Source organism: Salmonella sp. SAL00670 (genome assembly GCF_046552235.1).
GTDB lineage: Bacteria > Pseudomonadota > Gammaproteobacteria > Enterobacterales > Enterobacteriaceae > Salmonella > Salmonella enterica.
On sequence record NZ_JBGDUO010000013.1, the window covers coordinates 1 to 44619 of the forward strand.

The 44619-nt window shown below is 52.0% G+C and carries 40 protein-coding genes; 20 read left to right on the forward strand and 20 right to left on the reverse strand.

Annotation, left to right across the window (positions count from 1 at the left end):
- Positions 1-694: 694 nt before the first annotated feature.
- From ACLJRS_RS22810 to ACLJRS_RS22820, 3 genes are all read right to left on the reverse strand, one after another.
- Positions 695-916, reverse strand: coding sequence for a membrane protein (locus ACLJRS_RS22810; protein WP_000825645.1), 222 nt, complete (start codon positions 914-916; stop codon positions 695-697).
- A gap of 236 nt (positions 917-1152) precedes the next feature.
- Positions 1153-4266, reverse strand: a complete 3114-nt coding sequence (locus ACLJRS_RS22815) for an efflux RND transporter permease subunit (RefSeq protein WP_001273277.1) — start codon at positions 4264-4266, stop codon at positions 1153-1155.
- Between the two features lie 11 nt (positions 4267-4277).
- On the reverse strand, positions 4278-5435 hold the full coding sequence (locus tag ACLJRS_RS22820; protein ID WP_000160383.1) for an efflux RND transporter periplasmic adaptor subunit: 1158 nt from the start codon (positions 5433-5435) through the stop codon (positions 4278-4280).
- 413 nt (positions 5436-5848) lie between these two features.
- On the opposite strand from ACLJRS_RS22820, the gene envR reads away from it, so the two are divergent.
- Positions 5849-6511 carry an acrEF/envCD operon transcriptional regulator gene (gene envR, locus ACLJRS_RS22825; protein WP_001085721.1) on the forward strand — a complete coding sequence of 221 codons (663 nt, stop codon included), beginning with the start codon at positions 5849-5851 and terminating at the stop codon, positions 6509-6511.
- Positions 6512-6513: 2 nt separating this feature from the next.
- On the opposite strand, the gene ACLJRS_RS22830 is transcribed toward envR, so the two are convergent.
- From ACLJRS_RS22830 to ACLJRS_RS22890, 13 genes are all read right to left on the reverse strand, one after another.
- The gene (locus tag ACLJRS_RS22830; RefSeq protein WP_001145328.1) at positions 6514-8613 is read right to left on the reverse strand and encodes a putative bifunctional diguanylate cyclase/phosphodiesterase; all 2100 of its coding nucleotides are present in this window, start codon (positions 8611-8613) and stop codon (positions 6514-6516) included.
- Positions 8614-8763: 150 nt separating this feature from the next.
- A complete protein-coding gene (locus ACLJRS_RS22835; protein ID WP_000620015.1) occupies positions 8764-8928 on the reverse strand; it encodes a DUF2556 family protein in 165 nt (54 codons plus the stop codon).
- A gap of 82 nt (positions 8929-9010) precedes the next feature.
- Positions 9011-9895 carry an adenine-specific DNA-methyltransferase gene (yhdJ, locus tag ACLJRS_RS22840; RefSeq protein ID WP_000642611.1) on the reverse strand — a complete coding sequence of 295 codons (885 nt, stop codon included), beginning with the start codon at positions 9893-9895 and terminating at the stop codon, positions 9011-9013.
- A gap of 85 nt (positions 9896-9980) precedes the next feature.
- Positions 9981-10277 carry a DNA-binding transcriptional regulator Fis gene (fis, locus tag ACLJRS_RS22845; protein ID WP_000462905.1) on the reverse strand — a complete coding sequence of 99 codons (297 nt, stop codon included), beginning with the start codon at positions 10275-10277 and terminating at the stop codon, positions 9981-9983.
- A 25-nt stretch (positions 10278-10302) separates the two neighbouring features.
- Positions 10303-11268 carry a tRNA dihydrouridine synthase DusB gene (dusB, locus tag ACLJRS_RS22850; RefSeq protein WP_001219664.1) on the reverse strand — a complete coding sequence of 322 codons (966 nt, stop codon included), beginning with the start codon at positions 11266-11268 and terminating at the stop codon, positions 10303-10305.
- Positions 11269-11928: 660 nt separating this feature from the next.
- Complete coding sequence (gene prmA / locus ACLJRS_RS22855; RefSeq protein WP_001145847.1) at positions 11929-12810, reverse strand: 50S ribosomal protein L11 methyltransferase; 882 nt, start codon at positions 12808-12810, stop codon at positions 11929-11931.
- Between the two features lie 11 nt (positions 12811-12821).
- Positions 12822-14273, reverse strand: a complete 1452-nt coding sequence (gene panF, locus ACLJRS_RS22860) for a sodium/pantothenate symporter (protein ID WP_001175739.1) — start codon at positions 14271-14273, stop codon at positions 12822-12824.
- Complete coding sequence (locus ACLJRS_RS22865) at positions 14263-14505, reverse strand: YhdT family protein (RefSeq protein ID WP_000340016.1); 243 nt, start codon at positions 14503-14505, stop codon at positions 14263-14265. The genes panF and ACLJRS_RS22865 overlap by 11 nt, the downstream gene beginning before the upstream one ends.
- Positions 14506-14613: 108 nt before the next feature.
- A complete protein-coding gene (gene accC, locus ACLJRS_RS22870) occupies positions 14614-15963 on the reverse strand; it encodes an acetyl-CoA carboxylase biotin carboxylase subunit (RefSeq protein WP_000884627.1) in 1350 nt (449 codons plus the stop codon).
- Positions 15964-15973: 10 nt separating this feature from the next.
- Complete coding sequence (gene accB / locus ACLJRS_RS22875) at positions 15974-16444, reverse strand: acetyl-CoA carboxylase biotin carboxyl carrier protein (RefSeq protein WP_000354626.1); 471 nt, start codon at positions 16442-16444, stop codon at positions 15974-15976.
- Positions 16445-16836: 392 nt separating this feature from the next.
- Positions 16837-17436, reverse strand: a complete 600-nt coding sequence (msrQ, locus tag ACLJRS_RS22880) for a protein-methionine-sulfoxide reductase heme-binding subunit MsrQ (protein ID WP_001241496.1) — start codon at positions 17434-17436, stop codon at positions 16837-16839.
- Positions 17437-18441 (reverse strand): protein-methionine-sulfoxide reductase catalytic subunit MsrP, encoded by a 1005-nt coding sequence (msrP, locus tag ACLJRS_RS22885; RefSeq protein WP_000723876.1) that lies wholly within the window; start codon positions 18439-18441, stop codon positions 17437-17439.
- 112 nt (positions 18442-18553) lie between these two features.
- The gene (locus tag ACLJRS_RS22890) at positions 18554-19528 is read right to left on the reverse strand and encodes an MDR family oxidoreductase (protein ID WP_001148246.1); all 975 of its coding nucleotides are present in this window, start codon (positions 19526-19528) and stop codon (positions 18554-18556) included.
- 203 nt (positions 19529-19731) lie between these two features.
- Between ACLJRS_RS22890 and csrD the strand changes: the two genes are divergently transcribed.
- From csrD to tldD, 8 genes are all read left to right on the forward strand, one after another.
- On the forward strand, positions 19732-21672 hold the full coding sequence (gene csrD, locus ACLJRS_RS22895; RefSeq protein ID WP_001241381.1) for an RNase E specificity factor CsrD: 1941 nt from the start codon (positions 19732-19734) through the stop codon (positions 21670-21672).
- 307 nt (positions 21673-21979) lie between these two features.
- The gene (mreB, locus tag ACLJRS_RS22900) at positions 21980-23023 is read left to right on the forward strand and encodes a rod shape-determining protein MreB (RefSeq protein WP_000913396.1); all 1044 of its coding nucleotides are present in this window, start codon (positions 21980-21982) and stop codon (positions 23021-23023) included.
- Between the two features lie 64 nt (positions 23024-23087).
- Positions 23088-24140: a rod shape-determining protein MreC gene (gene mreC / locus ACLJRS_RS22905; RefSeq protein ID WP_000802538.1), complete on the forward strand. Its 1053-nt coding sequence runs from the start codon at positions 23088-23090 to the stop codon at positions 24138-24140.
- 2 nt (positions 24141-24142) lie between these two features.
- Complete coding sequence (gene mreD, locus ACLJRS_RS22910; protein ID WP_000179403.1) at positions 24143-24631, forward strand: rod shape-determining protein MreD; 489 nt, start codon at positions 24143-24145, stop codon at positions 24629-24631.
- 8 nt (positions 24632-24639) lie between these two features.
- The gene (locus ACLJRS_RS22915; RefSeq protein ID WP_000210307.1) at positions 24640-25233 is read left to right on the forward strand and encodes a Maf family protein; all 594 of its coding nucleotides are present in this window, start codon (positions 24640-24642) and stop codon (positions 25231-25233) included.
- Entirely contained in the window at positions 25223-26692 is a 1470-nt protein-coding gene (gene rng / locus ACLJRS_RS22920) for a ribonuclease G (protein ID WP_000123188.1), read from the forward strand. Before ACLJRS_RS22915 ends, rng begins: the two co-directional genes overlap by 11 nt.
- A 106-nt stretch (positions 26693-26798) precedes the next feature.
- On the forward strand, positions 26799-30599 hold the full coding sequence (yhdP, locus tag ACLJRS_RS22925; RefSeq protein WP_001253500.1) for an AsmA2 domain-containing protein YhdP: 3801 nt from the start codon (positions 26799-26801) through the stop codon (positions 30597-30599).
- A gap of 144 nt (positions 30600-30743) precedes the next feature.
- The gene (tldD, locus tag ACLJRS_RS22930) at positions 30744-32189 is read left to right on the forward strand and encodes a metalloprotease TldD (RefSeq protein WP_000055937.1); all 1446 of its coding nucleotides are present in this window, start codon (positions 30744-30746) and stop codon (positions 32187-32189) included.
- Between the two features lie 122 nt (positions 32190-32311).
- On the opposite strand, the gene aaeR is transcribed toward tldD, so the two are convergent.
- Positions 32312-33241: an HTH-type transcriptional activator AaeR gene (gene aaeR / locus ACLJRS_RS22935; protein ID WP_000440300.1), complete on the reverse strand. Its 930-nt coding sequence runs from the start codon at positions 33239-33241 to the stop codon at positions 32312-32314.
- Between the two features lie 181 nt (positions 33242-33422).
- Here aaeR and aaeX point away from each other — a divergent pair, with 181 nt between their 5' ends.
- The 4 genes from aaeX (at position 33423) to ACLJRS_RS22955 (ending at position 36983) form a co-directional block, all read left to right on the forward strand.
- Complete coding sequence (gene aaeX / locus ACLJRS_RS22940; RefSeq protein ID WP_000051840.1) at positions 33423-33626, forward strand: p-hydroxybenzoic acid efflux pump operon protein AaeX; 204 nt, start codon at positions 33423-33425, stop codon at positions 33624-33626.
- 7 nt (positions 33627-33633) lie between these two features.
- On the forward strand, positions 33634-34566 hold the full coding sequence (gene aaeA, locus ACLJRS_RS22945; protein ID WP_000855134.1) for a p-hydroxybenzoic acid efflux pump subunit AaeA: 933 nt from the start codon (positions 33634-33636) through the stop codon (positions 34564-34566).
- Between the two features lie 5 nt (positions 34567-34571).
- Positions 34572-36539: a p-hydroxybenzoic acid efflux pump subunit AaeB gene (gene aaeB / locus ACLJRS_RS22950; RefSeq protein WP_000510913.1), complete on the forward strand. Its 1968-nt coding sequence runs from the start codon at positions 34572-34574 to the stop codon at positions 36537-36539.
- Between the two features lie 171 nt (positions 36540-36710).
- Positions 36711-36983, forward strand: coding sequence for a hypothetical protein (locus ACLJRS_RS22955; RefSeq protein WP_001103887.1), 273 nt, complete (start codon positions 36711-36713; stop codon positions 36981-36983).
- 59 nt (positions 36984-37042) lie between these two features.
- Here the strand turns inward: ACLJRS_RS22955 and yhcN-B are convergent, their stop codons facing one another.
- From yhcN-B to argR, 3 genes are all read right to left on the reverse strand, one after another.
- Positions 37043-37309: a DUF1471 family stress response protein YhcN-B gene (gene yhcN-B / locus ACLJRS_RS22960; protein WP_000853277.1), complete on the reverse strand. Its 267-nt coding sequence runs from the start codon at positions 37307-37309 to the stop codon at positions 37043-37045.
- A 103-nt stretch (positions 37310-37412) separates the two neighbouring features.
- The gene (gene yhcN, locus ACLJRS_RS22965) at positions 37413-37676 is read right to left on the reverse strand and encodes a peroxide/acid stress response protein YhcN (RefSeq protein ID WP_000695695.1); all 264 of its coding nucleotides are present in this window, start codon (positions 37674-37676) and stop codon (positions 37413-37415) included.
- Positions 37677-38040: 364 nt separating this feature from the next.
- Positions 38041-38511, reverse strand: a complete 471-nt coding sequence (gene argR / locus ACLJRS_RS22970; protein WP_001257852.1) for a transcriptional regulator ArgR — start codon at positions 38509-38511, stop codon at positions 38041-38043.
- A gap of 414 nt (positions 38512-38925) precedes the next feature.
- Here argR and mdh point away from each other — a divergent pair, with 414 nt between their 5' ends.
- The 7 genes from mdh to ACLJRS_RS23005 all read left to right on the forward strand — a co-directional run.
- Positions 38926-39864 (forward strand): malate dehydrogenase, encoded by a 939-nt coding sequence (mdh, locus tag ACLJRS_RS22975; RefSeq protein WP_000861590.1) that lies wholly within the window; start codon positions 38926-38928, stop codon positions 39862-39864.
- 119 nt (positions 39865-39983) lie between these two features.
- Positions 39984-40613, forward strand: coding sequence for a GntR family transcriptional regulator (locus ACLJRS_RS22980; protein WP_000723776.1), 630 nt, complete (start codon positions 39984-39986; stop codon positions 40611-40613).
- Entirely contained in the window at positions 40600-41265 is a 666-nt protein-coding gene (locus tag ACLJRS_RS22985) for a GntR family transcriptional regulator (RefSeq protein ID WP_001171581.1), read from the forward strand. The genes ACLJRS_RS22980 and ACLJRS_RS22985 overlap by 14 nt, the downstream gene beginning before the upstream one ends.
- Before the next feature lie 210 nt (positions 41266-41475).
- On the forward strand, positions 41476-42744 hold the full coding sequence (locus tag ACLJRS_RS22990) for an SLC13 family permease (protein ID WP_000433395.1): 1269 nt from the start codon (positions 41476-41478) through the stop codon (positions 42742-42744).
- Between the two features lie 32 nt (positions 42745-42776).
- On the forward strand, positions 42777-43676 hold the full coding sequence (gene ttdA, locus ACLJRS_RS22995; RefSeq protein WP_000045349.1) for a L(+)-tartrate dehydratase subunit alpha: 900 nt from the start codon (positions 42777-42779) through the stop codon (positions 43674-43676).
- Positions 43676-44293, forward strand: a complete 618-nt coding sequence (ttdB, locus tag ACLJRS_RS23000; RefSeq protein ID WP_000162405.1) for a L(+)-tartrate dehydratase subunit beta — start codon at positions 43676-43678, stop codon at positions 44291-44293. Before ttdA ends, ttdB begins: the two co-directional genes overlap by 1 nt.
- A 156-nt stretch (positions 44294-44449) precedes the next feature.
- The coding region (locus tag ACLJRS_RS23005) for an oxaloacetate decarboxylase subunit gamma (RefSeq protein ID WP_079838579.1) at positions 44450-44619 on the forward strand (170 nt) is incomplete at its 3' end.

Here is a 44619-nt window from a genome sequence, read left to right on the forward strand (position 1 = left end):
CCGCCGGGAGCGGATTTGAACGTTGCGCAGCAACGGCCCGTAGGGTGGCGGGCAGGACGCCCGCCATAAACTGCCAGACATCAAATAAAGCAAAGGGCCCAATCGAAAGACTGGGCCTTTTTGCATTTATCTTTCTATGGAAAAAGTTATCGGGTAATGACGCCGACGCGTTTTAAACATCTTCGTAGAGTGGATAAAAACCGTTTTAGTCAACGTGATTTCCCGCCATATATCCGCCTGAACCATCGAATGTGAACCGTGCTGAAGTAGATGTACAAACGGCTTTTACTTACGCCTCTAATAAGCAATAGAGATATTCGCTGAGGACTAAGAATCTGGTCCATTAGGCTATTTTATTTGCCAGTTTGGCCCTGGGACAGTGCTCAAAATCCTCATGTATTACGTGCATGCTCCGGTTTATATCCAGACTGTCTGCGATAATTACGCCTAATGACCACGCTCTAAGTCTTACTGTATAAAGCCTGTTTGTAATGCGGCTTACGATGCTATCAAGCTACAATTTTGTCTGCATCGGACAAGGAATAGAATAAATACCATCGGGATGGGCGAGTAAGAAAAGGGAGCGTTTTATCGTGTTAACTTTCGGGGGATAGACTGAACAGATTACGTCGCTGAGTATCCTTACGACCTTTATATTATTACTGAAAGCGCGGCATTGCCGCGCCTGCATGTATCATTTAGAAAGCGCAATGATACCCATCGTCAACCCTGCTACCGCCGCAGCTCCGCCAGCAATAGCGCCTGCTGTTTCCCAGTTATCCTGCGTAGTACCTTTCATACATGTATTGGTATGAACCAGCCGCCCTTGATCGTCATAAACCGGTACGCAGGGAGAATCATGTGCACAACCTGCCAATAAGGTGGTAAGCAATGCAACTGGAATTAGTCTTTTCATGGTGTTACCTCATTAATCAGCGTTTCGCGAAGTACAGCAACGTAAATGCTGGCTCTAACCGCTGCGAAAACGAGAGTTATTTTACCACCACAGAAAAAATGGCCGACATGAGGAATCATCTCAATTCATGTGAATTGTAAAAACTATGGAGAATGCAGAGGTAAGCGGAGAGGGGGAATAGCGGAGATAAAGACGTACCGTTTAAAAAGGCGTCCGAAGACGCCTCTGTTTACCGGTTAATCATGATGGCGATTAAATCGGCGTTTTACAACAACGAAGAATACTGGCACGAAGAAGATAGCTAATAAGGTTGCGGTTAACATTCCCCCCATAACCCCTGTGCCTACTGCGTTCTGTGCCCCACTACCTGCGCCACGACTGATAACTAACGGCATTACCCCGAGAATAAAGGCCAGCGAGGTCATTAGAATAGGACGTAAACGCATACGGGATGCTTCCAGCGTCGCTTCAATCAATCCACGTCCTTCTTTTTCCATGAGATCTTTGGCGAACTCAACAATCAGGATGGCGTTTTTAGCAGAAAGGCCAATAGTGGTTAACAAGCCAACCTGGAAGTAAACGTCATTGTTCAGACCGCGCAATGACGCTGCAAGCAGAGCGCCAACCACGCCGAGCGGTACGACCAGCATTACCGAGAACGGAATTGACCAGCTTTCATACAGAGCGGCAAGGCAGAGGAAAACGACAATGAGTGAGATTGCGTACAGCGCCGGCGCCTGGTTACCTGACAACCGTTCCTGATACGACATACCTGTCCAGTCATAGCCAATACCGTTTGGCAGCTGTGAAGCCAGGTTTTCCATTAACGACATGGCTTCACCGGTACTTCGTCCGGGCGCTGCTTCACCGAGCAGTTCCATTGACGGCATCCCGTTATAGCGTTCCAGGCGTGGCGAACCATAAATCCACCGTGCTGAGCTAAAGGTAGAGAAGGGCACCATCTCGCCATTGGCGCTGCGTACATAAAGATTGTTGATATCTCCCGGCAGCATACGGAACTGAGCGTCAGCCTGAACGTATACTTTTTTCACTCGTCCGCGATCGATAAAGTCGTTAACGTAATAGCCGCCCAACGCCGCGGAGATGGTTTCGTTGATATCAGACAGCGAAACACCGAGCGCCTGCGCTTTTTCTTGATCGACATCCAGCTTGAACTGTGGCGTGTCTTCCAGCCCGTTCGGGCGTACGCGCACTAATAGGTCAGGATGCTTCGCGACCATACCTAGGAGTTGATTACGCGCTTTTGTTAACGCATCGTGACCGAGTCCTCCCTGATCAATCAGTTCAAAGTCGAAACCTGTCGCGGTACCTAACTCGACAATTGCTGGCATGTTGAAGGGGAACACCAACCCGTCGCGAATCTGGCTGAAGGCGCGTGTCGCTCTGGCGATAACGGCTTCGACGCTATTTTCTTCACCGTTACGCTCTTCCCAGGGTTTAAGGCTGACAAATGCCATCCCTGAGTTTTGTCCCTGACCGCTAAAGCTAAAGCCGTTTACGGTAAACACGCTTTCGACGTTCGCTTTTTCATTATTCAGGTAGTAATGAGTGACTTGATCCAGCACTTTCTGCGTACGTTCTTGCGTAGCGCCAGAGGGGAGCTGAATCATGGTCAGGAATACCCCCTGATCTTCTTCCGGCAGGAAGGAGGTCGGGAGGCGTAAAAACAGAACCGCCATTCCGACTACAATAAGTAGATAGATAATGAGATAGCGACCCGTATTACGCACGATGCCGCTTACGCTGTTAGTATAGTGGTTAACGCTGTGGTCAAACCTGGTATTGAACCAGCCAAAGAAGCCGCTTTTTTTCTCGTGATGTTCAGCAGATACGGGTTTAAGCAGCGTAGCGCACAGCGCTGGCGTCAGAATCAACGCAACCAGAACGGATAGCGCCATTGCTGAAACAATAGTAATAGAGAACTGGCGATAAATTGCCCCGGTCGAGCCGCCAAAAAAGGCCATCGGGATAAATACCGCAGACAGTACCATCGCGATACCAACCAGCGCTCCCTGAATCTGCGACATGGATTTTTCCGTCGCCTCTCGGGGAGGAAGGTTATCCTCCATCATTACACGTTCAACGTTTTCTACGACCACTATCGCATCGTCAACCAACAGCCCTATCGCCAGTACCATGCCGAACATCGTCAGGGTATTGATGGAATAGCCAAAGGCGGCGAGTACCGCAAAAGTGCCTAGCAACACGACAGGAACAGCGATGGTAGGAATCAGGGTTGCCCGGATATTCTGTAAGAACAGATACATTACCAGGAACACCAGAATAATCGCTTCAAACAGCGTTTTTACCACTTCGTGGATAGATATTTTTACGAAGGGCGTTGTGTCATAAGGATAAACCACCTTCATTCCCTGGGGGAAGAAAGGCTGCAGCTCCGCCAGTTTCGCTTTGATTGCGGTTGCGGTATCCAGCGCGTTAGCGCCGGTCGCCAGTTTAATACCGAGACCGGAGGCCGGTTTACCGTTAATGCGCGCTACAACGTTATAGTTTTCACCGCCAAGCTCAATACGCGCGACATCTTTGAGATGGACGACAGAGCCGTCGGTATTGACGCGCAACGTAACTTTGCCGAACTCTTCCGGATCTTTCAGACGCGTTTGGGCGATGATTGAGGCGTTAAGCTGCTGGCCCGGTAATGCTGGCGTGCCGCCCAGTTGGCCTGCCGCAATCTGGTCGTTCTGTACTTTTAACTGGTTGATGACGTCAACTGGCGTGAGCTGGTATTTATTTAGCAGATTCGCATCCAGCCAGATACGCATGGCGTACTGTGCGCCAAATAGCTGAACGTCGCCCACACCATTCAGACGGCTGATAGAATCCTTAATGTTAGAGGCGACATAGTCAGAGATGTCGTCCTGGGTAGTGTTCGGATTATCTGAGACGAACCCGGCGACCATCAAAAAGCTGCTGCTGGATTTTTCAACGCTAATCCCCTGCTGCTGGACTTCTTGCGGCAGTAAAGGCGTGGCGAGCTGCAATTTATTTTGCACCTGAACCTGCGCGATATCCGGATCGGTTCCGGACTGGAAGGTCAGGGTGATGGTCACGCTACCAGCAGAGTCGCTGGTAGAGGACATATACATCAGGTTATCGATACCGTTCATATTTTGTTCGATAACCTGAGTAACCGTATCCTGTACCGTCTGCGCATCCGCGCCAGGATAGGTTGCAGAAATAGAAACCGCTGGCGGCGCAATGGTTGGATACTGCGCAACGGGAAGTTGCATTATTGCCAGTGCGCCAGCCATCATCAGGATAATGGCCAGAACCCAGGCGAAAATAGGACGTCTAATAAAAAAGTTTGCCATGTACGGTTACCTTATTGCGCCGTTTTCGCTGCAGGAGCATCGGTAGTGGCTTTCACCTGGACGCCCGGTCGCGCTTTTTGTAAGCCGCTGACGATGACCTTATCGCCCGGTTTTAACCCTTCGCTGATGAGCCATTTATCGCCAATAGCCTGCGCCGCCACGACATTGCGGGCTTCGACCTGGCTTTTATCGTTAACCACCATCACCATTGCGTCGCCGCGCGGCGTGCGGGTTACGCCCTGCTGGGGGACAAGGATGGCATTGGGCTGGACGCCTTCATCAATGCGGGCGCGAACAAACATACCGGGAAGCAGACTGTGTTGCGGGTTAGGGAACACCGCCCTGAGCGTGATAGAGCCGGTGCTTTCATCTACGGTAACGTCGGAAAATTGCAGCGTGCCTTTAATCGGGTAGACCTGACCATTTTCCATTACCAGTTGAACCGTGCTACTGGCGCTGTCTTTATGCAGGTTACCTTGTTCGACGGATTGCTTGAGTCGCATAAAGTCGTTGCTTGATTGCGTCACGTCGACATAAATCGGGTCGAGTTGTTGCACGGTAGCCAGTTCAGTTGACTGACCATTAGTCACCAGCGCGCCTTCAGTCACATTAGATTTTCCTATACGCCCGCTGATGGGTGAGGTGACTTTGGTATACGCAAGGTTAATACGCGCGCTTTCAACAGCGGCTTTTGCCGCCACAACAGCGGCATCGGCCTGGCGGGCGTCGGCAATCGCCTGATCATATTCCTGTTGGCTGATATATTTTGTGCCGACCAGTGGAACATAGCGTTTGACCGTCAGGTGCGCGATAGCCGCAGCCGCTTCGCTTTTAGCAAGTTCGCCTTTAGCGCTGTCATAATCGGCCTGATAAGTGGCAGGATCGATCTGATAAAGCGACTGTCCGGCCTCTACATCGCTACCTTCGGTGAAGTTTCTTTTAAGCACGATCCCGCTCACCTGGGGGCGAACCTCCGCAATGCGAAATGCGGACGTACGTCCGGGAAGTTCGGTCGTTACGGCTAGCGGCGCTGTTTCGACCACATGGACGGTGACTTGCGGCTCGCCGGCATGAGCCTGGGTATCTCCCTGGTCATTACAACCGGCCAGCAGCGCAGCAGAGAATATGATGAATGAGGGCAGGAGTGAAAACCTGGCATGTTTCGTCATTACTGTTCCTTAAAAAACCGAAAGCTCGTTATTCACCGGATAACGGTAAGGCGTTAACGCGCGAAAAATAGAATAGCAGTGGGGTATCCTACAAATTATTAGCTTGTGATGTAAGCAATACTTATTTTGGGATGGGGTTCACGGCACATAAAAGCAAAAAAAAAGAACTATTCCCTGTCGTTTCATAATGTCCCGATTAGTAAAATCATGATGTTGAATAACATAAATAGAAATATATATTTTATATGAATGTGTTTTATTAATTTATTTGTTTTTATTATTGATTTGGCGATATTGTGCGAAATAAAAATAGCTGTCTCTCGTCTGACTAAAAAGGACATGATAAAGTTGTTTTTTGTGCTGAGTATTTTATCAGCGTATTTATCGTTTTTATGGTCCAGGATATCTTAATTATGGCGAAGAAAACGAAGGCGGATGCGCTTAAAACGCGGCAACATTTGATTGAAACCGCTATTGCGCAGTTCGCTTTGCGCGGCGTTGCCAACACGACGTTGAATGATATCGCTGATGCCGCTGATGTCACGCGGGGCGCCATCTACTGGCACTTTGAGAATAAAACGCAGTTGTTTAATGAGGTTTGGTTACAGCAACCACCTTTACGCGAACTTATTCAGGATAGGCTTACGGGATGCTGGAATGATAATCCTTTACAGGATCTACGAGAGAAATTTATTGCAGCCTTACAATATATTGCGGCAGTGCCTCGTCAGCAGGCATTAATGCAGATTTTATATCATAAATGTGAATTCCATAATGGTATGATATCGGAACAGGCCATTCGGGAGAAGATTGGTTTCCATCATCAGTCGCTGCTTGAAGTATTACAGCGATGTATGGATAAAAAGCTGATCTCAGGCAGTCTTGATCTGGATGTCATATTAATTATTCTGCATGGTAGTTTTAGCGGAATAGTAAAGAACTGGTTAATGAATCCCACAAGTTATGATCTCTATAAGCAGGCGCCTGCATTAGTCGATAATGTATTAAAAATGCTAAGCCCGGATGGCAGTGTGAGGCAATTAATGCCAAATGAACAACAGGCGGAAGAAGCCTGAGATTATTTTGAGTTGATATTATATATTGATCTTGTGAATATATTGGCAGGGTCCCGAATATCGCGAGCAATTTCCTCTGCCGTACGCGGCTTGCCAAGCAGGAACCCCTGAAGCGTATGGCATCCTAACTGGGTCAAAAATTGTTGCTGCGTTTCATTTTCTACCCCTTCTGCCACAATTTGCAGATTTAACGCTTTCGCCAGCGCGACAATAGCCGCAACAATGGTCGCGCCGTCGCCTGCCTCGCTGAGTTCATGTACGAAAGCGCGATCAATTTTTAGTTCGCACGCCGGAAGACGTTTCAGATAGAGAAGGCTGGAATAGCCAGTGCCAAAGTCGTCAATAGAGGCCTTAACCCCCATTTCCGTTAATCTGGTGAGTATAGCGACGCTTTGCTCCGGCTTGTTCATCGCCGTGGTTTCGGTGATTTCCAGAATCAATAAATCGGGACGGATACTGTGTCGGGCCAGGCTCCGCGTAATGGTGTCCACAAGGCCGGGCTGCTCAAATTGTAAGGCGGACAGATTTACCGCCACTGACCATAAGGCGTATCCCTGTAAGTGCCACTCGCGGAGCTGTCGACACGCCTCGTCTATCACCCAGCTACCGATAGTGACGATAAGACCCGTTTTTTCCGCCAGCGGTAAAAACTGGTCAGGATTCAGTACGCCTTGTTTTGGATGATACCAGCGCAACAGGGCCTCAAATCCTACAATGGGACCGGCAGGGGCCTGAAATTTAGGCTGATACACCAGCCTGAGCTCTTGTCTTTCCAGCGCCAGCCACAGGTCATTCATTAGCTGAAGTTGGGTTTGCGCCAGCATATTCATTGATGGCTGAAAGAAATGGTATCCGTTACGCCCCGTATGTTTCGTGTGGTACATTGCGGCATCGGCGTTGAACATCAGTTCCCGTTCGTTTTTTCCGTCCAGCGGATAGAGCGCTATTCCCACGCTAAGGGTGACGACCAATTCATACGGATCTATCGTAAAAGGCGCATCTATCGAATGTACCAGCGCGCTGGCAAGGGAAGCCGCTTCGTCAGGCGCGCTGACTTCTGCAAGCAGCACAAATTCGTCGCCGCCAATCCGCGCCAAGGTAAACTGACCGCTCAGCGGTTGGTTCAGACGATGCGTGACCGCTACCAGTAGCTTATCGCCGATATCATGACCATAAGCGTCATTAACGGTTTTAAAGCCATCCAGATCCATAAACAGTAGCGCGAAAGACGAGCCTTCCCGATTCGCTTTGCTGATGGCCTGTTCCAGACGATCCTCAAGGAGTACCCGGTTTGGTAAACGGGTGAGCGTATCATGCAGCGCCAACTGCGCCAGTTCCTGGTTCGCCTGCGCCAGCGAAGAGGCAAGTAGTGCGGTGCGGGCCTGAAGCCGGGCGTCAAATAAAGAAACCAGCAGAGTAATGCCCAGGATAGTCAGCGCGACCACGCTGACAAGAACAGCCAGCCAGTTGCTATCGACGCCACGATGTTCCATCGGCCAGTTTTGGGGAAAGTGTGCGGCCTTCATGCCGGCGTAATGCATGCCGGCGATAGCTATCCCCATTAATACCGCGGCGCCTGCTCGCCTCAGGGCGACATCTGTTCCCTCATGACGCAGGCGGAACGTGAGCCACAGCGCGCCGCAGGACGCCAGTAGCGCGATAATGATAGAGAGGGCAACCCACGCGCTATTCCAGACGATAATGGAAGCAAATTGCAGCGCCGCCATCCCGGTATAATGCATTGCGCTGATGCCCAGTCCCATCACCAGCGCGCCCGGCAATAAACGGCGCAGGCGCAGTTTTTCAGCGCTGACCAGCCATAGCGCAAACAGGGAGGAGCCGATCGCGATCAGCATGGAGAGGCCGGTGAGGAACGGATCGAAGCGCATGTTCATCGCGTGATCCATCGCCAGCATCCCGACAAAATGCATCGCCCAAATACCGACGCCCAGCGCGAAGCCGCCGCCCATTAGCCATATTCTGGCGTTTGATCGAGCGCTTCCGGCTACGCGTCCGGCCATATTTAATGCGGTATAGGACGCAAAAATAGCGACAGCAAATGAAACCGCCACAAGGATGTGGTTGTACTCACTAACCGGCATGTATCATTAGCTCATTGGTTATGCAGGAAAAGAACAGGACGAGACAGTATCACCCCTTCTTTTATCCTCAACGTGTTTTAATTCCCTGTTTTTATAAGGGATAAAAGAAGTCCGGGTGATAAATAATCATAGGTTAAATCGCCCGGTTCGCTACTCCAGATCGGTACAATTGATCAATTTAAGAGGGTTAACCGAGTCCATGTTTCGGCACTTATCCTGTTCAGTCGCCATCAATTCGATCCATTGCATCAAAAGCGCATCAAAAAGAAAAACGGAGACGGCAAAAACAACCAGCCACCAATACTTACGTATCATCGTCAAATCCTGTGTATTCATGCCCATGCGTGCTGGGAATATACATGAAATTTTGACGCTGAAAAGCGGACTTACAATGCTTTTACTTCTCTGAAGATAGCGCGTTTATCCCGACATTTCGCTGCTTTTTGGACAGGTTTTGTGTTTTTCTCTTTTTGACTTTTGCAAGTTCATTTTCTGAATAATGCGAAGTGACGCTCAATCTTCTGAGCCCCATTTTTACGTACTCATTATTGAGTTCAATACCGATAAACTTACGACCTGACGCCGCTGCGACAGCGCCTGTGGTGAAACTGCCTGCGAAAGGGTCCAATACGGTATCGCTCGGGTTAGAAGAGGCCAGTATGATCCGTTTTAACAGCGCGCTGGGCTTTTGCGTAGGATGGTTTTCATATTCATCCATCAGATAACGTACGCGAGGAAATGACCAGACGTTGCCCGGCACTTTTTTCTGATTGTATGGTTGGGGCGGGTTTTTTCGATAATCGATTAGCGCGCGCTTAGCGCCCGTGGTGGTTTCGACCAGAATCGCATCACGGTTAAAGGTATAGCTTTTCGGGTTTTTTACCATCATCAGGATCGGTTCATACATAGAACCAAAGTATTTTTTCGCCTGCACCCCGGAACTATCATAGGACCAGACGATACGGCTTTTGATGGTAAAAAGCGTTCGGCATTTGAGATCGATATACGGCATATTTTCTGTGCTATTCATGATGTACATGGTGCCGTGTTTCTTCAGTACGCGGTGGCACTCATCAATGCATTCATACAGCCAGGCCAGAAAAGACGCTTCGTCCCAGGATTCCACCATACCGTCGAAATCTTTTCCGATATTGTAAGGCGGATCGGCAAAAATTAAGTCAATGCTTTCAGAAGGCAGTTTTTTAAGTTCTGTTAGCGCGTCACCGTGAATAATCTTCTTCGATTCATCGCCAAAGTACTGAGGTTCACATTCCGCTTTCATGACCAAATTCCATGTGATGCGTATAAAAAAGGCGCTTCCCCATGCCGAGTAGCGCCTTTTTAAACAAGCAGTTAGCTAATCGAAATTAGTTCATGCCGTATTTTTTTAATTTTTTACGCAGCGTACCACGGTTGATGCCCATCATCAGAGCAGCACGGGTCTGGTTACCACGGGTGTATTGCATCACCATGTCCAACAGGGGCTGTTCTACTTCAGCCAGTACCAGCTCATACAGGTCATTAACGTCCTGACCATTCAGTTGAGCAAAATAGTTCTTCAGTGCCTGTTTAACCGAGTCACGCAGGGGTTTTTGGGTTACCTGATCCTGAGAGTTAACGGTAGAAACGGTCAGTACGTCAGAATTTACGCGTTGTTCGAACATAGTTCTGTCAGCTCTTTATTTCTGTTTACGCAAAATTTTCGAAGTATGCCTCCAACGCCTCCAGCTGTTCGCTGGCGTCCTCAATAGCGTTGAATGTGCGCCGAAACTGGTCGTCTGGAGCGTGCTCCTGGAGATACCAGGAGACGTGTTTACGCGCGATTCGGTACCCTTTTGCCTGACCGTAAAAGTCATGCAGTTCCCGAACATGCGTGCAAAGCAAGCGCTTTACCTCTGCCAGCGGCAGCGGCGGAAGCAGCTCCCCAGTGTCCAGATAATGCTGGATTTCCCGAAAGATCCAGGGTCTTCCCTGAGCTGCGCGGCCTATCATCAGGGCATCCGCCCCTGTATAGTCGAGAACAGCTCTGGCTTTATGCGGGTTAGTAATGTCGCCATTCGCGATAATCGGAATGGAAACTTTCTGCTTAACTGCCCGAATACTGTCGTATTCAGCTTCTCCGTTGAACAAACAGGCGCGGGTGCGGCCATGGATGGTCAGAGCCTGAATACCACAATCTTCAGCCAGTTGGGCAATCTCTACGCAGTTACGGTGTTCCGGCGCCCAGCCGGTGCGAATCTTGAGAGTCACAGGAACGTCCACTGCGTTTACGACCCCGATGAGTATAGACTTCACTAAATCCGGGTACTGCAAGAGGGCTGAACCTGCCAGCTTACGATTCACTTTCTTCGCCGGGCACCCCATATTGATATCAATAATCTGGGCGCCGCTTTCCACGTTAATACGTGCGGCATCGGCCATCTCAACAGGGTCGCTACCGGCAATTTGCACCGTGCGAATTCCTGGCTCATCAACGTGCACCATCCGTAAACGAGATTTATCGCTTTCCCACACTTGCGGGTTAGAAGACATCATCTCGGATACTGTCAATCCTGCTCCCATCTCATAGCACAGCGTCCGGAAAGGTCTGTCAGTAATGCCAGCCATGGGCGCTGCGATCAGGCGATTTCTGAGCTGATATTGTCCGATGCGCATGAGTTAAGAAATGACCATACTGTGACTGCAAGGCGGCGTATATTACGCATTTTTTGCACGAGATGAAAGGCCAAACTTTGAACAATCCACTGTTGTAGATCAATGAATCGTGCTTAAAAACAGCAAAATAAATTTATAATTCAGTAAAATCATAGGGTTATTTAATGTCGGCGGTTTTGTACGCGCTTACAAATTCCCGTAACTTCTCTCTATTTCTTCGACCAGAAACAAGATAAGCGGAATAATCTGCTTTTTTTATAAGCTAATTACCCCAAATGAATGGGATCGCCGTCTCGTTTCAGGACAAGATCACTTCCCGCTGCGCGTGACTTTTCTCCATTGCCAGTCGGAAGGGGGCGCACAGACGCGCTTTTGTGTTCATGAATGGCACGCATAAATTTTTCCAGCTGTGCTGAAGAGCGCGATAGCGGATGCTGCAGAACAACCCGGACAGCATTACTAAGTACGAGGGCGATGGCTGCGACCCGTTAAAACGCCAGTACCTTTTGTCCGCTGGTAGCAGCTGTTTATCCAGACGGATAGTGACAAAGAAGTCATTTCAGGCATTCATTTGATGAATTTAATGATGTCTCGGTGCCTGAAAGGCGTTAAGGCAGTTGTGTGGAGAAAAGCGTGGCCGGGCGACCACGCTGACAAGAATTATTTCTTACGGCCAGTAATGCGGCACCATTCTTCTTTTTCGACGACCGGGTCGAGAGTGAAAAGCTCGGCGTAAGCATCGCAGATGCTTTCCGCCTGGCTGGCGAGAATACCTGAAAGCCCCAGCAGACCGCCCTCAACGGGCAGTACGCTGATTAACGGGGCCAGTTCGCGTAATGGGCCTGCCAGGATGTTAGCGACGACCACGTCGGCTTTCATGGCTTCTGGCTGGTCTTTCGGCAGGTACAGCTCCAGCCGGTCAGACACGCCGTTGCGTTCGGCATTATCGCGACTGGCCTGAATAGCTTGCGGATCGATATCAATACCAATCGCCTTTGCCGCTCCCAGCTTCAGCGCGGCAATCGCCAGAATGCCTGAACCGCAGCCAAAGTCGATCACGGTTTTGCCGTTGAGATCGAGCCCGTCCAGCCATTGCAGACATAAAGAGGTGGTGGGGTGCGTACCCGTACCGAACGCCAGTCCCGGGTCGAGCATCACGTTGACGGCATTCTCGTCCGGAATGTCACGCCAGCTGGGACAAATCCACAGACGCTCGCCAAAACGCATCGGATGGAAATTATCCATCCATTCGCGTTCCCAGTCTTTATCTTCCAGTTGTTCGATTTTATGGGCAAATCCGGCACCCAGCAGCGGATGTTGCTCCAGAATCGCGACAACGTCTTTCATGTCGGTTTCGGCGTCGAACAGACCGATCACATCGGTATCGCCCCACAGACGGGTTTCGCCCGGCAACGGCTCAAAAACCGGCGTATCGTGCGTATCCTGAAAGGTAATGGAAACGGCGCCCGCTTCCATCAGCGCATCACTCAGCTCTTCAGCATTCGCGCCGGTGGTATTCAGTTTCAATTGGATCCATGGCATGGCAAAACTCTTTATTTATCAGTAGACAATACGGTGGCTTGCGAAGCGGAAGAGCCGAATCGGTTTCCGATCAAAAAAGCCAATAAACTTAACAGTAACGCGGGCACAATCGGATGAAAGCCCAGGTACTGAATATTAAATGTGGCAAGCAGGGCATATAGCACGCCGCCCACGATCATGGCGCTTAATGCGCCTGCCGCGTTTGCCCGCTCCCAGTAAAGGCCCAGTACCAGCGGCCATAAGAACACCGCTTCCAGGCCGCCAAACGCCAGCAGGTTGAGCCAAATGATCATCTCTGGCGGTTTCCACGCGGCCAGCAGCAACAGCGCGCCTAGCAGTAATGTAATCGCTGCCGACATACGCTTCAGCCGGATCTCATTTTGCATCTGATCGGGGCGCAGGTTGAGATAGAGATCTTTAATGATCGTCGCGGAACTTTGCAGCAGTTGGGCGTTAATTGTTGACATGATCGCCGCCATTGGCGCAGCGAGGAAGATCCCGGCGGCAAACGGCGGCAAAACTTTCACCATTAGCGTTGGGATCACCAGATCCGGCACCGTCAGATCCGGAAGCACCGCGCGACCCAGCGCGCCGGCAAGGTGCATCCCGAACATTAAAATCGCCACGACAATCGTACCGATAATAATGCCCCGGTGTACCGCTTTACTGTCTTTATAGGAGATGCAGCGCACCGCCGTATGCGGCAGGCCAATCACACCAAAACAGACCAGTACCCAAAAAGAGGTCATAAAGGCGGGAGAAAGTATGTCATCGGCGCCCTGCGGCGTTACCAGTTTGGGGTCGAGAGCGTGCAGCGTGTCAACGGCCTGATTTAGACCGCCCGCCGCATGGATCACGCCCACCAGCAGCACTATCGTGCCGACCAGCATCACCAGGCCCTGTAGCGTATCGTTAAGTACGCTGGCGCGAAAGCCGCCAAACGCCGTATAGAGTGCGATACTGACGCCAAATATTAGCAGGCCGGTTTCGTAGGGAATCCCCGCCGCGGTTTCCAGCAGTCGCGCGCCGCCGATAAATTGTACGGTCATTGCGCCAATAAACGCGACCAATAAACTCAGGCTTGCCAACCACACCAGCAGGCGGCTTTGGTAACGAGCGAATAGCATATCGTTAAGCGTGACGGCATTATAGCGACGCGCCAGGATAGCGAATTTTTTACCCAGAATACCCAGTGAAAGCCAGACGGCGGGAAGCTGGATCATCGCCAGCAAGACCCAGCCCAGACCGTATTTATAAGCCGCGCCGGGACCGCCGATAAATGAACTGGCGCTAATATAGGTGGCGGTAAGCGTCATCGCGAGCACGATCCCGCCCATCGAACGGCTGCCAAGAAAATATTCGTTTAAAAAGGTGCCGGCGGTACGCTTGCGCATAGCGTAAATCGAGACCCCGAAGACCACGACCAGATAGGCTACCAGCGGTAGAATGACCTCAAGCTGCATCGTCATCCTCCAGCGGAATATCGCGATAAATGAATTTCACCATCGCCCAGCACAGCAAAATAAAGACCAGCGGCGTCAATAAGCAGGCCATCTCGAACCAGTGCGGCAGACCGGTAATTCCCGGAGAGTCTCCAGGTAAGTAAGCAGCCACTAACCATGCCGCCAGATAGCAAAGGGTCAGCCACAGCGCCCAGCGCGCCTCTTTATGGGCCTGAACAAAACGAGCGTCCATTTTTTGTCCCTTATGGGTGAAGAAAGCGGGAATTGTACATGATGGGGCATCGCTATCCCCAGAAATAAAAAAGGCCGGATTCACCGGCCTTTTGAGATTAACGTGCGATTACTTTTCCTGAAGACCGAGTTTTTTCTCCAGATAGTGGATGTTGGTTCCACCGTGCTGGAAGTGCTCGTCATTCATGATGCGGGTCTGCAGATCGATATTGGTTTTGATACCATCGATAATCAGTTCCTGCAGGGCATTTTTCATACGGGCAATCGCCACGTCGCGGTTTTCACCGTAGCAGATGAGTTTGCCGATCATGGAATCATAGTACGGCGGCACCGTGTAGCCCGCGTAGATATGGGATTCCCAACGAACGCCAAAGCCGCCAGGCGCATGGAAGCGCGTGATTTTGCCTGGGCTTGGCAGGAAGGTGTTCGGATCTTCGGCATTGATACGGCATTCTACCGCATGGCCTCGAACGACAACTTCGTCCTGTGTGATCGACAGCGGCTGACCCGCCGCGATGCGCAACTGCTCTTTGATCAAATCGACGCCGGTAATCATTTCAGTCACCGGGTGTTCAACCTGAATACGGGTGTTCATTTCGATGAAATAGAACTCGCCGTTTTCGAACAGGAATTCGAACGTCCCTGCGCCGCGATAGCCGATGTCTACGCACGCTTTCGCGCAGCGTTCGCCGATATAGCGACGCAGTTCCGGCGTAATGCCTGGCGCCGGGGCTTCTTCAACCACTTTCTGGTGGCGACGCTGCATGGAACAGTCGCGTTCCGCCAGATAGATAGCGTTGCCCTGGCCGTCCGCCAGCACCTGAATTTCGATGTGGCGTGGATTTTCCAGGTATTTTTCCATGTATACCATGTCGTTGCTGAAAGCCGCTTTCGCTTCCGCTTTGGTCATGGAGATGGACTGCGCCAGTTCAGCATCGCTACGAACCACGCGCATACCGCGGCCGCCGCCGCCGCCGGACGCTTTGATGATCACCGGATAGCCAATACGTTTGGCATGAGCGCGGTTCGCATTCATATCGTCGCCCAGCGGGCCGTCAGATCCTGGTACGGTCGGCACGCCCGCTTTTTTCATCGCGGTAATCGCGGACACTTTATCGCCCATCAGGCGGATGGTGTCCGCTTTCGGGCCGATAAAGATAAAGCCGGAGCGTTCAACCTGCTCGGCAAAATTGGCGTTCTCAGAAAGGAAGCCGTAACCCGGGTGGATTGCCACCGCGCCGGTGATTTCAGCGGCGCTAATGATAGCCGGGATGTTCAGATAACTTTTTACGGACGGTGCCGGACCAATACAGACCGTCTCATCCGCCAGCAATACGTGTTTTAAATCGCGATCCGCGCTTGAGTGCACAGCGACGGTCTTGATGCCGAGTTCTTTACAGGCTCGAAGAATACGTAGTGCGATCTCGCCGCGGTTGGCGATGACAATTTTATCCAACATGTTCGCCTCGTTACTCGATGACGACCAGTGGCTCGTCAAATTCTACCGGTTGACCACTTTCGACCAGAATCGCTTTCACAGTACCTGCTTTGTCAGCTTCGATCTGGTTCATCATTTTCATGGCTTCAACGATGCACAGGGTATCGCCCACGTTCACTTTCTGGCCCACTTCGATGAACGCTTTCGCGTCCGGGCTTGGGGTGCGGTAGAAAGTACCAACCATTGGGGAGCGTACGATGTGACCACTGATTTCCGCTGCGGCAGGCGCTTCCATTGCTGGAGTAGCCGCTGGCGCGACAGCGTTAGACAGAGCGGGTTGCTGCATCATCGGCGCCGCATAAGCCTGCTGCATCACCGGAAAACCGGCGTTTGCCGTTGTGCGGCTGATGCGAACAGATTCTTCGCCTTCAGAAATTTCCAGTTCGGAGATACCTGATTCTTCAACCAGCTCGATCAGTTTTTTAATCTTACGAATATCCATGAGTGGGTTCCGTACTCTTTGTTTAGTGTGATTGTGACAGGCGTTTTAGCGCCGTCTGTAAAGCATGTGAATGACTGCCGCGGGTAAAATACCGCGCATCTTTGATTTGCCTGTTATGCCGTAGCACCCGAAGGTGAAATTCATGATTTGCCAGTCATTGTGTGGCTATCTTCTGCCATTTTCGGGCAAAAAACAAAATATACCTTCATTGCTCGATTGTCACCCTTTCTGCGAACGAAAATCGCCGTTGGGCAATGTAAAGTCGCACATTATAACTATTTCGTCGCAATTGGCAGCTAAATACTGGTCTTATCAGGGAAGATAATCAACCCGAAACATAAAAAGGACATTACCTGTTTTGCGTTTTGCAATCGACCGCACAGTTCACCAAACTAGCGCCACCACTGGCGAAACTTCCGGTAACGCAACGCTAAAAGGGCTAACGCTAATGCCGCGTAGATGACCGGTTGCGGTGATAAAATCTTTACCGACCACAGGTAATGTATGGGAGCCAGGATCGCGACAAGATAGACGACGTTATGCAGTGTTTGCCAGCGTTTACCCAATTTACGCTGCGCAAATTGCGTTGAGGTCAACGTCAGCGCTAGTAACACCAGCCAGCTAATGATCCCAAGCGTCAAATAAGGGCGTGAAATCAACTCGCTTCCTAACAGCGCCAGGTTATGTATCCCCAGTTCCAGCAAGGCATAGCTGGTTAAATGCAGCGTAGCCCAAACGAAACACCATAATCCTAACAGGCGGCGTGTGCGTATCAATAATGGCTGTTTAGCGTAGCGCGCCAGCGGTGAAACCAGCAAGGTGGCGAGCAAAAATTTGAGCGCGGTTCTGCCGGTAAAGTGTTGGATATCCTTTACCGGGTCTGCGCTGAGTCCACCGTGATTTATCGCCCAAAAGAGCCACAGAAGCGGCAAAAAACCGGCAAGATGCAGACAAACTTTTAGCCAGGTTATCTGTTTTACTGTCAGACGCACTTAAAAATTCTCCCGCAAATTGAGACCGCGATACAGCGAAGCGACTTCATTGGCGTAGCCGTTAAACAGCAGCGTCGGCTGCCTTTGCACATCAAGGATACCGCCTGAACCAATAAAGCGTTCGGTAGCCTGAGACCAGCGTGGATGATCCACATGCGGGTTCACATTGGCGTAAAAACCATATTCGTTGGGAGCCGACAAATTCCAGGTGGTTGGCGGACGTTCGCGGGTGAGTTTAATGCTGACAATAGATTTAATACCTTTAAAACCATACTTCCATGGAACGATGAGTCGAATAGGCGCACCGTTTTGCGGGGGTAACGCCTTACCATAGACGCCAACGGTCATCAGAGTCAGCGGATGCATGGCTTCGTCCAGACGTAGCCCTTCGACATAAGGGTATTTCAGTCCGCCGCCAATAAAACGATCTTTCTGTCCTGGCATATCATCCGGCGCGTATAGCGTTTCGAATGCCACATATTTAGCGTGGCTGGTGGGCTGTGCCTGCGCGAGTAGCTTATATAAAGGGAAACCAATCCACGGCACGACCATGGACCACGCTTCGACGCAGCGCATTCGATAGATACGCTCTTCTAATGGGAAACGATGTGTTAAATCGTCATAATCCAGCGTAAATGGCTTCGCGACTTCCCCGCTGATTTTCAACGTCCACGGTTCGGTTTTCAGACTTCCGGCATTGGCCGCCGGGTCGGCTTTATCGAGGCCAAACTCATAGAAATTGTTGTAGCCCGTCACCTTATCTTCCGGCGTTAACGCTAAATCGCTTCGCCAGGCGGCAGGCTGACTAAACTCAAGCGGTTTACCGGCAGGCGCTTTCGGACGATCGTTGCCTTTAAACCAACTGAAGAGATCGGCCTGCGCCGTTGAGGGTAAGGATAAGGCGGCCGCGCTGATGCCTAATGCTTTTAGCACCTGTCGGCGCTGCATAAAAAAAGCCGATTCCGCAGTCACATCGGCTTCTGTTAATGGACGTATCTTTTTCATCACAGACTCCCGGTCTACCCACCACAACATGGCGTGTAGTGAATATGACAGGGAGTGTGTCAATGTGTAAAAATAAATAGTTAATTAAGTGTAAATTTTTTTATACGTGACGTTATTTTATCTTCACCAGCGTACGGCCCTGAACCTGATTATTGATGATGGCATCGGCGAACTTCGGCGCATCCGCCAGCGTAATCTCTGTGGCGGCCTGAGCATAGAACGATTCCGGCAGATCCTTAACCAAACGCGCCCAGGCTTCTGCGCGACGTGCCGGTGGGGTCATCACCGAGTCCACCCCTTGCAAACGCACATTACGCAGAATGAATGGCATAACGGTGGTCGGCAGCGCGAAGCCGCCCGCCAGGCCGCAGGCAGCCACGCAACCGCCATAGTTCATCTGTGCCAGCACTTTCGCCAGCACTTTATCGCCAACGGTATCAATTGCACCGGCCCACAGCTGTTTTTCCAACGGGCGAGATTCAGCAAACTCATCGCGGCTGAGAATACGGTTAGCTCCCAGGCTCTTAAGATAGCCGTGGGTGCTTTCACGTCCTGATACTGCTGCAACCTGATAGCCCAGCTTATGCAGTAATGCAACGGCAGTGCTGCCCACGCCGCCGCTGGCACCGGTGACGACAACCTCACCGTCTTGCGGGCGAATACCTGCATCTTCAAGCGCCATGACGCACAGCATGGCGGTAAAACCGGCTGTGCCGATGATCATGGCGTTACGGCTGCTCAGTCCCGCAGGCAGCGCGACCAGCCAGTCGCCTTTAACGCGTGCGCGTTCGGCCAGGCCGCCCCAGTGGTTTTCGCCCACGCCCCAGCCAGTCAGTAGTACTTCCTGGCCTGCATGAAAGCGAGGATCTTCGCTTGCGTGAACGGTGCCGGCGAAATCAATACCAGGAATCATCGGAAAATGACGGATAATTTTCCCTTTTCCGGTGATAGCCAGAGCATCTTTATAATTCAGGCTGGACCAGTGGACATCCACCGTCACATCACCTGCCGGCAGTTGACTCTCTTCGAGATGTTGCACGGATGCGAGGGTTTTACCGTCCTGCTGTTCTAAGATCAACGCCTGCATAACCTGTCCTCACTTTACATGGTAGATTGGAAAAATAGCTACGAAGACTATACTCGCTAATTAAAACGTGATGCCGATGCAACGCAATAAATTGCCAGATAGATCCATTTTGGTAGTATGCCTGCTTCATTGCGCGCCGTGGCGAATTCCGCCTTCAGATTCGCTTTTTCATACTGTTTATAACCGTCGGAGTTAACTCAAGGATGCGATTAACGACGAAATTCTCAGCTTTTATCACGCTGCTCACGGGGTTAACGATCTTCGTGACTCTGATAGGTTGCTCGCTAAGCTTTTATAACGCCGTACAGTATAAGTATGTCAGCCGTGTGCAGGCGACGGCGACAGCCATTGATACGCACCTGGTGACCCATGATATTGTCTCGCTGACGCCGCAAATCGACGAACTCATGATCGCTTCCGATATTGTGCGTGTCGATCTGTTGCAGGGGGAGCGCAGCGTCTACAGCCATTCTCGCGCCAGAGGTTATCGGCCAGCCGGCACCAGCGACATGTATCGCGAGCTGGTCGTACCGCTGATAAAACATCCAGGAATGTCGCTACGTCTGGTTTATCAGGACCCGATGGGTAACTATTTTCACTCACTGATCACCACGGCGCCGCTGACGCTGGCGATCGGTTTTATCGTTCTGATTTTGTTTTTATCGGTGCGCTGGCTGCAGCGGCAGCTTTCCGGGCAAGAGCTTCTGGAAATTCGCTCCACGCGTATTCTGAACGGCGAACGTGGGGCGAATGTCCGCGGTTCTGTTTACGAATGGCCAGCGCGCACCAGTAGCGCGCTTGATGTATTGCTTTCCGAAATTCAGTTTGCTCACGAACAGCGTAGTCGCCTGGACACCCTCATTCGCTCCTACGCCGCGCAGGACACCAAAACCGGACTCGGTAACCGTCTGTTCTTTGATAACCAACTGGCGACGCTGCTGGAAGATCAGGAAAAAGTGGGAGTGCATGGCGTGGTGATGATGATCCGCTTGCCAGACTTCAATCTTCTGCGCGACAGCCTGGGAGGCAATCAGGCGGAAGAGCAGATGTTTATGCTTATCAATCTGCTATCGACATTTATTATGCGTTACCCAGGCTCGCTGCTGGCGCGTTATCACCGCAGCGACTTTGCCGTGCTGCTACCGCATCGAACGCTGAAAGAAGCGGAAAGTATTGCCGGACAACTTTTAAAAGCTGTCGATGCGCTACCGGCTAACAAAATGCTTGATCGTGACGATATGGTACACATCGGCATTTGCGCCTGGCGCAGCGGACAGTCCACCGAGCAGGTGATGGAACATGCTGAAGCCGCGGCGCGGAATGCCGCTCTGCAGGGGGGAAATAGCTGGGCCATCTACGACGACACTCTGCCGGAAAAAGGGCGCGGCAATGTGCGCTGGCGCACATTGATTGAGCAGATGCTGAACCGGGGCGGACCGCGACTTTATCAAAAACCGGCGGTCACGCGAGAAGGTCGCGTACATCATCGGGAATTGATGTGTCGCATCTATGACGGTAAAGAAGAGGTGAGCTCGGCGGAGTATATGCCGATGGTGTTGCAATTTGGTTTATCGGAAGAGTATGACAGATTACAAATTAGCCGCCTGATTACGTTGCTGGGCTACTGGCCGGATGAAAATCTGGCAATGCAGTTGACGGTTGAGTCGCTGATTCGTCCGCGCTTTCAGCGCTGGTTGCGCGATACGTTAATGCAGTGTGAAAAATCACAGCGAAATCGCATAATTATTGAACTTGCGGAGGCAGATGTTTGTCAACACATCAGCCGGTTACAACCCATCCTTCGCTTAGTCAATGCGCTTGGCGTTCGGGTGGCGGTGACACAGGCGGGTTTGACGCTGGTTAGCACGAGCTGGATTAAAGCGCTCAATGTGGAATTACTCAAGCTGCATCCGAGTCTGGTCAGAAACATTGAGAAGCGAACGGAAAACCAGCTTCTGGTTCAAAGTCTGGTAGAGGCCTGCGCGGGCACGCCTACGCAGGTTTACGCGACGGGCGTCCGTTCGCGCGGCGAGTGGCAGACGCTGACAAAACGCGGCGTGGCTGGCGGGCAGGGTGATTTTTTTGCCTCCTCCCAACTACTTGACACAAACGTGAAAAAATATTCGCAAAGATACTCGGTTTAACCTGCCGTTTAATTTGTTTTCACGTAGAATAACGCGCGCTGCGCCTCATGGGGGTGTGCTTGTCTGCTCGCCAGATTGTTGCAGCAAATATGCAGGTGAATGACCTTTGACAGGTTGCAAACGAAGGCGAGGATTGCTGCTGATTTTTTCAGCCCTGAGGGACTCAGGCCGAGATTTGTAACAAAGGAAACGAACTGCACTAATTTTCACCGTAGCAGATGATTTTTGCGCCTTGTCGCTGCTGCGTGTGGTTGGTAAAGTAAGCGGATTTTGTTTTCCGCCCCAGCTTTCAGGATTATCCCTTAGTATGTTGAAAAAATTTCGTGGCATGTTTTCCAATGACCTGTCCATTGACCTGGGTACCGCGAATACCCTCATTTATGTAAAAGGACAAGGCATCGTATTGAATGAGCCTTCCGTTGTGGCCATTCGTCAGGATCGTGCCGGTTCGCCGAAAAGCGTGGCTGCAGTCGGTCATGATGCGAAGCAGATGCTGGGCCGTACGCCGGGCAATATCGCTGCGATCCGTCCGATGAAAGACGGCGTTATCGCTGACTTCTTTGTGACCGAAAAAATGCTCCAGCACTTTATTAAACAAGTGCACAGCAACAGCTTTATGCGCCCAAGCCCGCGCGTACTGGTATGCGTGCCGGTCGGCGCGACGCAGGTAGAACGTCGCGCGATTCGTGAATCCGCTCAGGGCGCAGGCGCCCGTGAAGTCTTTTTGATCGAAGAGCCGATGGCGGCCGCGATCGGCGCAGGTCTGCCAGTTTCTGAAGCAACCGGTTCAATGGTTGTGGATATCGGTGGTGGTACCACTGAAGTTGCCGTGATCTCCCTGAACGGCGTGGTTTACTCTTCTTCTGTCCGTATTGGTGGTGATCGCTTCGACGAAGCCATCATTAATTACGTTCGTCGTAACTACGGTTCTCTGATCGGTGAAGCCACCGCAGAACGTATTAAACACGAAATCGGTTCCGCTTATCCGGGCGACGAAGTCCGCGAGATTGAAGTGCGTGGCCGTAACCTGGCGGAAGGCGTTCCACGCGGCTTTACCCTGAACTCAAACGAGATTCTGGAAGCGTTGCAGGAACCGTTGACCGGTATCGTCAGCGCGGTAATGGTGGCGCTGGAACAGTGTCCGCCGGAGCTGGCGTCAGACATCTCCGAGCGCGGTATGGTGCTCACCGGCGGCGGCGCGCTGCTGCGTAACCTTGACCGTCTGTTAATGGAAGAGACGGGCATTCCTGTCGTGGTTGCTGAAGATCCGCTGACCTGTGTGGCGCGCGGCGGCGGCAAGGCGCTGGAAATGATCGATATGCACGGCGGCGACCTGTTCAGCGAAGAGTAGTTGGATACGGGCAGGATTATCCCTGGATTATCCTGCCTCTCCGACGCGAGAATACGCATAGCCTATGAAGCCAATTTTTAGCCGTGGCCCGTCGCTACAGATTCGCCTTATTCTGGCGGTGCTGGTGGCGCTCGGCGTTATCATTGCCGACAGCCGCCTGGGGACGTTCAGTCAAATCCGAACGTACATGGACACTGCCGTCAGTCCTTTCTATTTTATTTCAAACGGCCCTCGTGAACTGCTCGACAGCGTGTCGCAAACGCTGGCTTCTCGCGACCAGCTTGAGCTGGAAAACCGGGCGCTGCGCCAGGAATTACTGCTAAAAAACAGCGACCTGCTGATGCTGGGGCAGTACAAACAGGAGAACGCGCGGTTGCGCGAGCTGCTGGGGTCGCCGCTGCGTCAGGACGAGCAGAAAATGGTGACGCAGGTTATTTCAACGGTTAACGATCCTTACAGCGATCAGGTCGTTATCGATAAAGGCAGCGTTAATGGCGTATATGAAGGTCAACCGGTCATTAGCGACAAAGGCGTCGTAGGGCAGGTTGTCGCCGTGGCGAAACTGACCAGCCGCGTACTGCTGATTTGCGATGCGACTCATGCGCTGCCGATTCAGGTACTGCGCAATGACATCCGCGTGATTGCCGCCGGTAACGGCTGTACTGACGATCTTCAGCTTGAACATCTGCCCGCCAATACCGATATTCGCGTCGGCGATGTGCTGGTAACGTCCGGACTTGGTGGGCGTTTCCCGGAAGGGTATCCGGTGGCGGTGGTCTCCTCCGTCAAGCTGGACACTCAGCGCGCCTATACCGTCATTCAGGCACGTCCAACCGCGGGTTTGCAGCGTTTACGCTATCTGCTGCTGTTGTGGGGAGCCGATCGTAACGGCGCCAATCCGATGACGCCGGAAGAGGTTCACCGCGTCGCCAATGAGCGCCTGATGCAGATGATGCCGCAGGTGTTGCCTTCTCCGGATGCGATGGGGCCGCCGGCGCCAGTGCCGGACCCGGCGACGGGGATTACTCAGCCATCTGCGGGCCAGACTGCGCCGGTATCAACGCAACCATCGCCTTCGGGCGCGACCACGCCGCCTGCGCGTGCGCCGGGAGGGTAATGGTGGCGAGCTATCGTAGCCAGGGGCGCTGGGTTATCTGGCTCTCGTTTCTTATTGCGCTGTTGCTGCAAATCATGCCCTGGCCGGACGACATCATTGTTTTCCGGCCAAACTGGGTTTTGCTCATCTTACTGTACTGGATTCTGGCCCTGCCGCACCGCGTAAATGTGGGGACGGGATTTGTGATGGGTGCCATACTTGATCTCATCAGCGGTTCCACACTTGGCGTGCGCGCTCTGTCGATGAGTATTGTCGCCTATCTGGTCGCTCTGAAATTCCAGCTCTTCCGTAACCTGGCGCTCTGGCAGCAGGCGCTGGTGGTAATGTTGCTTTCACTGGCCGTGGACATTATTGTTTTCTGGGCCGAGTTTTTAGTGATCAACGTCTCTTTCAGACCGGAAGTGTTCTGGAGTAGTGTAGTCAATGGCGTGCTGTGGCCCTGGCTCTTTTTGCTGATGCGTAAAGTACGCCAGCAGTTTGCTGTGCAATAAAGGTCGATATGACAACTCTGTATCTTGCTTCCGGTTCCCCGCGTCGCCAGGAATTATTGACTCAACTTGGATTTTCATTCGAGCAGGTCGTGCCTGGTATTGAAGAGCAACGGCGTGCTCAGGAAAGCGCGCAGCAGTATGTTGTTCGGCTGGCGCGCGAAAAGGCGCAGGCTGGCGTGGCGCTGGTTCCCCGTGATCTGCCGGTGTTGGGCGCGGATACGATAGTCGTGTTAAACGGCGAGGTGCTGGAAAAGCCGCGCGACGCCGCTCATGCCGCAGAAATGCTGCGTTTGCTTTCCGGAAATACGCATCAGGTGATGACTGCTGTTGCGCTTGCGGACTCGCAGCAGACGCTGGATTGTGTGGTGGTAACGGAGGTGACTTTCCGCACGCTTTCTGCGCAGGATATTACTGGCTATGTCGCCAGCGGCGAGCCTTTAGATAAAGCAGGTGCATACGGTATTCAGGGGCAGGGTGGCTGTTTTGTCAGGAAGATAAATGGCAGCTACCACGCCGTGGTCGGCTTACCGCTGGTTGAAACGTATGAGTTGTTGAGTCATTTTAACGCACTGCGTGATAAAAGGGATAAACATGACGGCTGAATTGTTGGTAAACGTAACGCCATCGGAAACGCGCGTGGCGTACATTGATGGCGGTATTCTTCAGGAAATCCATATTGAGCGCGAAGCGCGACGCGGAATCGTAGGCAATATCTACAAAGGTCGTGTAAGTCGTGTACTTCCAGGTATGCAGGCGGCTTTTGTAGATATTGGGCTGGATAAAGCCGCATTTCTTCACGCTTCCGACATTATGCCGCATACCGAATGCGTGGCGGGCGACGAGCAAAAACAGTTTACCGTGCGCGATATCTCCGAACTGGTGCGTCAGGGACAGGATCTGATGGTGCAGGTAGTGAAAGATCCGCTCGGCACGAAAGGCGCGCGTTTGACCACGGACATCACGTTGCCCTCCCGTTACCTTGTTTTTATGCCCGGCGCGTCACACGTTGGCGTTTCCCAGCGCATCGAAAGCGAAAGTGAACGCGAGCGCCTGAAAAAGGTGGTGGCGGAATACTGCGACGAACAGGGCGGGTTTATTATCCGTACCGCGGCGGAAGGCGTGTGTGAAGAGGATCTCGCGTCTGACGCCGCCTATCTCAAGCGCGTCTGGACGAAAGTCATGGAGCGCAAAAAGCGTCCGCAAACGCGCTACCAGATGTATGGCGAACTGGCGCTGGCGCAGCGCGTGCTGCGCGATTTCGCCGATGCGCAGTTGGACCGAATTCGCGTCGACTCACGTCTGACCTATGAGTCGCTGCTGGAGTTTACCGCAGAATACATCCCGGAAATGACCAGTAAGCTGGAGCATTACAGTGGCCATCAGCCGATCTTCGATCTTTATGACGTGGAAAATGAGATCCAGCGCGCGCTGGAGCGTAAGGTTGAACTCAAGTCCGGCGGTTATCTGATTATCGACCAAACCGAAGCGATGACGACGGTAGATATCAATACCGGCGCGTTTGTCGGACACCGTAATCTCGACGACACCATTTTTAATACCAATATTGAAGCGACGCAGGCCATTGCCCGCCAGCTACGCCTGCGTAATCTGGGCGGCATTATCATTATCGATTTTATCGACATGAATAATGAAGATCATCGCCGCCGGGTGCTGCATTCGCTGGAACAGGCGTTAAGTAAGGATCGCGTGAAAACCAGTATTAACGGTTTTTCGCCGCTGGGACTGGTGGAAATGACCCGTAAACGGACCCGTGAAAGCGTGGAACATGTGCTTTGTAACGAATGTCCAACCTGTCATGGCCGCGGGACGGTAAAAACGGTGGAAACCGTCTGCTATGAGATCATGCGTGAAATTGTACGTGTTCATCACGCTTATGACTCCGATCGCTTCCTGGTTTATGCTTCTCCTGCGGTGGCGGAAGCGCTGAAAGGCGAAGAATCACACGCGCTGGCGGAAGTCGAAATCTTTGTCGGCAAACAGGTTAAAGTTCAGGTCGAACCGCTTTATAACCAGGAGCAGTTTGACGTCGTAATGATGTAAAAGACCGCGACCCGTACGAGCATTTGCAGGCCGGATAAGGCGTTCACGCCGCCGTCCGGCAAAGCAAGGTTGTGAGTCGTATTTTTTGGCAGACAAGGAGAGACGCGTGAGGCGATTGCCGGGGATTTTATTGCTCACTGGAGCCGCGCTCATCGTCATTGCAGCGCTGCTGGTTAGCGGGCTGCGCCTGGCGTTGCCTCATCTTGACGCCTGGCGTCCGGCTATCCTGAATAAAATTGAGTCTGTGACCGGCGTGCCGGTGGCCGCCAGCCAACTCTCCGCAAGCTGGCAAAATTTTGGCCCTACGCTGGAAGCGCATAATATTCATGCCGCCCTGAAAGATGGCGGCGAACTGTCGATAAAACGCGTTACGCTGGCGCTGGACGTCTGGCAAAGCCTGTTGCATATGCGCTGGCAGTTTCGCGACCTGACCTTCTGGCAACTCAATTTCCGCACCAACACGCCTCTTCAAAGCAGCGACGGCGAAGGCATCGAAACCAGCCGTTTAAGCGATCTTTTCCTGCGGCAGTTCGATCATTTCGATCTGCGCGATAGCCAAATCAGTTTTCTGACGCTTTCCGGACAACGCGCGGAGCTGGCGATCCCACAGCTTACCTGGCTAAACGGCAAAGAGCGGCACCGCGCCGAAGGCGAAGTCAGCCTCTCCAGCCTGACCGGCCAGCACGGCGTGATGCAGGTGCGGATGGATTTACGCGATGACGACGGTTTGCTAAATAACGGCAGAGTCTGGTTACAGGCCGACGATATTGACGTCAAGCCGTGGCTGGGCAAATGGATGCAGGATAATGTGGCGCTCCAGACGGCGCGTTTCAGTCTGGAAGGCTGGATGACGCTCAGTAAAGGCGAAATCGCCGGAGGGGACGTCTGGCTGAAACAGGGCGGCGCAAGCTGGCTGGGCGATAACACGACGCACACGCTGTCTGTCGATAACCTGACGGCGCAGATTAGCCGCGAGCAGCCGGGCTGGCAGTTTTATATTCCGGACACACGGATTACGCTTGATGGTAAACCCTGGCCGAGCGGAGCCTTAACCGTGGCCTGGCTCCCGCAGCAGGACGTCGGTGGCGAGAATCACACACGTAGCGATGAACTACGCATTCGCGCCAGTAATCTTGAACTGGCGGGGCTGGAAGCATTACGTCCGCTGGCGGCTAAACTGTCGCCTGTGCTGGGCGAAATATGGCAGGCTACGCAGCCGAGCGGAAAGATCGCCACACTGGCGCTGGATATTCCGCTACAGGCGACCGAAAAAACGCGTTTTCAGGCATCGTGGGAAAATCTTGCCTGGAAACAGTGGAAGCTGTTGCCCGGCGCGGAACATTTTTCCGGTACGCTGGCGGGAAGCGTAGAAGACGGGCAGATGAAGGTTGCGATGCAGCAAGCTAAAATGCCCTATGAAACCGTTTTTCGCGCGCCGCTGGAAATTGAAAACGGCGTCGCGACGCTTAGCTGGTTGAAAAATGAGAACGGCTTTCAGCTTGATGGCCGCGACATTGACGTCAAAGCAAAGGCGGTACATGCGCGCGGCGGGTTCCGCTATCTGCAACCGACGGGCGACGAACCGTGGCTGGGCATTCTGGCCGGAATCAGTACCGACGATGGATCTCAGGCGTGGCGCTATTTTCCGGAAAACCTGATGGGCAAAGCGCTGGTCGATTACCTTAGCGGCGCGATTCAGGGCGGCGAGGCGGATAACGCCACGTTGGTTTACGGTGGTAACCCGCACCTCTTTCCCTATAAGCATAACGAAGGTCAGTTTGAAGTGCTGGTGCCGCTACGCAATGCGACGTTTGCTTTTCAACCCGACTGGCCGGCGCTAAAAAATCTCAACATTGAACTGGATTTCCTGAACGACGGCCTGTGGATGCGTTCGGATAGCGTCGATTTGGGCGGGGTGAAGGCCAGCAAACTCGCGGCGGCGATTCCGGATTATTCCAAAGAGAAACTGCTCATTGATGCCGATATTAACGGGCCGGGAAAAGCCGTTGGGCCTTATTTCGACGAGACGCCGCTAAAAGACTCGCTTGGCTCGACGCTGGCGGAGCTCCAATTAGATGGCGATGTGAATGCTCGCTTACATCTTGATATTCCGCTGGATGGCGAACAGGTTACCGCTGAGGGCGATGTCTCGTTGCGTAACAACAGCCTGTTTATTAAGCCGCTAAACAGCACGCTCAAAAATCTGAACGGTAAATTCAGCTTTGTGAATGGCGCGCTAAAAAGCGGGCCGCTGACGGCAAACTGGTTTAATCAGCCGCTGAACCTGGATTTCAGTACGACGGAAGGGGCAAAAGCCTATCAGGTCGCCGTCAACCTGAACGGTAACTGGCAGCCAACGCGTATGGGCGTCTTACCGCCGCAACTGAATGATGCCCTGAGCGGCAGCGTGACGTGGAATGGTAAAGTCGGCATCGATCTTCCGTATCACGCTGACACCACTTATCACATCGAGCTGAACGGCGATCTGAGAAATGTGAGCAGTCACTTACCTTCTCCGCTAAATAAACCCGCAGGCGAAGCCATTCCGGTGAACATTCAGGCTGACGGCAACCTGAAAAGTTTTGCGCTAACGGGGAGCGCAGGGAGTAAAAATCACTTTAACAGCCGCTGGTTATTAAATCAGAAGCTGACGTTGGATCGGGCTATCTGGACGACGGACAGCCGGACGATTCCGCCATTGCCTGCTCAACAAGGCGTTGAGCTCAATCTGCCGGCGCTGGATGGCGCGCAATGGCTGGCGTTATTCCAGAAAGGCGCGGCGGATAACGTGAGCAGTTCGGCCGAGTTTCCTCAACGCGTCACGTTGCGTACTCCCGCGCTATCGCTGGGCGGCCAGCAGTGGAACAATTTGAGCGTCGTTTCAGCCCCCTCGCTGAATGGAACAAAAATTGAAGCGCAGGGCCGTGAGGTGAACGCCACGCTGCTCATGCGCAACCATGCGCCGTGGCTGGCGAACATTAAGTACCTGTATTACAACCCTGGTGTCGCAAAAACGCACGCCTCGTCACCAACGCCGACATCGCCGTTGGCTTCGGCGAACACGATTAGCTTCCGCGGCTGGCCGGACTTACAGCTTCGCTGCGAAGAGTGCTGGCTGTGGGGGCAAAAATATGGGCGTATTGATGGCGATTTCGCCATCAAAGGCAATACGCTGACTCTGGCGAATGGCCTGATCGATACCGGATTCGCCCGTTTGAAAGCGAACGGCGAGTGGGTGAATGCGCCGGGTAATGAACGAACCTCGCTGAAAGGTAGTCTGCATGGTAGTAACCTCGACACGGCTGCCGGGTTCTTCGGTATCTCGACGCCAATCCAGAACGCGTCTTTTAACGTAGATTACGATCTGCACTGGCGAAACCCGCCCTGGCAACCTGATGAAGCCACGCTCAACGGGATTTTACGCACGCGTCTGGGTAAAGGCGAGTTTACTGATCTCAGTAGCGGCCATGCCGGACAGCTACTGCGGCTGCTCAGTTTTGATGCGTTGCTGCGTAAGCTGCGGTTTGACTTCAGAGATACCTTTAGCGAGGGCTTCTATTTCGACTCTATTCATAGTACCGCGTGGATTAAAGATGGCGTCCTGCATACTGACGATACGCTGGTGGATGGGCTGGAAGCGGATATTGCAATGAAAGGTTCTGTTGATCTGGTGCGTCGTCGTCTTGATATGGAGGCCGTTGTCGCGCCGGAAATTTCCGCCACCGTGGGCGTCGCCGCCGCGTTTGCCGTTAACCCGATTGTCGGCGCGGCGGTATTTGCCGCCAGTAAAGTGTTGGGGCCGCTATGGAGCAAGGTCTCCATTTTGCGATATCGCATTACCGGTCCGGTCGATGCGCCGCAGATCAACGAAGTTCTGCGCCAACCGAGAAAAGAAAGCCAGCAATGATTTGACGGGGGCGAGGAATTGCCCCACTCTCAGTAAATAGTCATGCCGGACGGCGCTGCGTTTATCCGGTTTGTACAATCTAACAACGTAGTCCGGATAAGGCGTGAACCGCCATCCGGCAGAAATCAACGAGTAGCAAAAACGATGAGTCTGAACCTGGTAAGTGAACAATTGCTAGCGGCGAATGGCCTGAACCATCAGGATCTGTTCGCTATTTTGGGCCAACTGGCCGAACGCCGTCTTGATTATGGCGACCTCTATTTTCAGTCGAGCTATCACGAATCCTGGGTTTTAGAAGACCGCATCATTAAAGATGGCTCATATAATATCGACCAGGGCGTTGGCGTTCGCGCCATTAGCGGCGAAAAAACCGGTTTTGCTTATGCTGACCAGATAAGCCTCCTCGCGCTGGAGCAGAGTGCGCAGGCAGCGCGAACCATTGTACGCGAGAACGGCGAAGGCAAGGTAAAAACGCTCGCCGCCGTAGCGCATCAGCCGCTCTACACCACCCTTGATCCGCTGCAAAGTATGAGCCGCGAAGAGAAGCTGGATATCCTCAGACGCGTTGATAAAGCGGCGCGAGAAGCCGATAAACGCGTGCAGGAAGTTAACGCCAGCCTGACCGGCGTATATGAATTAATCCTCGTGGCGGCGACCGACGGGACGCTGGCGGCGGATGTCCGTCCACTGGTGCGTTTGTCCGTTAGCGTGCAGGTGGAAGAAGACGGTAAACGCGAGCGCGGCGCCAGCGGCGGCGGCGGTCGCTTTGGTTATGAGTATTTTCTTGCCGATCTCGACGGCGAGGTGCGCGCCGACGCGTGGGCGAAAGAAGCGGTACGCATGGCGCTGGTTAATCTCTCCGCGGTCGCTGCGCCAGCGGGGACGTTACCGGTGGTTCTGGGCGCCGGGTGGCCGGGCGTATTGCTGCACGAAGCGGTCGGGCACGGGCTGGAAGGTGATTTCAACCGTCGTGGGACGTCTGTGTTTAGCGGTCAGATCGGCGAGCAGGTTGCCTCCGCGCTTTGCACCGTAGTGGATGACGGCACAATGATGAACCGTCGTGGCTCCGTTGCTATCGATGATGAAGGTACGCCAGGCCAGTACAACGTATTGATTGAAAATGGCGTGCTGAAAGGATACATGCAGGACAAGCTGAACGCGCGCCTGATGGGCGCTACGCCGACCGGTAACGGGCGTCGCGAATCTTATGCGCATCTGCCGATGCCGCGTATGACGAATACCTATATGTTGGCGGGGCAGTCAACGCCGCAGGAAATTATCGAATCCGTTGAGTACGGCATCTATGCGCCTAACTTTGGCGGCGGTCAGGTGGATATCACCTCCGGCAAGTTTGTGTTTTCTACCTCGGAAGCGTATCTGATTGAAAACGGCAAAGTCACGACGCCGGTGAAGGGCGCGACGTTGATTGGATCAGGCATTGAAACGATGCAACAGATCTCCATGGTCGGCAACGACCTTAAGCTGGATAACGGGGTGGGGGTCTGCGGTAAAGAGGGTCAAAGTCTGCCGGTAGGCGTAGGCCAGCCGACGCTGAAAGTCGATAACCTGACGGTTGGCGGCACCGCATAACTGTCCGCCTTATCAGGCCTGTGGTGTGTGCCGCCCAGGCCTGATAAGCGCAGCGCCATCAGGCAATGTCTGCGTCGGGTGGCATTTGACCTATAATCGTCTTCAGCAATTACCCGGTGTTTTTATTTTTCTTTCCCTCGCCCGTGCATTCCCTGAAACAGGTGTGCGACATCGACAAAATAGTCAGTTAACGCGTTAATCACTACCTGCACTTTAAGCGGCAGCTTATCTTTTTCGGTGTACAGCGCGTACACCGGACGGGGATCGGACTGATAGCGAGGCAGCAGGATCTCCAGATCGCCACGATTGATCTCATCGATCACCCACATCAGCGGCACATAAGCGATTCCGGTTCCGGCGGTCAGCCAGCGTACCAGCGTCATCGGATCGTTAGTGACGAACCGCCCCTGTGGAATCAGTCGGGTAGAAATTCCTTCCGGCGCGATAAGTTCAAACTCATTATCGGGGCGCACGCTATATTCCAGCCAGGAATGGCTACTGAGATCGGCGGGTTTTTCCGGGACGCCGTACTGAGCGAGGTACGGCTTGGCGGCGCACACAACCATCGGCATCGCGCCGAGTCGACGGGAAAACAGGCTGGAGTCTTGCAGCGCGCCCACGCGGATCACCACGTCCAGCCCGTCGGCAATTAAATCCGGGGCCGGAATTCCTGTCACCAGATTGACCGCCAGACCGGGATACTCTTTTAATAATTTTGCGGTAAGCCCGGCCAGCACATTTTGCGCCATGGTTGAAGAACAGCCGATACGCAATGTACCGATAGGCGTGTTATTAAAAGCGTAAAGCTGCTCGTGAACATCCTGCACTTCATGCAGCATACGACGACAGCCCTGATAATAGATTTTTCCAGCCTCGGTGAGCCCAATGCTGCGTGTGCTGCGGTTGAGCAATTTAACCTGAAGCTCATCTTCCAGTTTCGCCACAGTCTGGCTGATGGACGATACGCTCATTTGCAGCTGTCTGGCTGCGGCGGTAAAAGAGCCAAACTCGACAACTTTGGCGAATACCGACATTCGTTTTAATCGTTCCATTATTCACTCTGGCTTAAAAGTGATTTAGATCACATAATATAGATAACAGCATAACAATTACGTTAATATACTATTATTCGAATAAGAGCTATGTCGCTCTCGCCTGGCGTCTCTTGCCCTTCTCTGCGGCGATGTAGCTTAACAATCTATCGCCTGCTCTCTCTCAGAAATCAAGGTCAACATGAGTCTGTTTCCCGTTATCGTGGTGTTTGGTCTTTCCTTCCCACCGATATTTTTCGAATTGCTTTTGTCACTGGCTATTTTTTGGCTGGTGCGTCGGATGCTTGTGCCGACGGGTATCTATGATTTTGTCTGGCATCCGGCTTTGTTCAATACCGCGCTGTATTGTTGTCTGTTTTATTTAATATCGCGCCTGTTCGTTTGAGGTTGAAGTGAAAACACTAACAAGAAAACTCTCCCGTACGGCCATTACCCTCGTACTGGTTATTCTGGCCTTTATCGCCATTTTCCGCGCCTGGGTGTATTACACCGAATCTCCCTGGACGCGCGACGCGCGTTTTAGCGCCGATGTCGTCGCTATTGCCCCGGATGTCGCGGGCCTGATTACCCATGTAAACGTGCATGATAACCAACTGGTGAAAAAGGATCAGGTCCTGTTTACCATCGATCAGCCACGCTATCAAAAAGCGCTGGCGGAAGCGGAAGCTGATGTAGCCTATTATCAGGTACTGGCGCAGGAAAAACGCCAGGAAGCCGGTCGCCGTAATCGCCTCGGCGTACAGGCGATGTCCCGGGAAGAGATCGATCAGGCGAACAACGTCTTGCAGACGGTACTGCATCAACTGGCTAAAGCCCAGGCGACGCGCGATCTGGCTAAACTCGATCTGGAGCGTACCGTCATTCGCGCGCCTGCCGACGGCTGGGTGACTAACCTTAATGTTTATGCCGGTGAATTTATTACCCGCGGTTCCACAGCCGTCGCCCTGGTGAAAAAGAACTCTTTTTATGTGCAGGCCTATATGGAAGAGACCAAGCTGGAAGGCGTGCGTCCGGGATATCGTGCCGAAATCACGCCGCTTGGCAGCAACCGGGTATTAAAAGGTACCGTCGATAGCGTGGCGGCAGGGGTAACGAATGCCAGCAGTACCAGCGATGCGAAAGGGATGGCGACGATAGACTCTAACCTCGAATGGGTGCGTCTGGCCCAGCGTGTCCCGGTGCGTATCCGGCTCGACGAGCAGCAGGGGAATTTGTGGCCTGCCGGTACGACGGCAACCGTCGTGATCACCGGTAAGCAGGATCGTGACGCAAGCCAGGACTCCTTCTTCCGTAAACTGGCGCACCGGCTGCGCGAATTCGGTTAATCGTCATGGGCATTTTCTCCATTGCCAACCAGCACATTCGTTTTGCGGTAAAGCTGGCGTGCGCCATTGTGCTGGCATTATTTATCGGCTTCCATTTTCAACTGGAGACGCCGCGTTGGGCGGTGCTGACCGCCGCGATCGTGGCGGCAGGCCCGGCATTTGCCGCCGGCGGGGAACCCTATTCCGGCGCTATCCGTTATCGCGGAATGTTGCGTATTATCGGGACGTTTATTGGCTGTATCGCCGCGCTTATCATTATTATCTCTATGATCCGCGCGCCGCTATTGATGATTTTGGTGTGCTGTGTCTGGGCCGGTTTTTGTACCTGGATCTCCTCTTTAGTACGGATCGAAAACTCTTATGCGTGGGGACTGTCAGGTTATACTGCGCTGATCATTGTGATTACCATTCAGACGGAGCCGCTACTCACGCCGCAATTTGCGCTTGAACGCTGTAGCGAAATCGTCATCGGCATTGGCTGCGCTATTTTAGCGGATCTGCTTTTCTCGCCGCGATCGATAAAGCAGGAGGTTGATCGCGAACTGGACAGTTTACTGGTAGCGCAATATCAGCTAATGCAACTTTGTATTAAGCATGGCGACAGCGAAGAAGTCGACAACGCCTGGGGCGATCTGGTGCGACGCACGGCGGCGCTGGAGGGGATGCGAAGTAATCTGAATATGGAATCTTCGCGCTGGGTACGCGCTAACCGCCGCCTGAAAGCGTTGAATACGCTTTCGCTCACGCTGATTACGCAATCCTGTGAAACTTATCTTATTCAAAACACGCGGCCGGAACTGATTACCGATACATTCCGGGAACTGTTCGAGACGCCGGTTGAAACGGTACAGGACGTCCACAGACAGTTAAAACGGATGCGGCGTGTCATTGTCTGGACTGGCGAGCGCGAAACGCCCGTCACGCTTTATAGCTGGGTAGGCGCTGCGACGCGCTATCTATTGCTTAAACGCGGCGTGATCAGTAACACCAAAATCAGCGCGACGGAAGAAGAGATCCTGCAAGGCGAGCCCGTAGTTAAAGTGGAATCCGCTGAACGCCACCATGCGATGGTGAACTTCTGGCGCACCACGCTTTCCTGCATTCTGGGGACATTATTCTGGCTATGGACCGGCTGGACATCGGGTAATGGCGCGATGGTGATGATTGCCGTGGTGACCTCGCTGGCGATGCGTTTACCCAATCCGCGCATGGTCTGCATCGATTTTATTTATGGCACTCTGGCGGCGTTGCCGCTGGGATTGCTCTATTTCCTGGTGATTATTCCCAATACGCAGCAAAGTATGCTGTTGTTATGTTTGAGCCTGGCGGTATTGGGGTTCTTTATCGGCATTGAGGTCCAGAAACGGCGTCTGGGGTCGATGGGGGCGCTGGCCAGTACGATTAACATTATTGTGTTGGATAATCCGATGACGTTCCATTTCAGCCAGTTCCTCGACAGCGCGTTGGGGCAAATTGTCGGCTGTATGCTGGCGTTTATCGTCATCCTGCTGGTGCGTGATAAATCCAAAGATCGAACCGGTCGCGTGCTGCTTAATCAGTTTGTTTCCGCTGCGGTCTCGGCAATGACGACTAACGTGGTACGCCGTAAAGAAAACCGTCTGCCTGCGTTATATCAGCAACTCTTTTTGCTGATGAATAAATTTCCTGGCGATTTGCCGAAGTTCCGCCTGGCGCTAACGATGATCATTGCTCATCAACGTCTGCGCGACGCGCCGATACCGGTTAATGAAGATCTGTCAGTGTTCCACCGTCAGCTTCGTCGTACCGCAGACCATGTTATTTCCGCCGGAAGCGATGATAAACGGCGACGCTACTTTGGTCAGTTGCTGGATGAGCTGGATATCTATCAGGAGAAATTACGTATCTGGGAGGCGCCGCCGCAGGTGACGGAACCGGTTAAACGCCTGACGGGTATGTTACATAAATACCAGAACGCGCTTACCGATAGCTAACCCACAAGAACCGATGCCAAAAGCGTCGGTTTTTTTATGACTATACTTATTTGAGATACAAAAACAGCGCAAGAGTGCTCCGGGGCTAAAAGCGTTTCTGGAAGTGAAACCTCTGCATAATGATGCTTAGTAGTAAAACAGACAATTGTCTGTCGGGGATGGTGGCTGGCTATGAATGTCTATACTTTTGATTTTAATGATATTAAAAACCAAAGCGATTTTTATCGCGAGTTTACGCAGACGTTTGGTCTTGCCAGTGAGAAAGTAAGCGATCTTGATACATTATGGGATGCGGTAATGAGCGATATCTTACCTCTACCGCTAGAGATTGAGTTCGTTCACCTGCCTGATAAACTGCGCAGGCGCTACGGGGCGCTGATTTTACTCTTTGATGAAGCGGAAGAAGAGCTGGAGGGGCGGCTACGGTTTAATGTCCGGCATTGAAAAAGCATAAAAAAGCCCCCGACAGGCGGGGGCAAGTCGTCGGGTTAGACGACGAGGGTTTACTTATACAACTCGGCGGTGGCGTGCCAGTTATCACCTTCTTTTAATTCGATGATGCGATAGCTATTAGCGCCTGCTTTTTCGGCTTTAGCGACAATCTCCTGGCGCATATCCATTGGCGTACTGCCAATCTGCGAGACGGAAATGGTGCCCATCGGTTGCAGATTCTGCGCCTGTTCCGCGTTAACCTGATGTACTGCGGCATTTGCGCCGAAAGAGAGCAGAGTGGCCAGGCCGAGTGATGCGATAATGTATTTCGTTTTCATGGTCTTTTATTCCTTTATAGGGTCAACCTCGCGGATTAATGGGCTTTTCTTATGCGATATCTCCGCGAAGCAATGACACGTTATATGCGATGGCAGGTGAATTTTATTTGTACAGTTCGGCAGTGGCGTGCCAGTTGCTACCGCTACGCGCTTCGGTAATGTGGTAGGCCGTAGCGCCTTGTTCATCCGCTTTTTTGCTCAGCATGGCGTTCATATCCATAGGCGATGAGCCGATAGCGCTGACTGAAACCGATCCGATTGCTTCACGATTTTGCGCTTGCTCTGCGCTGATAGGTTCTGCGGCGAAAGCGCCAAAAGAGAGAACGGACAGAACACTTAATGTTGCAACAGTGGTTTTGATTTTCATGATTTTTACCTCGTCGAATTCCTTTACTGGGGTCTTTGTTTCGTGACCCTCATCACAAAATTAAGTATACACTAATCACGCGATTAATTAATACCACGCTAATTGTTTCTGCTTTTTAAAGACATTAAAAATTTTATTTTTTATAACGTTATGGAATTAAAATTGCTGTTTTTCGCCGCTACTGTTTAAAAAATAAAAGAAAATCAATCGGTTAAAAAATTTGACATTTTGTGCGTTTTTTTGATTTGTCATTCATGTGGTGAATGTTTAAGGGCATGATTTGCCAAATGATAGCCGTACAGGAAAGCGGCGAGGGGAGAGGACAAAAAGGTGCCTCCGCCGTACGACGACGGAGGAAGTGGGACTAAAGCTCTTGTTCAAAAAGTTCCAGAATGGCTTCGTACAGATCTCTTACGGAAAAGCCGCTGGCAGGCGTAGTGAAGATAGTATCGTCGCCGGCAATCGTGCCGAGAATACCTTCTGCTTTCCCCAGTGAATCCAGCAGGCGCGCGATGAGTTGTGCCGCGCCGGGGCTGGTATGAATCACCACGACAGCGTCGTTATAGTCGATATCCAGCACCAGATTTTTCAACGGACTGGATGTTGTTGGGACGCCCAGTTCAGCCGGAAGACAGTACACCATTTCCATTTTTGCGTTACGTGTACGCACTGCGCCGAACTTAGTCAACATGCGCGAGACCTTGGACTGATTGATATTTTCAAAGCCCTGATCCTGCAACGCGAGGACGATTTCGCCCTGTGAGCTGAATTTTTCTTCTTTGAGGAGCGCTTTAAACGCTCTTACTAGTTCTTCTTGTTTAGCCGAGCTTCGCATAAGTCACCCGTAATATGGCAGTAGAAACAACATTATTGTGCATACAGATGAATTTTTATGCAAACAGTCTGCCTTGTTTAAGGCTGAAATAATGTTATGAAAGAGCGGAATTTTATCAAATTTCGTTATCAAGAAACATGCCTGTGTCACGCCTCGCAAATAAGATTAAAAGTAAATTAATTGTTATCAAAATGATGTTGTTTTGAGAGGATAGTAGGGTATATTGTCACCACCTGTAGGAACGTTGCTCTCTGGTTGCAGTCGATCCGGATTACGCAAATTAAATGCATAAAAGCCAAAATTGCGCGACTCCGCATTCTTGATGAGTGAGGATTGTAATCATTGAATTTGTGAATTAAGGTCGCCGCCGCGGAGCAATAGACACTTAGCTAATCATATAATAAGGAGTTTAGGATGAAAGTCGCAGTCCTCGGCGCTGCTGGTGGTATCGGTCAGGCGCTGGCATTACTTTTAAAAAACCAACTGCCTTCAGGTTCAGAACTCTCCCTGTACGACATCGCTCCAGTGACTCCCGGTGTGGCCGTTGATTTGAGCCACATCCCCACCGCTGTAAAAATCAAAGGTTTCTCCGGTGAAGACGCAACCCCGGCGCTTGAAGGCGCTGACGTAGTACTGATTTCTGCGGGTGTGGCGCGTAAGCCGGGTATGGACCGTTCCGACCTGTTTAACGTTAACGCTGGCATCGTGAAAAACCTGGTGCAGCAGATCGCTAAAACCTGCCCGAAAGCGTGCGTGGGCATTATCACCAACCCGGTGAACACCACCGTTGCGATTGCGGCGGAAGTGCTGAAAAAAGCAGGCGTATACGACAAAAACAAACTGTTTGGCGTTACCACGCTGGATATCATCCGCTCTAATACCTTTGTCGCAGAGCTGAAAGGTAAGCGGCCAACGGAAGTTGAAGTTCCGGTGATTGGCGGACACTCCGGCGTGACGATTCTGCCGCTGCTGTCGCAGATTCCAGGCGTAAGTTTTACCGAACAAGAAGCGGCCGAGCTGACTAAACGTATTCAGAACGCCGGTACTGAAGTCGTCGAGGCGAAAGCCGGCGGCGGATCGGCAACCCTCTCTATGGGCCAGGCTGCCGCGCGTTTCGGTCTTTCTCTGGTTCGCGCTCTGCAGGGCGAAAAAGGCGTGGTGGAATGCGCCTATGTGGAAGGCGACGGTCAGTATGCCCGTTTCTTCTCTCAGCCGCTGCTGCTGGGTAAAAACGGTGTAGAAGAGCGTAAATCCATCGGCACACTGAGCGCTTTCGAGCAACATTCGCTGGACGCTATGCTGGATACGCTGAAAAAAGATATTCAGTTGGGTGAAGATTTTATTAATAAATAAGCTGTTCCTGCCCGATGCCGGGGCTTTTGCTCCGGCTTCTTTGACTGTAAACAAGCCACGAAATCAAGCACTAAATCTGCTAAACTCCTCACGTCTTATCGGTTATTAACGAGAACGTCGTGAAAAAGATCCAAAGAACGCAAACCCGCGATCACATTACGCAAATGCTTCGCTATGAAATTCTTTCCGGCAATATAAAAGCGGGAGAAGAACTCGCGCAGGAAAGTATTGCGGAGCAGCTCGGTCTTTCACGAATGCCGGTTCGAGAAGCGCTACAGTCACTCGAACAGGAAGGTTTTTTAATCCGACTGCCCAACAGGCACATGCAGGTCGCGCATCTTGAGGCCGATCGCGTGAGTCATATTTTTCGCGTGATTGCCGCGATGGCCGCCGAAATGTTTTCGCTGATACCCAGCGAAGTAGGCGATGCCCTCCTGATACGTGCGCAAGCGCTGGCTGTCGCAGAAGACAAATCCTGCGAGCTGGAGTGTCATGCGATGCTGATTTCTTATGTGAATAACCGCTATCTGGAAAAGGTGTATCAGCAGTTCCTGGACGGTTATGTCTCTTATGTTATTTTGCATCTGAAAAAAGATAATCAGGAGTCGGCGCAGCTTTTCGCTGAACTGGCTGACGTCATACGCCAGGGGCGGCGTGATGAGATTGGGCAAGTTATGCAGCGTTATTTCCTCTCTTTAGCAGAAATAATGCGTCAACATATGAAGGATTGGGAAAGTGCAGAAGCCTAAGTTAGGGAAGATTAAGCTTCTTTCAGCGAAAGAACAGGTCGCGGCAGTGCTGCGTAAAGCGATTCTTTCGAGGGAGTTAGTGGAAGGGCAGGAGATTACGTTAGAAGGCATTGCCGGAATGGTCGGCGTGTCGAGTATGCCAGTGCGCGAGGCGTTTCAGATTCTGGCGGCGGATGGGCTGATAAAAGTGCGCCCTAATAAAGGGGCGGTGGTGTTGGGCATCAATGAACAAACGATCCGTGAACACTATGAAATTCGCGCGCTGTTAGAAAGTGAGGCGGTGGCTAAAGCTTCTCGTCCTGGCACCGATATCTCGCGGATAGCCCAGGTGCATTATGCCGCTGAAAAGGCTCTCGCGGAAAATAACTCGGCGGAATACTCCGACCTGAATCAGGCATTTCATATGGAAATATGGAATGTTGCTGGCAACGAAAAAATGAAAATGTTGCTCTGTAATATGTGGAACGGCCTGTCGATGGGCCATAAGGTCACCGAAGAAGAGTATGCCGTGATTTCCATTCAGGAACATAAAAGTATTCTGCAAGCTCTTGAACTTCATGATGAAACATTGGCACGCCAGCGCATGCGCGAACACATTATTCGCTCAATGGAGAATATGCTGACCCGCTATGTTGGTGACCCTTCTGCCTGATCTTTTCGCCTGCGTGAGCATCGCAGGCGCTTCAACCAATTCTTCAATTCTATTAATCACGTCCAGTAACGATCTAACCACGATCTTGATGTAGATCCCACTCCTGCATCTTTCCTGAGAAACGATTTGACTTAGTTTTTGTATGGGAATAATTTCTCCCTGTCAACATTGGATACAATATCATATATCATTGATTGGATAATTATAAATATGGAACCCATTACCCTTACCTTATGTTTATTGGTGTTCGCTATCGTCATGTTTGTATGGGAAAAAGTGCCACTTGCCGTCACTTCCATGATTGTCTGCGTGGCCTTAGTGATCACCGGCGTTCTGAATATCAAACAGGCCTTTGCTGGCTTTATCGACACTAACGTCATCCTCTTTGTCGCGATGTTCATCGTGGGCGGCGCGTTGTTCGAGACCGGTATGGCAAACAAAGTGGGCGGCGTCATCACGCGCTTCGCGAAAACAGAAAAACAGCTGATCTTCACCATTATGGTGGTGGTGGGCTTGATGTCTGGCGTCCTTTCTAACACCGGTACCGCTGCGGTTTTGATTCCGGTGGTGATCGGCGTGGCGGCAAAATCGGGCTTCTCGCGTTCTCGTCTACTGATGCCGCTGGTTTTTGCCGCTGCGTTGGGCGGTAACCTGTCGTTAATTGGCGCGCCGGGAAATCTTATCGCGCAGTCTGCGCTACAGAATATTGGCGGCGGCTTTGGCTTTTTTGAATACGCAAAAATCGGTCTCCCGATGCTCATCTGCGGCATTCTCTACTTCCTGACTATTGGCTATCGCTTTCTGCCGAATAATGCGACCGGCGGTGAGGTGGGGAGCGTCGGGGTGCAACGTGACTACAGCCATGTTCCACAGTGGAAACAACGGCTCTCACTAGTGGTGTTGATCGCAACGATCCTCGGCATGATCTTTGAGAAGAAGATCGGTGTCAGCCTGGCCGTGACCGGTTGTATTGGCGCTCTTGTGCTGGTAGTTACCGGCGTACTCACGGAAAAACAGGCCTATAAAGCCATTGATTCACAGACTATTTTTATCTTTGGCGGCACCCTGGCGCTGGCAAAAGCGCTGGAAATGACCGGGGCAGGCAAGCTGGTTGCGGACTATGTAATCGGCATGCTGGGGCAAAACTCCTCACCGTTCATGTTGCTGATCGCCGTTTTCGCCTTATCCGTTGTGATGACCAACTTTATGTCCAATACCGCAACGACAGCGCTATTGGTGCCGGTGAGTTTGTCCATTGCCGCAGGCATGGGGGCCGACCCGCGTGCGGTTCTGATGGCGACGGTCATTGGCGGTTCCTGCGCCTACGCAACCCCTATCGGTATGCCTGCCAACATGATGGTGCTCTCCGCGGGTGGCTATAAATTTGTCGACTACGCTAAGGCCGGTATCCCCCTGATTATCGTTTCAACCATTGTCAGCTTGATCCTGCTGCCAATCCTTTTCCCTTTTCATCCGTAATTAACGGAAGCTGTTCTGACTAAGGAGCATTTATGAGTAAAAGTGAACAGATATCCCATATGACCGACGTTATGGCCAAGTTTGTGGGATATACCGGCAAAGTTTTGCCTGATGATGTCACTGCAAAACTGGAAGATTTGCATAAGAAAGAGACCAGTAAACTGGCCGACGTCATCTTTACTACCATGATTGAGAACCAGCGTCTGGCGAAAGAGCTGGATCGACCTTCCTGCCAGGACACCGGTGTCATTCAGTTTCTGGTGGAGTGCGGGACGAACTTTCCGCTGATTGGCGAGCTGGAAGCGTTGTTGCGTGAGGCGGTGATCAAAGCAACTGTAGATTCTCCGCTGCGCCACAACAGCGTAGAAACTTTTGATGAATACAACACCGGTAAAAACGTGGGTAAAGGCACGCCGACGGTCTTCTGGGAGATCGTTCCCAATTCCGATCAGTGCAGCATTTATACCTATATGGCAGGCGGTGGTTGTTCTCTGCCGGGGAAAGCGATGGTGCTGATGCCGGGTGCAGGCTATGAAGGTGTGACCCGCTTTGTACTGGATGTGATGACCAGCTACGGCCTCAACGCGTGTCCGCCGCTGCTGGTTGGCGTGGGCGTAGCGACCTCTGTTGAAACGGCGGCACTGCTATCGAAAAAAGCGCTGATGCGTCCGATCGGTTCGCATAACGAGAATGAGCGAGCAGCCTCGCTGGAAAAAATGCTGGAAGACGGCATTAACAAAATTGGCCTGGGGCCGCAGGGGATGTCCGGTAATACCTCCGTTATGGGCGTGAACATTGAAAACACCGCGCGTCATCCTTCTACCATCGGCGTGGCGGTAAACGTCGGCTGCTGGTCGCACCGTAAAGGGCATATCGTTTTCGATAAAGATTTGAATTACACCATTACGTCTCACAGCGGAGTGAATTTCTGATGACTAAAAAAATCCTGACTACGCCAATTAAAGATGAAGATTTAGCGGATATTAAGGCTGGCGATATTATTTATCTCAATGGTCATATTGTTACCTGCCGTGACGTAGCCCATCGCCGTTTAATTGAAGGTGGTCGCGAGCTTCCGGTAGATGTTCGCGGCGGCGCTATTTTACACGCTGGCCCCATTGTCCGCCCAATTAAAGGCGAAGACGATAAGTTTGAAATGGTCTCCGTGGGACCAACCACCAGCATGCGTATGGAGAAATTCGAAAAAGAATTTATTGCGCAAACCGGTGTGAAATTAATTGTGGGTAAAGGCGGTATGGGTAAAGGTACCGAAGAGGGCTGTGCTGAACACAAAGCGCTGCACTGCGTATTCCCTGCCGGTTGTGCGGTTGTAGCCGCCGTGTGCGTGGAAGAAATTGAAGATGCTCAATGGCGCGATCTGGGGATGCCGGAAACGCTGTGGGTCTGTCGGGTTAAAGAGTTTGGCCCGCTGATTGTTTCTATTGATACCCATGGGAATAATCTGTTTGAACAGAACAAAATTATTTTTAATCAGCGTAAAGAGATCGTCGCTGATGAAATATGCCAGAACGTAAGTTTCATCAAATAAACCTGATTACGTAAATTGCACGATAATGGTGGTAATACGTTATGACGATAATAATAACCAAGGGCTCTGGCCGGGGGCGGCTCAGGGAAATCCACCCTTATTATTTCATCGTCATAAATAGCCCCATTATCGTGCCTCCTGCCTGAAGGCTATTTTATGACTAATGCAGCTCTGCTATTAGGTGAAGGCTTCACCCTGATGTTCCTCGGCATGGGGTTTGTGCTGGCGTTTCTGTTCCTGCTGATTTTCGCCATTCGCGGCATGTCTGCCGTGATTACTCGCTTCTTCCCGGAACCCGTCGCCGCGCCCGCACCGCGCGCCGTTCC

Bases quoted from the DNA above. Each gene is read 5' to 3' on its own strand.
- accC (WP_000884627.1), bottom strand. From the start codon at position 15,963: ATGTTGGATAAAATTGTCATCGCCAACCGCGGCGAGATCGCACTACGT.
- ACLJRS_RS22955 (WP_001103887.1), top strand. From the start codon at position 36,711: ATGAATGTCTATACTTTTGATTTTAATGATATTAAAAACCAAAGCGAT.
- aaeB (WP_000510913.1), top strand. From the start codon at position 34,572: ATGGGCATTTTCTCCATTGCCAACCAGCACATTCGTTTTGCGGTAAAG.
- aaeR (WP_000440300.1), bottom strand. From the start codon at position 33,241: ATGGAACGATTAAAACGAATGTCGGTATTCGCCAAAGTTGTCGAGTTT.
- envR (WP_001085721.1), top strand. From the start codon at position 5,849: ATGGCGAAGAAAACGAAGGCGGATGCGCTTAAAACGCGGCAACATTTG.
- mreB (WP_000913396.1), top strand. From the start codon at position 21,980: ATGTTGAAAAAATTTCGTGGCATGTTTTCCAATGACCTGTCCATTGAC.
- ACLJRS_RS22820 (WP_000160383.1), bottom strand. From the start codon at position 5,435: ATGACGAAACATGCCAGGTTTTCACTCCTGCCCTCATTCATCATATTC.
- msrP (WP_000723876.1), bottom strand. From the start codon at position 18,441: ATGAAAAAGATACGTCCATTAACAGAAGCCGATGTGACTGCGGAATCG.
- yhcN (WP_000695695.1), bottom strand. From the start codon at position 37,676: ATGAAAATCAAAACCACTGTTGCAACATTAAGTGTTCTGTCCGTTCTC.
- ACLJRS_RS22815 (WP_001273277.1), bottom strand. From the start codon at position 4,266: ATGGCAAACTTTTTTATTAGACGTCCTATTTTCGCCTGGGTTCTGGCC.
- ACLJRS_RS22835 (WP_000620015.1), bottom strand. From the start codon at position 8,928: ATGATACGTAAGTATTGGTGGCTGGTTGTTTTTGCCGTCTCCGTTTTT.
- csrD (WP_001241381.1), top strand. From the start codon at position 19,732: ATGCGATTAACGACGAAATTCTCAGCTTTTATCACGCTGCTCACGGGG.
- ttdA (WP_000045349.1), top strand. From the start codon at position 42,777: ATGAGTAAAAGTGAACAGATATCCCATATGACCGACGTTATGGCCAAG.
- ACLJRS_RS22890 (WP_001148246.1), bottom strand. From the start codon at position 19,528: ATGCAGGCGTTGATCTTAGAACAGCAGGACGGTAAAACCCTCGCATCC.
- ACLJRS_RS22865 (WP_000340016.1), bottom strand. From the start codon at position 14,505: ATGGACGCTCGTTTTGTTCAGGCCCATAAAGAGGCGCGCTGGGCGCTG.
- fis (WP_000462905.1), bottom strand. From the start codon at position 10,277: ATGTTCGAACAACGCGTAAATTCTGACGTACTGACCGTTTCTACCGTT.
- ACLJRS_RS22810 (WP_000825645.1), bottom strand. From the start codon at position 916: ATGAAAAGACTAATTCCAGTTGCATTGCTTACCACCTTATTGGCAGGT.
- mreC (WP_000802538.1), top strand. From the start codon at position 23,088: ATGAAGCCAATTTTTAGCCGTGGCCCGTCGCTACAGATTCGCCTTATT.
- mdh (WP_000861590.1), top strand. From the start codon at position 38,926: ATGAAAGTCGCAGTCCTCGGCGCTGCTGGTGGTATCGGTCAGGCGCTG.
- dusB (WP_001219664.1), bottom strand. From the start codon at position 11,268: ATGCGCATCGGACAATATCAGCTCAGAAATCGCCTGATCGCAGCGCCC.
- accB (WP_000354626.1), bottom strand. From the start codon at position 16,444: ATGGATATTCGTAAGATTAAAAAACTGATCGAGCTGGTTGAAGAATCA.
- tldD (WP_000055937.1), top strand. From the start codon at position 30,744: ATGAGTCTGAACCTGGTAAGTGAACAATTGCTAGCGGCGAATGGCCTG.
- ACLJRS_RS22915 (WP_000210307.1), top strand. From the start codon at position 24,640: ATGACAACTCTGTATCTTGCTTCCGGTTCCCCGCGTCGCCAGGAATTA.
- aaeX (WP_000051840.1), top strand. From the start codon at position 33,423: ATGAGTCTGTTTCCCGTTATCGTGGTGTTTGGTCTTTCCTTCCCACCG.
- ACLJRS_RS22990 (WP_000433395.1), top strand. From the start codon at position 41,476: ATGGAACCCATTACCCTTACCTTATGTTTATTGGTGTTCGCTATCGTC.
- ACLJRS_RS22830 (WP_001145328.1), bottom strand. From the start codon at position 8,613: ATGCCGGTTAGTGAGTACAACCACATCCTTGTGGCGGTTTCATTTGCT.
- yhcN-B (WP_000853277.1), bottom strand. From the start codon at position 37,309: ATGAAAACGAAATACATTATCGCATCACTCGGCCTGGCCACTCTGCTC.
- panF (WP_001175739.1), bottom strand. From the start codon at position 14,273: ATGCAGCTTGAGGTCATTCTACCGCTGGTAGCCTATCTGGTCGTGGTC.
- argR (WP_001257852.1), bottom strand. From the start codon at position 38,511: ATGCGAAGCTCGGCTAAACAAGAAGAACTAGTAAGAGCGTTTAAAGCG.
- prmA (WP_001145847.1), bottom strand. From the start codon at position 12,810: ATGCCATGGATCCAATTGAAACTGAATACCACCGGCGCGAATGCTGAA.
- ttdB (WP_000162405.1), top strand. From the start codon at position 43,676: ATGACTAAAAAAATCCTGACTACGCCAATTAAAGATGAAGATTTAGCG.
- rng (WP_000123188.1), top strand. From the start codon at position 25,223: ATGACGGCTGAATTGTTGGTAAACGTAACGCCATCGGAAACGCGCGTG.
- yhdJ (WP_000642611.1), bottom strand. From the start codon at position 9,895: ATGAAAGCGGAATGTGAACCTCAGTACTTTGGCGATGAATCGAAGAAG.